We start from the raw sequence: 53,443 nt of genomic DNA, 5'->3' as shown, positions 1-53,443 counted from the left end.
CTTGTTTGATGATGCAGAATCCGCGCTTTAAATTCAGTAATATTTCAGACACATAACTTCTATCAAAGTCGCACAAGAACCGCATCAAAGTGCCACCACCCTTCCCTAGTTGGGCGCTGCAAACCTATGCAGGGAAGGTACCAAAATGCGTAAAATTACAGTGATGCTTTTAGCCGGAGTCGCTTTCGGATCTGTGCCAGTTATGGCGCAGCAATCGAATGCTCCAACAACCGCCGACGCGGAAGATGCCGAAATCGTCGTGTTCGGCCAAGGCGAGACCCGTCAGGTTCAAGAAGTGTCGAACAAAGAACTTCTGATCCTCGCGCCAGGTACCAGCCCATTGAAAGCCATTGAGAAGCTGCCAAGCGTCAGCTTTCAATCTGCCGACCCGTTTGGAACATATGAATGGTCAAGCCGGGTCTCGATCCGTGGCTTTAACCAGAACCAGCTCGGCTACACACTCGACGGCATTCCGTTGGGCGATTCAAGCTATGGTAACAACAACGGCCTGCACATTGGCCGCGCAATCATTTCGGAAAACATCGGCGTTACCCGCGTTTCGCAAGGTTCGGGCTCCATTGGCACACAAGCCACGAACAACCTTGGCGGCACGCTCGAGTTTTTCTCGGCTGACCCAAGCGACGGCTTCGGCGTTGATGCGAACCTGACCTATGGTTCGTCCAACACGATGCGCGCATTTGGCCGCATCAATTTTGGTGAAGCGGGCGGCGTTCGCGGATTTCTATCCGGCGTTTACCACAATGCCGACAAGTGGAAGGGCGGCGGCGAACAGCGCAGCATGCACGTAAACGCCAAGGCCATCATTCCAGTGGGTGATGCCGAATTTGACGGATTCTTCTCCTATTCCGACCGCGCTGAGCAGGATTATCAGGATCTCTCGCTCGAGATGATCAATCGCCTCGGTTATGACCATGACAACTATTTCCCCGATTATGCCAAGGCGATTTCCGCGGCACGCGGTGTATATGTTGCCCCAATCAATAATCTCGACGACAGCTATTATGATGCTTCGGGCCTGCGCAAAGATACGCTCGCTTCTTATGGCCTGACCGCGCCTTTGGCCGATGGCGTCACCTTCAAGATCAAGGCCTATTATCACAATAATACCGGTCAAGGTACATGGGGCACTCCATATGTTCCAAGTCCAAATGGCGTGCCCATGTCGGCGCGCACAACCGAGTATGACATCCAACGTGGCGGCGTATTCAGCTCGCTGAACGCTGAAGTTGGCGACCATGCGGTAACTGTCGGTGGCTGGTACGAGCATAACGACTTCACGCAAGCGCGTCGTTTTTATGCCTATGAAAGCAACACGACGCCTGGCCTTGATCACACTAAGTTCTTGCGCAACCCGTTCTTCACGCAGTGGCTGTTCGATTTCAACACCGACACGCTGCAATATTATGTGCAGGACAAGATCAGCCTTGGCGATCTGACTATCAACCTTGGTTGGAAGGGTTTCCAGGTCAATAATGAATCCGACCCACGTATTCAGGGGTCGTTGGCTGCCGGCAAAATCAAGTCGCAAGACTGGTTCCAACCGCATGCAGGCGTTGCATATAAGATGACGGATAAAGCCGAAATCTTCGGTGGTTTCACGCAAGTCACCCGCGCGTTTGTTTCATCAGCCACAAGCGGACCATTCGCCACAACGCAAGCCGGCTTCAACGCCTTGGTCACACGTGACCTGAAGCCAGAAAGCTCGGACACGTTTGAGCTGGGCGCACGTTACAACGACAATGTCTTCAACGGCGTGATCGGTTTATATTATGTCAACTTCCGCAACCGCCTGCTGGGTGTACAAACCGGCGCAGGCATCGTCGGGAACCCTGCCATTCTGCAAAATGTCGGCAGCGTCCGCTCGCTCGGCTTTGAAGCCGCAGGCGATGTACGTCTGGGCGGCGGCATGACCTTGTTCGCATCATATAGCTACACAGGTGCAACATATCGAGAAAACGTCATCACCCCAACGGCGGTTATCGCCACGAAGGGCAAGGAAGTCGTCGACACGCCAAAGCATCTGCTGCGCGGCGAAGTGGCTTATGACAATGACGCATTCTTCGGACGCGTTGGTGCCAATTACATGAGCAAGCGTTACTTCAACTATTTGAATGATCGCTCGGTACCCGGCCGTGTCCTCGTTGACGCCACAGTCGGTTACCGCCTGAATGCGGGGCTTCGTGCACCGCTTGAACTGCAACTGAATGCCACGAACCTTTTCGATAAAGAGTATGTCTCTACCATTGGTTCAAACGGCTTTGGCAACAGCGGCGATAACCAAACCTTGCTGGCGGGTTCACCGCGTCAGGTTTTTGTAACATTGAAAGCTGGTTTCTGATGAAATCGGCTTTGCTGATTGGCAGCGCGCTCCTTGTGAGCGCGCTGCCATCGGCGGCTTCGGCTGAGCCGGTGCTGCTGATCTCAATTGATGGTTTGCAGCCCGCAGACATTCTGAAGTCCGAAGAGCGCGGCATACAGGTTCCCAACCTGAAACAATTTATCACGAACGGAACCTACGCGGACAAGGTGAAGGGCGTTCTTCCGACCGTCACTTATCCCAGCCATGCAACTTTGCTAACGGGTGCTAGCCCCGCAAAGCACGGCATTGTCGGCAATAACAGCTTTGATCCCATGCAGATCAACCAAGGCGGATGGTATTGGTACGCCACAGATTTCAAAGTCCCCACCTTGTGGGATGCGGCTGCGAAGGCTAGACTGCGCACAGCAAATATTCACTGGCCGGTCAGCGTTCAGGCGAAAGCCGTTACATGGAACATCCCGCAGATATGGCGGACGGGGCATAATGATGATGCAAAGCTGCTAAAGGCGCTTGCGACACCGGGCCTTATCGAAGCGCTTGAAACAGAACTTGGCAGCTACGCGCCAGGCATTGACGAGAGCATAGAGGGTGACGAAACCCGCGGCCGTTTCGCCGCCGCGCTTATCACGCGCGAAAAACCCGATTTCACAACTGTGTATCTGACCGCGCTCGACCATGAGCAGCATGAAAAAGGTCCAGACACAGCCGCAGCTTATGCTGTTTTAGTTCGGATCGATAAGGTCGTTGGCCAGATCGTTTCCGCGCAAATGGCAGCGCATCCCGATAGCGTCATTGCTGTTGTATCGGACCATGGCTTTTCCAAGGTCGACACCGAAATCAACTTGTACCGTGCGTTCATCGACGCTGGCCTGATTGTGCTCGACGGTAACGGCAAAATCAAACGCTGGGAAGCCAGCCCCTGGAACTCGGGCGGATCGTCAGCGATCATTTTGGCACGTCCAGATGACGCCGCGCTGAAAGCGCGTGTCGCAGGTGTGTTAGCTACGCTCAAGGCCGATCCGAAAAACTGCATCGCAGAAATTGCAGAGCCCGCAGAAATAGCGCGCCTTGGCGCAAATCCGGAAGCGAGCTTTTACATCAGCTATGCCCCCAATGCGTATGCAGGCGGCTTCAAGGGACCGGATGCGCCATTGGTGAGCGCGTCTGGCAGCAAGGGCATGCACGGATATTTTCCCCATAGCCCATTGATGCGGTCAAGCTTCATGATGATAGGTAAAGGCGTTGCCAAGGGACGCAGCCTGGGCGAAATCGACATGCGCTCCATCGCACCAACGCTTGCCAAAGCCATGGGTGCGCTTCTGCCTGACGCAGAGATGCCTGCGGTCCGATAATGACAATTGGCAATTCTTAATGGCAAAAAATCTGTCATTGATCTGCCACGCACATGACTCATCCCTCGTTTAGGGTTTCATTAAGACACCGAGGGATGGGCAGTATGACAACCACTGAATTAAGCGACAGCCTGCTTTTTAAAAGCGACGAAAAAGGTCCAAAACTGCCGGCATGGTTCGATAAGCCCGAACCCAAAAGCTACCAACCAAAGATGCGGTTTCGCACGGTGTGGATTTCTGATGTGCATTTGGGGACAGCAGGGTGCCAGGCGGGACTGCTGAGCGATTTTCTGCATTCCATCGAATGTGAGACGCTTTATCTGGTCGGCGACATTGTCGATGGCTGGCGGTTACGCAAGGGTTGGTATTGGCCAGACCAGCACAATGAGGTCATCAGACGGGTGTTGAAAATGGCGCATCGCGGGACCCGCGTCGTCTATATTCCCGGCAATCATGACGAAATGTTCCGCGATTATGCGGGCCTGAGCTTTGGCGGGGTCGAGGTGCAGTTGGAGGCGATCCATCACACCGCCGACGGCCGTGCCTTGCTTGTAACGCACGGCGATGCCTTTGACGGCATCGTGCTATATGCCCGCTGGCTCGCCTTCTTGGGTGACCAAGCGTATACGTTGCTGTTGAAAGCCAACGTCGTTCTCAATGCAGTGCGCCGCAGGTTGAACATGCCTTATTGGTCGCTTTCATCCTATCTGAAAATGCGCGTCAAAAACGCAGTGCAGTTTATCGGGCAATATGAAGAAGTGGTGGCGCGCGAGGCCGCGCTTCGCGGTGTTCAGGGCGTTGTGTGCGGTCACATCCATTCTGCAGAAATCCGGCAGTTTGGATCGATTACCTATTATAATGACGGCGACTGGGTCGAAAGCTGCACCGCGCTGACCGAGGCGAAAGACGGATCCATGGCGATTATCGATTGGGCCGAGCATGTCCGTAAAGCTGCCGAAAAGCGGGCTTCGATCGCGGCGTGAGGATCGCCATCGCAACGGACGCTTGGCTGCCGCAAGTCAACGGCGTTGTCCGGACGATGACCGAAACGGTCAACCGGCTGAAATCGCGCGGACATACCGTCGAAGTGATCGCACCGGACCGGTTCACCACCATTCCCTGCCCCGGCTATGCGGAAATCCGCCTTGCGCTGGCACCCCGCTTTGGCGTGTGCAAGGCTTTACATGCCATGGCTCCGGACATTGTCCATATCGCGACCGAAGGCCCAATTGGCTGGAGCGCACGGGCATGGTGCCTTGCGCATGATGTGCCCTTTACCTCGGCATTTCATACCCGCTTTCCGGATTATCTTGCTGTACGAACGGGGCTATCCGCTGAGTGGTTCTGGCCAATCATGCGGATGTTCCATAAGCCATCTCGCGCCGTCCTGACCGCGACAAGGGGTCTTATGGATGAGCTTTCAGTGCGGGGCATCCCCAATACGCGCTTATGGTCACGCGGCATCGACCATGGCCTTTTTCATGGAGATCAGCCCGACCATCCCCGGTTGGCAAACCTACCCAAACCCGTCATGATTTCCGTGGGCCGTGTTTCCGTGGAGAAAAATCTGGAAGCCTTTCTATCTGCGGAAGTCGCAGGCAGTAAGGTCGTTATAGGCGACGGCCCTGCTTTGTCTGAATTAAGGATAAAATATCCCAATGCCATTTTCCTGGGAACGCTCAAGGGAACTGAACTGGCAAGCGCCTATGCCAGCGCAGACGTTTTTGTATTTCCAAGTCGAACCGATACATTTGGGTTGGTGATGATCGAAGCGTTGGCATCTGGACTTCCGGTCGCTGCATTTCCCGTCCCTGGTCCGTTGGATATTATCGGTCCGGATGGCCGCGGTCCCTGGTCCGAATTGCCACGACCGATCGGATCTTTAAGCGACGACCTGTCCTCTGCGATTCAGAACGCGCTTAATGTGCGCAAAGCCGACGCTGCTGCATATGCGCAAAGTTTCGATTGGGATCGATGCACCGACCAGTTCATCGGCGCATTGAGTGAAGTCACCAATCAAAATGCCTGACGTATAATCCCCTATATGAAAGGACCGGTTCTTTTCATGAAGTACCCAACAATCACGTCCACAGAACACGCCTAGCCGCACAAGACCGTTAACGGCACGTGGTTTCGCGATCAGTAGCTGCGCGATAAGGTACAAACGGCCGCCGCTCGCGACAACCGTTCGCACACATGACTGTTGATCGGCGCTTAGAGCTTAAGCCTTGGCCTTCAGGCTTTCTGCCACCGCAACGCCATGCCGCTCAAGTGCTTCGACGATCTTGCCAGCACCTTCAAGATCACCCCAGAACATGGGGCCGCCGCGGTAAATGGGCCAGCCATAGCCATAGATCCAGACCACATCGATATCGGATGGCCGCTGGGCTTTGCCTTCCTGAAGTATTTTGTAGCCTTCATTAACCATCGGATAGAGTGTGCGTTCGACAATCTCCTGATCGCTGATCTCGCGTTTCGGCAAGTTAGAGGTCGACCGGAACTCTTCTATGATAGCAAGCGCCTCAGCACTTGGCGTGCCGACGCGCTTTTCATCATAATCGTAAAAGCCCTTGCCGTTTTTCTGACCAAAACGGCCGGCAGCGCACAAGGCGTCACGGATCGTTTCAATTCGGCTTGGGTCGCGGTGCCAGCCAATATCAAGGCCAGCGAGATCGCTCATCTGGAATGGCCCCATCGGCATGCCAAAATCGGTATGGACCTTGTCTATTTGCGCAGGTGTTGCGCCTTCCAACAACAATTGCATCGCTGGCTGTTGGCGCGTTGACAGCATCCGGTTGCCAATAAAGCCGTGACAGACGCCAGCGACCACCGCGACTTTGCCGATTTTCTTGCCGATGGCCATCGCGGTTGCGAGCACGTCATCCGCAGTCTTTGCACCGCGCACGACCTCCAACAATTTCATCACATTGGCGGGCGAGAAGAAGTGCATGCCAACCACGTCTTGAGGACGCGAGGTGCTATCCGCAATTTCATCGACATCGAGATAGGATGTGTTCGACGCCAAAATTGCCCCCGGCTTACAAATGGCATCAAGCTTGCCAAACACCTCTTTCTTGACGTCCATGCTTTCATACACCGCTTCAATCACGAGGTCGCAATCGGCGAGGTCCTCAAGCGCGAGTGATGGCGTCAACAGACCCATCATGCCCTCAACTTGTTCGGTCGTGAAGCGGCCCTTGGCGGCACTATTTTCGTAATTTTTGCGGATGACACCCACACCGCGATCCAGATTTTCCTGAACCATTTCGACGATGGTCACGGGAATCCCCTTGGATAGGAAATTCATCGATATGCCGCCGCCCATCGTGCCTGCGCCAATAACGCCGACTTTCTTAATGTTACGCAGTGCCAAATCCTTGGGCAGTCCGTCAATTTTCGCCGCCTGTCGTTCGGCAAAGAACATGTGGCGCTGCGCAGCCGATTGCGACCCGCCCATCAGCTTAAGAAATTCAGTGCGCTCGAATTTCATGCCTTCATCAAATGGCAGTTGCGTCGCGGCCTCAACGCACGCCAAATTGGCGTAAGGCGCGTCAAAGCCGCGCCATTTTTTCGCATTGGCAGCCTTCAGCTGTTCAATAACCCCGACGTCGCCAGAAATAGGCCGATCGCGGGTGGGCCGAGGACCAACCGAAATCAATTCACGTGCATAAGCGATGGCATCTTCCGCCAAGCTGTCTTCACCGGCAAGCCGGTCGACTAAGCCAATTGCCTGGGCCTTGGCGGCGGGCAAATGCTCCCCAAGTGCGCACATCGTTGCGGCAGCCTCAATCCCCACGACACGAGGAAGCCGTTGCGTGCCACCCGCACCCGGCAAAAGGCCAAGCTTGACCTCTGGAACGCCAAGCCGGGCCGATGGCACCGCGATACGGTAATGGCAGACAAGCGCTGTTTCTAGACCACCGCCCAACGCTGTGCCATGAATTGCTGCCACAACCGGCTTCGGCGCAGTTTCGATGATTCTGAGAACCACGTTGAGGTCAGGATCTTGCAGTGGCTTTCCAAATTCGGTGATGTCGGCGCCTGCAATGAAGGTTGATCCCGCACAACGCAGCACAATCGCTTTGACCGAGTCGTCGGCAAGTGCCTGTTCAAAACCGTCCTTCAGCCCCTGCCGGACATGCCATGACAGCGCATTAACGGGCGGGTTATCGACAAGAACAACAAGGATATCATCGATTTTCTGCGTGGTGACTGACTGCACGGTAAGCTCCTCAATATCAGCGCAGGCCATTTTCGATCTGCTCGCTGGGTAAAATTGAATGTCTCGATGGTTCTAGAATGTTTTGGGTCGCGCTGGCAATCCCGCTGCATCACCAAAGCGCAGTGCCCAGATGTCTGGCGTTAGTTTTTCAGGCTTTGAATGATCGCCGAAAAGTCGAGGCCGCCTTTTCCGTCTGCATCAAATTGCGCATATAGTTCGGCCGCCCGCGCGCCCATGGGCACATCGGCGTTGACGGACTGCGCGGCTTCCATCGCCAGCTTAAGGTCTTTCAGCATCAGTGCGGTCGCAAATCCGCCCTGATAATCATTATCCGCAGGCGATGTCGGTCCGACGCCGGGAACCGGGCAATAGCTGGTCATCGACCAGTTTTGGCCAGAGGCTTTCGACGAAATGTCGTAAAAGGTTTGAAGGTCGAGCCCGAGCTTTTCCGCCATGGCAAAAGTTTCGCACGTCGCAATCATCGATGCACCCAGCAGCATGTTGTTGCATATCTTTGCCGCCTGACCGGCCCCTGATCCGCCAGCTTGAATGACAGCCTTGCCCATCGCCGACAGGATCGGCTCTGCCCGCGCAAAGGCAGTATCGGTGCCACCCACCATGAAGGTCAATGTGCCCCCATTTGCAGCCGCAATGCCACCCGAGACGGGCGCGTCAACCATGTCATAGCCGGCTGCGACAGCATCCGCCGTCACCTTGCGCGCGGTATCAACATCAATCGTCGAACAATCGAGCAATATCGCGCCTGTGGGGGCATGGCCCAATACATCGGTTTCAAATACGCTATCGACGATTTTGCCATTGGGCAGCATCGATACGACCGCGTCAACACCATCGACCGCATCACGCACCGACGTAAAGGTGGCGCAGCCATTTTCCTGCGTCCGTGCCAATGCGTCGGCCGATAGGTCAAACGCATTTACCTTGTGCCCTGCCTTAACGAGGTTGGCGGCCATGCCGCCGCCCATGTTGCCCAGACCGATAAATGCGATTTTCATGTGATTTACCCCATGGTGGGAATGACGAACGCGTTGCCACCGTCGGGCGAGCCATCTGGCCAACGCTGGGTGATTGTCTTGACCTTGGTCCAGAACTTCACGCCTTCCATGCCGTGCTGGTTGGTGTCGCCAAAGGCAGAGCGTTTCCAGCCGCCAAAGCTGTGATAGGCAACCGGCACCGGGATCGGCACGTTAATGCCGACCATGCCGACATTGACGCGTGCCGCGAACTCACGGGCGGCGTGGCCATTGCGGGTGAAGATCGCGACGCCATTGCCATATTGGTGCTTCGACGGAAGCGCCAAGGCCTCTTCAAAGTTGGCCGCGCGGACGATCTGCAGCACTGGGCCGAAGATTTCTTCCTTATAGCTTTCCATGTCGGTGGTGACGTGGTCGAACAAGGTTGGTCCAATGAAGTAACCTTCTTCATGCCCCTGCAGCTTGAATCCGCGTCCATCAACAATCAGCTCGCCGCCTTCATCAACGCAGGTCTGGATCCAGACCTCAACCTTTGCCTTATGCTGTGCGGTTACAACAGGACCATAATGCGCTTCGGCATCGGTCGAGACGCCGACGCGTAGTGCTTGTATCGCTGGAATGAGCTTCGCCTTCAGGCGTTCTGCGGTGTCGTCGCCAACGGGCACGACGACAGGAAGCGCCATGCAGCGTTCACCGGCTGAACCAAAGGCCGCGCCCGCCAAATCATTGACGACTTGGTCGAGGTCTGCGTCAGGCATGACGATGCCATGGTTCTTCGCGCCACCCATGGCCTGCACACGCTTGCCGTTGGCAACGCCGCGATTGTAGACATAATGCGCAATGTCGGACGACCCGACGAAGCTAACCGCACCGATGGCGGGATGGTCAAGAATGGCGTCGACCATTTCCTTGTCGCCATGCACAACCTGGCAAATGCCTTCGGGCAAGCCAGCCTCGATAAACAGTTCCGCCAACCGCACAGGAACACTGGGGTCGCGCTCGCTTGGCTTGATGATGAAGGCATTGCCCGTCGCAATCGCGGGGCCACACATCCACAAGGGGATCATGCCGGGGAAGTTGAACGGGGTAATACCTGCACCAACGCCAATAGGCTGACGCATCGAATATACGTCAATGCCGGGGCCAGCGCCTTGGCTATATTCGCCCTTCATAACATGCGGGATGCCGCAGCAGAATTCGATGACTTCCAACCCGCGCTGAATGTCGCCCTTGCTGTCGGCAATGACTTTGCCATGTTCGGACGAAAGCATATGCGCCAGATCGTCCATATTGGCTTCAACCAGACGCTTGAATTCAAACATCACGCGCGCACGGCGCTGCGGGTTAGTCGTCGCCCACGCCGGTTGCGCGGCCAATGCTGCCTGCACCGCGCGTTCCAACACAGCGGCATCGCCCAATGCAACGCGGGCCTGAACGCCGCCATTGTTTGGATCCATTATGTCGCCAAAACGCGATGCGCTGGCGCCCGTGCCACCGCTAATGAAATGATCGATTTGACGCATAGCTCTTCTCCTAATTCCGTGCGCCGCCAATGCCCGTGTCGGACCATTAATGCAACCTCGGTATATTATGGTTCAAAAATTGCTGACGGTGCATATATGGGCTTCAGAACGCCGCAATATCCTTATCCTTCATTTTTTGGGAACCTGCATGATCACGCTGTTGGCTCGCACCTCGCTATTGGCGTTCGTCATAGGTGCGCCTGCCGCGTATGCGCAGGAGAGCGCCGAACAGATTATCATTGTCACCGGAAAAGGGCTCGACCAGACGAAGGGTGACCCGGCTTATGGTTCGGTGGAAATCGACCGCGCGCGCTTAACCAGCGAAGCGTCTGGCCGCATCGAAAATATCCTCGCCGATGTTGCCGGATTTCAACAGTTCCGGCGTTCGGACAGCCGTTCAGCCAATCCATCGGCACAAGGGGCCACCTTGCGCGCGCTTGGCGGCAATGCGTCAAGCCGCACGCTGGTGCTGCTTGATGGCGTGCCTCAGGCCGACCCGTTTTTTGGTTACATCCCCTTTAGCGCGATCACCCCCGAACGTTTATCCTCCATTCGCGTCACGCGCGGCGGCGGCAATGGTGCCTTTGGTGCAGGGGCCGTCGCAGGGACCATCGAACTGAACAGCGCGGGGCGGGCCGACCTGCCCGACGCGGCATTGTCCGCCTTTTACGGCAGCGGCAACGCCAGCGAATTGTCCGCTGGCCTCGCGACTGATCTCGGTGCCGGATTTGTCAGCATATCGGGTCGGTGGGATCGCGGCGACGGGTTTTACACCGCGCCAAGCGCCACCCGCCAGCCCACCGACGTCCGCGCCGCCTACGACAGCTGGTCAACCGGATTACGCGCCGTTGCGCCGTTGGCGGACGGTGTTGAACTGCAGTTGCGTGGGCTGATTTTTCAGGACCATCGGACGTTAAGATTTGCAGGCGCAGACAGCAGCTCAGAAGGACAAGACGCAAGCATCCGCATCGTGTCGCAGGGCCGCTGGCAAGTCGACGCGCTGGCCTATATTCAGGCGCGCAACTTTACCAACATCGTGATCAGCGCAACGTCGTTCCGCAAAACGCTCGACCAAAGAAACACGCCATCCACGGGCGTCGGCGGTAAAATTGAGGTCAGGCCACCCGTTGGCGGCGATCATCAATTGCGCATGGGCGTCGATGCGCGGCTATCCGAAGGCGAGCTGTTTGAAGATGTCTACAGCGGCGTCACTGGCCTCGTCACCGCACGCCGCAACGCCGGTGGCAACAGCGCGACATTTGGTGTTTTCGCAGAGAATGATTGGACGCTTGGCAATCTGACGCTCACCGGCGGCATCCGCGCAGACCGTTGGAAGATAACCAATGGCTTTTTTGCGGAGCGCGCTACGAATGGAGCCGTCGTGCGCGATGATGCCTTTGCCGATCGCGCACGTTGGCAGTCCAGCGCTCGGGTCGGGGCACTCTATGCGCCGACCGATGGCATCGCGTTCCGTACCGCGGCCTATACTGGTTTTCGTTTGCCCACTTTGAACGAACTCTACCGCCCATTTACCGTCTTCCCCGTAGCAACGCGCGCCAATGAAGCGCTGAACGTGGAAAAGCTGCGCGGTGTCGAGGCGGGGTTTGATGTCCAGCCCGCCACTGGTGTGACACTTGGCGCAACATTATTCTACAACAGGCTCAACGATGCCATCGCCAACGTCACGATTGGCAATAATATGCGCCAGCGCGGCAATGTCGATGCTGTCATTGCCAAGGGCGCCGAGCTCAGCGGCGAAGCGCAATTTGGTGCGGTCAGCATTGCCGCATCTTACGCGTTCAGCCACAGCAAAGTGCGCGCATCAGGCATCGCCAGCGGCCTCAACGGGCTCACCCCCGCCCAAAGCCCCCGCCATGCTGCAAATGCGACCGTGCGGTGGACGCCACGCGCCGGAGCAATATTGTCCGCAACAGCCCGTTATGTCGGCGCACAATTCGAAGATGATCTTGAGGCGAATATTTTGCCATCGGCGCTTACCTTTGACGGCTTTGCACAAATCCCCCTCACCCGGCAGATCGCATTGACCGGCCGGGTTGAGAATATCCTCAATGAAGAGGTTGTGACCCGCAAAGTGGGAACATCCATCGACCTTGGAACGCCCCGGATATTCTGGATCGGCCTGAAATTTTCAGCCCGATAGCAGCGTCGCGATACTGTTCGGGGTTTCCCGACAAAAGCTTGACGGTTTCGATTGCGCCATCGGGCGAAAAGCCAGTGACGTGAATTCATCTGCGCCGACCAATAACTGGCATAGGTGCGTCGCATTAAAATCGCTTCACATGGCTGGCGCACAGGCATACGGTCCGCAGCAATTATACGGAGAGTTTATGAAAAGCATTTTGAAAATGGGCGTCGCAGCCGTCTGTGCCAACCTGATTTTGCCAGCCAGCTTTGTATATGCCCAAGCCCCGGCCACGTCCGTCGGCATGGCCAGCGAAGATGCGCGGCTAACCGCATTTCTGGATGCGGAATTCAGCGAATATCTCAAGCAACAGCCCCAAGTGGCAACGCGCCTTGGCCTGAAAGACGGCGGCGACCGCTGGAATGATATCAGCGACAATGCGGCAGCCGAACAGGTCAAATGGCGTCAGGCAAGCGTCGCCCGCATGAAGGCCGCATTCAACCGCGCCGACCTTTCGCCCGAAGCACAGGTGAATTTCGACATCTGGGCGTTGGAAGCCGACCGCGCTGTCATAAGCGAAGCGAACCGGATGTACCGCCCGCCTTTCTACTCGCGTCTATATTCGGTGCACAGCCAGCTGGCAGATTTTTTGGTCAACACCCATGGGGTCGCCGACGCCACGGACCTAAAGAATTACATCGCCCGGCTGCGCGGCATGCCTGCGGTGCTCGACATGGCGATTGAACGCACGCAAGCGAGCGAACGCGTTGGCATTCGCGCACCCAAATTTCAGGTCGAGTCCGTCATTTCCGGCAGCGAGAAGCTCACCAGCGGCGCGCCATTCACGACCGGACCAGACTCGGCGCTTTGGGGAGATGTGCAGGCCAAGACCGAAGCATTGGTCACCGCGGGCAAAATCTCGCGCGGCGATGCGGACGCCATGCGCGCCGAAGCGCGCGCGGCTATTGTTGACCTGAAGCCTGCTTATGGTCGCGTGATTGCGTGGGGCAAGGCAAGCTTGCCAGCTGCGCCAAGCGGCCGCGTTGGTGCCATCTCGCTTCCCGGCGGTGCGGACTATTACGCAAACGAACTGAAGCTCAACACGACAACCGACTATACCGCAGACCAAATTCACAAAATTGGTCTTCACGAAGTGGCGCGCATTGAAGCGGAACAGGACGCCTTAGCGCAAAAGGCAGGGTTCAAGGACCGCAGCGCTTTTTATGCCGAACGCGCCAGGCTATATCCGCCAAAGCCGTATGACGACGCCGCACGTGCCGAATATCTCGCCACCGCAAATGCCTTTGTCGCCAAAACGCGCACGCTGTTGCCCGCCTATTTCGGCATGACGCCAGCTTTCGGTATTGAAGTGGTGCGCGAACCTGCATTCAGCGAAGTCGCCGGCGGTGCCGCGCACGCGTCTGCGCCAAGCCCCGATGGCAAGCGCCCCGCCCGCACCTATGTGCACCTCGTGGGTACGACCCCCGATCCGGCGGCGCTATACACGCTGATGTGTCATGAAGCGGTTCCAGGGCACAACACCCAGGGCGACATTCAGGTCCGGCAGCAAGGCGGGCCAAAGTTCCGTTCGGTCACTGGCTATGTCGCATTTGGCGAAGGCTGGGCGCTATATGCCGAAGCATTGTGCAAGGAAATGAATGCGTTTCCCGACATTGCAGCGGATTTCATGCGGCTGGATGCAGAGCTGTTCCGTGCAGCGCGTCTCGTGACCGACACGGGCATCCACGCGCTGGGTTGGACCGAGGACCAAGCCGTGACCTATATGAACATAACGGGCCGGCAGCCGATTGAACGGTCACGTTCCGAAGTACGCCGCTATATCACGCTGCCCGGGCAAGCCACTGGCTACAAAATCGGTATGCTCAAGATCATGGCGGAGCGCAAAAAGGCTGAGGCCGCGCTTGGCGCAAAATTCGACATCAAGGGTTTCCACGACCTTTTGATCGCGTCAGGTTCGCAACCTTTGTCCATCCTTGAACGCCGGGTCGATGAATGGATCGCCGCGCGGGCGAACAATCTCAACAAATGAGTAACCAATGATACTATAAAGGTGAAATCCGAAATGACCGCTTAGCAAAGGGCATAGGCCAACCTGCACTCAGCCAGCAACTTGCGGAACTGCGCCGCAACAACCTCGTAAAAACGCGCCGTGCGTCCACGCAAATCTGGTATGATTTAGCGGATGATAAAGTCTGCTTATGCGTTCGCAACATGGAAGCCATCCTTTGGGACGAAGGCGATGTGGGGCAAATGTTGAATACCGCCCTGCAATTGAACAAGCCTGAGGCAAGTTCACCCCCAGCACGTGGCGCGGCAGGATTCGCCCGCATCATTTAACGGGGGTGATGTTGGAGCCATCAAAAACTGGCGGAGACGGTGGGATTCGAACCCACGATAGAGTCACCCCTATACACACTTTCCAGGCGTGCGCCTTCGACCACTCGGCCACGTCTCCGCATTCCCCTAAGGGATGCACGCCCCTAGCCGCTCCTTTCCGCTTTCGCAAGGCACAGTGATTTGCCATAATCGTATTGATGAAAAGATATCTGCCCCTGTTCGCCAGCGCCGCGATCTGCGCTGCTCTTCCCGTCTCTGCACAGGACGCCAAAACCTACCTTGCGCCGTCGGAGATTGTGGCGGCAGCCAAAGCGGACAACTGGGCCGCCATCGCGCCGTCGGATATATTGGTGATGGACCTCGCCCCCGATTCGAAAGGCAAGCAACGCCGCGTGGTCATTCAATTGATCCCTGCACCGTTCAGCCAGGGTTGGGTCAGCAATATCCGCAAACTCGCCGCGGCGCATTGGTGGGACGGCACCAGCATCAACCGCGTGCAGGACAATTATGTCGTGCAATGGGGCGATGCGACCGAGAAGAAGGCGTTGCCGCAAGGGTTGTCGGTCGTGGACGCGAAGGATTATGTCACCCCTGACTGGCCGACCAAGGATTGGATTTTGGCCCGGGCAGACGGAAGGCCAGACGCCTACGCGGGTGCCCATGGCTTCTATCTTGGCTGGCCGCTGGCACAAGGCCGTGAGGGGCTTTGGCCCGTGCACTGCTACGGCATGGTCGGTGTTGGCCGGAACCTCTCACCCGACACTGGAAGCGGAGCGGAACTTTACACTGTCATTGGTCACGCGCCGCGGCACTTGGATCGCAACATTGCGCTTGTGGGCCGCGTGATTGAGGGCATCGAGCATATGTCGAGCCTGCCACGCGGCACAGGCGCTCTTGGTTTCTATGAGAAGGAAGAAGATCGCGTGCCGATCCTGTCGGTGCGGCTTGGGAACGCAGCGAAGGACGTGCCAGCGTTCGAATATCTGTCGACAGACAGCAAAAGTTTTGCGGCCTATGCCGACGCGCGCGCCAATCGGCGGGATGCCTTTTTCAACATCCCCGCTGGCGGCGCAGACATTTGCAACATTCCGGTCCCGATACGCCGGAAAGGCAATTAAGCCGCTTCACCCGCCATTGGGTTCAAGCGGGTAACTCAGGGGGTTGGAACGGGAACGTTCGACGGTGCGGTCTCAACCGAGGGCGCGACGATGACGGGAACCGCGACGGGTTGAAGGATGGCGACCTGTTCCAGCCGGTCGAGCGCTTTACGCGCATCGCTGAACCGTTTGGCCCGCGCTATCCATGATTGTGCGATGGACGCGCCGGGCAAAGCCGCAACTTCCTCCACCGCGAGGTCAAGCTTCCCTGCATCGACCAGCGCTTCGGCGCGGATCAGCCGTTCGTTTGGCGCGAGTGACGGTCCGTTTTCTTTGCGCAGCACGAACAGTTCCGACAATTCCCGCTTCACCGTCGCCCATGTGCTGTCGTCTCGATTGCCCGTCAAAAGCACCGGCACAAGTCCGCGCAATTCGGTTTTCAGGGCATCAATCGTGACGGGCGCTTGCCCAGCCGATAGCACCGCGGCAACGGATTGCGGCTGGGTCGCGCCAAAACGCAGGCGCAACTGTTCGGCAAGAGCGCCCAGCGGCGCACCCTTATCAATCGTGCGGCGCACCGCATAAATGAGCAGCAGCCCATCCGCGCGCGCGGCTTCGGGCGAGAGCATATTGGGTGATGGGAAAGTTGGAACCATTTGGTCCGTAACCGGCTGTGCTATAACGCTAGCATCTGTGGTGGCCACATTGCCCGCTGCCCCAGTGGATGACTCGGCCGCCACGGGGGCATCAGATGGTGTCAGAAAACCATATTTGTCGGCGATCACATAAGCGACAATAGCGCCGCCGACGAAGGCACATAAAATAAGCAGCATGATGTGCTTGAATGTGAATCCACGGCGTGATGTCGCGGTCGCTGTTTGAAAATCGGTCATGATGCTCCTTCAATAGCGGCATTCGGCGGCGGGGCGCAATCCATCCTTGTAAAATGCTGCCCTATTGCATCCATTAACGCAGCGTCATTTGGTGAGGCGGCGACAATTATCTGTGCCCAGCCGTCGCCCGCGCTTGCGGCGATAGCGTTCGAAAACGTCGCGAGCGTGATTTTGCTCCGCGATAGGCCGCCCGCATCGCACAGACCAGCAAAGTGCGCCGCCGCGCGTGACGAATGCAGGATGACTGCATCGCATTGCGCAACCTGCGCGGCGAAGTCCGCTGGCGTTTCCAGTACCGCGCTTCGGTACACGATAGCTATATCGATATGGACGCCAGCAATCTGCGGAACAGCGCTGTGGTCTTCGCCTGCAAGCCATAAGAGCTTTTTGTGGCCGTCTGCAGCAGCAACGCCAACAAGTGCCTCCACGCCATTGGATCCGGTCGCAGCAACAGGTAAAGCCAAATTGGCCAACGCGCTGGCGGTCGCGCTACCGACCGCATAGATCGGAGTGTCGCGCGCGTTTTCCAAAAATCCGCATGCGGCGCGCGCGGCATTGCCGCTGGTCAACATAATCGCATCATATCGGTCAACCGATACCGATGGCGGCGGCAGATGTTCAATGGCGAACAGTGGCATAAGCACTGGCGTATATCCTGCGGCCGTAAAGCGGCGGGCGGTGGCATCTGCCCCTGGTTGCGGCCGGATAATCAGCACCTTCACGAAGCGAACATGCTCCGCAGTGCATCGCTGGCGTTTGCCAGCAATTGATCTGCCAATTGTGCCGGACCATCGCTGGACGCATCATAGACGATTTCGCCCGCGTGCATTTCCCGGCCATCCGCGGTGAAAACTTCACCTTTCAAGCGAATTTGGGCACCTTCGACCTGCGCCAATGCGGCGATGGGTGAATGGCAATTGCCGCCCAATGCCTCAAGCAAGGCGCGCTCGGCATGGACGGCGACAAAGGTTTCCACATCGTTGATTGCCGCCAAAAACGGGACGAGCTCATTGCGGCTGGTCAACCGGTCAATGCCCACAGCACCCTGCGATGCCGCCGGCAAAAACTGGCTCAGCGGTAATGGCGCGCCGACATTAGCCATGCCCAACCGGTCCAACCCGGCCGCCGCCAAAAGTGTCGCGTCCGCGTCACCATTTTCAATATGCGCCAGACGGGTTGCGACATTGCCGCGCAAGGGGACGATCCGCACATCAGGACGGGCACGTTGCAGTTGCGCCGCGCGGCGTGGGCTGGATGTCCCGACCCGCGCACCATGCTTCAGTTCGTCCAACGACGCGGCACCAATCAATCGGTCGCGCACATCCGCGCGCGGCAGCATGGCGGCGATGTCAAAAATGTCTGCACGCACGGTCTCAACATCTTTCATCGAATGCACCGCGATATCGATCTGGTCATCGATCAGCGCACGTTCCAGCTCTTTGGTCCACAGCGCCTTGCCACCGATTTCGGCAAGCGGCCGGTCCTGAATCTTGTCACCTGTGGCGAGCATCGGGACCAAGACCACGGCATCATCGGGCAGATTATGCGCCGCTTTGATGGCAGCCATCGTCATCTCCGCCTGCGCCAAAGCGAGCGGAGACCGGCGTGTTCCGATGCGTAACGGACGGTCGGAGGAAAACGATATCATTGTCATGCGACTTGTTCATAGCGCCACGTCCACCTATGGGAAAGCGCAATGGCAATCATCCTTGGTCTTGAATCCAGCTGCGACGAAACCGCAGCGGCAATTGTGCGTTCCGACCGGACGATTTTGAGCCATGCCTTGGCTGGCCAGGAAGATCATCACCGCGCATTCGGTGGCGTCGTTCCCGAAATCGCCGCGCGCGCGCATGCCGAGCTGATGACCCCCTTGGTGGAAACCGCGCTCGCGGATGCAGGCATGACGTTAGATGATGTCGATGCCATTGCCGCAACGGCTGGCCCCGGCCTTATTGGCGGTGTCATGGTTGGGCTTGTGACGGCAAAGGCGCTTGCCATGGCGTCGGGAAAGCCGCTGATCGCCGTCAACCATCTTGAAGGCCACGCGCTTTCGCCGCGGTTGATTGATGCAGATCTTTCATTTCCTTATCTGCTTCTGCTGGTGTCTGGCGGCCATTGTCAGTTGCTGCGGGTCAATAACGTCGGCGACTATAACCGGTTGGCCACCACCATCGACGATGCGGTGGGCGAAGCTTTCGACAAAACGGCGAAGATTTTGGGCCTGGGCTTTCCCGGGGGACCAGCCGTCGAACGCGCAGCCGCGTTAGGCAACGCGAAAAATGTGCCGCTACCCCGCCCGTTAAAAGGCGCTGATGAACCGCATTTTTCCTTTGCTGGCCTGAAAAGCGCCGTGCTGCGCGCGCATGAGACTGGACAGTATAAAGTCGAAGATATTGCCGCATCCTTTCAGCAAGCCGTTATCGACTGCCTCTACGACCGGATACGCTATACGCTGGATCGTATTGATGCGCCTGCGGCACTGGTTGTCGCAGGCGGCGTCGCGGCAAATGTACCCATCCGCAATATGCTCCAGCAGCTCGCCGCAAGCCGCGGCATGCGTTTTGTCGCGCCGCCATTGTGGCTGTGCACCGACAATGGCGTGATGATCGCATGGGCTGGCGCGGAGAGATTTGCGATGGGTCTGACCGATGGCCTTGATTTTGTGGCACGGCCGCGCTGGCCGCTGGATCCCAACGCGGCACCCGCACGCGGTGCGGGCGTGAAGGCATGAGCCAGATGCCCTATCCGGTTGGTATCATTGGTGGCGGCGCATGGGGCACCGCGCTGGCCGCCGTCATGGCGCAAATCCATGATGACGTCCTCATCTGGGCCCGCGAAGAAGAGGCCGTGCAAAGCATAAACAACCTACACGAAAACAGCCTGTTTTTGCCGGGCACATCATTGTCACCAAAAATTGAGGCGACAGCCGACCTCGCCCGCATGATCGCATGTGAAAATTTGCTCATCGTGACCCCGGCCCAGCATGTGCGTGCCACGCTGTCGGCGCTGCCGGATACGCAGGCGCCGCTGATCCTGTGCGCCAAAGGCATTGAGGCCGATACTCAAATGCTGGTGTCCGATGTCGCGGCGACAACGCGCCCGGGCAATCCGATAGCCGTGCTATCAGGCCCCACATTTGCGCATGAGGTGGCTGCTGGAAAGCCCACAGCGGTCACGCTCGCGACGGCCGATCAGACGCTGGGTTCGGCATTGATGCGCCGGATCGCCACACCGTCTTTCCGTCCCTATTGGTCTGATGATGTTGTCGGCGCGGAAATTGGCGGCGCTGTTAAAAACGTGCTCGCAATTGCATGCGGTGTCGTCGATGGCGCAGGTCTTGGCCTCAACGCGCGTGCGGCATTGATTGCGCGCGGCTTTGCCGAGATGCAGCGATATGGCCTTGCGCGCGGTGCAAAGGCTGAGACGCTCGCGGGCTTGTCCGGATTGGGCGATCTGGTCCTGACGTGCAGCTCTGAAAATTCGCGTAACTTTTCGTTGGGCCGTGGCCTTGGACAAGGCCAATCAGCTGAAAGCCTACTCGCAGACCGCAAGACGGTTGCCGAAGGCGCATATACCGCGCCGGTCCTGTTACAGTCGGCAACCACGCTTGATGTCGAAATGCCCATCGTAAGCGCCGTATGCGCACTGCTTTTGGGATCAGCGACCGTCGATGCCGTCGTGGCCGAATTGCTGGCACGCCCGCTCAAGTCCGAAAGCTGGTAACGGCGGACCTAATCCGCTAGCGTACCAAAAGAGGCGATCCATTGACTGCAGCCAGAACCGACGAAGAAGATATTCAGGCACTCGCAAAGGGTGGGCGGACGAATGTATTTGGTTTTCTTTTGCGGTTGGCCGCCCGTATCCCATTCTTGTTTATCGCGGGCAGACTTTATGGTCCCGAAGCACTTGGCCGCTTTGCCTATGCCATCCTGATTATCGAATTTGCCGCGCAGCTTGCTTCGCTTGGCCTGCGCCGCGGGCTGGCCGAATTGCTTGCGAAGGATGACCGCCCGCATGCCCACATGATTGCGGATGCGCTTTTCGCGGCGATGGCAGCATCAGCGGTCGGCGCTGCATTTTTGATCATGCTGCCCGAGCTGATGTTTCCCAACAGCGGCATTAACGGGCTCGACCGGTTTCTGCCGCTCGCCATTTTTGCCATCGTCGCAACGGACATTGCCTTGTCGGCTTTGGCCTATAAATTCGATATCGCATCGACCGTGCGGGCACGCGCCATCGTTGAACCGTGGACAATCAGCATCGCGGCGGGCGCGCTCTATTTCTATTCCGCGCGTGATGGTTTGATCCTGTCCTATGTCGCTTCGCTGGCTGCTGCATTGTTGTTTGCCCTGTGGCCCTTGTGGCGCAGCTATGGCTTTGCGCGCGGATGGCGGCCAAGTGTGAAGCGTTCTTTGGTGATTGCCCAACGCAACCTGCCATTGGCCGCAGCGGACGCCGCAGAATGGGGCAGCAGGCGGCTGGACCTTGCCATATTGGGCCTATTTGCATCGCCCGCAGTGGTGGGTATCTATTATGTCGCCCAACAGGTGGCGAGCCTGCCGCAGAAGCTTAAAACCAGCTTTGACCCGATATTGGGGCCCGTCATCACGCGCAATTTACAGACCCGCAATTATGCCGAAATCGCCAAACATGTTGGCCAGGTCGGTTTCTGGATTATCGCGGCACAGGCCGGAATTGCACTGGCGCTTGGTATCCCCGGCGAAGCGGTCATGGGATTGATGGGTCCCGAATTTGTCGGCGGAGCAGCGGCGCTTGCCTTTTTGCTGGCGGCGGAAGTTGCGGCGGCCACGGCGGTCGTCAGTGAATCCGCGTTGGTATATATGGCCCGTCACCGGAACCTGCTGATTTCAATCGGGATGTTGGCCGTGCAAACTTTGGTGAGCGTCGGCCTTATCATGCTGGTCGATGATATCCCCGTTAAGCCCGAATATGTTGGCCTATATCAGGCGGCGGCCGTTGCCTGCGGGCTGATGATATCGCTTGGTCTTGGCTCGCTCATCAAATCGCGATTGCTGTCACGGTTATTGGGACAGCGCATCCGCGTGTGGCGTTGGGCCTTGCTGGTTGCGGTCGCCGCGGCAGCATTGCTGGGCATGGCTATCGTCAGCGTCCCTGCCCGTCTGGAATGGGTGGAGCTGGCAATCGGCGTGCCTGCAGTCCTTGGCCTTTATGGCTGGATTATCTGGCGCTGGGGCTTTGGCCCGGAAGACCGGGTACTGTTCCGCAAGAAAAAGGATTAAGCCAGACGCTTGGCAACAAGCGCTGCGATATCCGCTTCTGGCCGCGCGCCATAATGCGAAATAATCTCGGCAGCGCAAACTGCACCCATGACAAGGCATTCGGCCATCGGGCGGCCCTGCGCTATCCCGGCAAACACACCTGATGCGAACAAGTCACCCGCACCTGTTGTGTCGACCAATTGGTCGACAGGTTCTGCGCCAACTTCGGTACGCACGCCATTTTCGATGGCGATGGCGCCATGTTCGCCGCGCGTGCAGACCAATAACGGAACCTTCGCCGCGATGGCCGCGACCGATGCTTCGAAATCATCGCTGTTGTTGAGCGCACAAATTTCGACTTCATTCGAAAACAATATGTCGATGCGGCCCGCTTCCATTTCGGCCAAAAAGTCTGGTCCATGGCGCGAAATGACAAATGCGTCGGACAATGTCAGCGCAACCTTGCGACCCGCGGCACGCGCGACATCGATGGCGGTGCGCATCGCTGCACGTGGCTCCTCAGGATCCCACAAATAGCCTTCCAGATATAATATAGCCGCGCTTTCGATCAGCGACTTGTCGACCAGTGTGGCAGGCAGATATTGCGACGCGCCCAAAAAGGTATTCATCGTCCGCTGCGCATCTGGCGTGACGAGAATGTAGCAACGTGCGGTCGAAGGCGCGCCATCACGTGCAGGAATATCGAAATGGATACCGCCCGCACGAATGTCATGTGCGAACACTTGGCCAAGCTGATCATTTGCGACCTGCCCGATAAATGCTGTTTTATGTCCAAGCCGCGCAAGCCCGGCCAAGGTATTTGCGGCAGAGCCACCGCTGATTTCACGGGCAGGACCCATGTGCGCATATAATGCCTGTGCACGTTCCTCATCAATCAGCTGCATGCTGCCTTTGGTCAGGCCTTCGCTGTCGATAAAAGCATCGTCGGTGTTGGCAATGATATCAACAATTGCGTTGCCAATGGCGAGGACGTCGAAGCGGCTTTCAGTCATGAATTTTCCTATATGTAAGCTCGCCGCGCCCTACTGGGGTTGGACATTTCGGGCAAGCGCTTTAGAAGCGCGACATGATACAAGCGCTCCAGCTTTCGTTCCAAAGCCTTTCGGACAGGCGCGTAGCAATGCTGCTCATCAAAGTGGTGTTGTGTAGCTTTGCCAGCTTCCTTTTATTGGGCGTCGGCATGTGGTTTGCGCTCGATCGGCTTTTTGAATGGCTCAACATTCAAAATGGCGAATATCTGTCGACCTTCTTGTCGCTGGCCCTCATCCCGATTTCGGCTTTTCTGCTTTTCCGGGTGGTTGCCGTCGCAATCACATGGATCTTTGCCGACGATATTATCGATGCGGTTGAAGACCGTTACTATCCCCAGAAAGCTGCGTTTGGAAAGCGTCCGGGCTTCGGCGCTGGCGTGCATATGGCGGTGCGATCAATCGCGCGGGTGGTGGGTTACAATCTCCTCGCCTTGCCGCTGTATATCGTCTTGCTGGTCACGGGCATCGGCACGGCGATCGCCTTCATGCTCCTCAACGCGCTCCTTTTGGGCAAGGATTTGGAAGATATGCTGATTGCCCGCCATGGCGCATCGCAAGGCAGCATCCAGAAACTGCCGCGCCTCTTGCTTGGCTTCATTGGCACCGTTGGCATGCTGATCCCGTTTTTCAACTTGCTGGTGCCCGTGCTTGCTACGGCAATGGCCGTGCACCTGGTCCATTCGGGAAGCAGAGCGATATGAAACACGCCATAAACGCAAGCGCGATCGCGTTGATTTTGGCAGGCTTTGTATCTGCGCCTCTTGCACACGCGCAAACCCGCCAGACAGCACCCGTGCAACGCACTGCGCCGCCCATTCCCGTTCGCCCTGCCATGGGACCAAGGGGCCTAGACGCAGTCATGGGCAAGGATGTCGCCACGTTGAAACGCCTTTTTGGCGAACCACGGCTTGATGTGGTTGAGGTTCATGGCCGCAAGTTACAATTTGTTGGCAAAGCCTGCGTCCTTGATATGTTTCTCTATCCCGACGGCAAGGGCCGGACCGAAATCGTTACTTATGTGGATGCGCGACGCAGTGATGGCGCTGCGGTGGACCGGGCATCCTGCATTGATGCCTTGCAACGTCGCTGACTAGGTCCTGACCCTAACTCAGCATCCATTCGGCACGAACCGACGGGTCCAGTTCGTCGGCAAAGCGCAGCTGCTTTTCACGCGCAAAAATCTCGGGCGACAGCCGCGACATCGCCCAGATTGCGGCACCACGGACGACGGGTGAGGTGTCATCCATGAGCATCTCGACCAACGGCAGCACGCCGAGGTCACGGCCATTGCCAGCCGCAGTCAGCACATTGCGCACAAAGCGGTCGCGGCCAATACGCTTGACGGGCGAGCCGGAAAAAAGTGCACGAAACTGCGTATCGTCCAAAGCTAAAAGGTCCGCAATGCGCGGCGCGACCAGCCCTTCGCGGGGCAAAAATGCCTTATGTGCTGCAGCCGTCTCGGCAAATTTGTTCCACGGGCATACGGCCAGACAATCATCGCAGCCGTAAATGTGATTGCCCATCAATGGACGTAGTTCGCGGTCTATGGGGCCCTTATGCTCAATGGTGAGATAGGAGATGCATCGGCGGGCATCGAGCTGGTATGGCGCGGGGAAGGCATTGGTGGGGCAGATGTCCTGACACGCCCGGCACGAGCCGCATGTGTCGGTCGCGGGAACCGATGGCGCTAGCTCTGCCGTCGTATAAATCGCCCCAAGGAACAGCCAGCTGCCATGTTCTTTGCTGACGATGTTGCTGTGCTTGCCTTGCCAGCCAAGTCCCGCCACTTCGGCCAGTGCCTTTTCCATAACCGGCGCGGTATCAACGAACACTTTGACCCCGACCTCTGCGGAGTGGGCCAGCCAGCTAGCGAGCCGCTTGAGCGCGCCTTTTACGACATCATGATAGTCGCGCCCTTGCGCATAGACGGAAATGCGCGCCTTTGTGTCATCGCCCGCAAGCGCCATTGGATCATGTGGCGGCGCATAGCTCATCCCCAGCATGATCACGGACTTTACTTCGGGCCATAAAATATCGGGATTGGCGCGTTCATCGACGCGGCTTTCCATCCACAACATGTCGCCATGGCGGCCTTCCTCGATCCACTGCCGCAGTCGCAGCCCCGCGCGCGGCGCAAGGTGACCAGGCGCAATACCAAAGGCGACAAAACCCTCACTCTGCGCCTTGGCCCGCAAGTCGTTAACTATATTTGTGTTGTTTCTTTTCACGCGCCAACCTTATTCAGAACCGACCATCTCTCCGGGGCAATTCAGTATGTACGCAATAGAGGCAAAGGGACTCGTAAAGCAATTCGATGGCTTTCGTGCCGTCGATGGGGTCGACCTGAACATTCCGGAGGGCAGCATTTTTGGCATTTTGGGCCCGAATGGCGCTGGCAAGACGACCATGTTGCGCACTTTGCTTGGCATCATTGATCCGGATGCCGGAACCCGCAGCCTGCTGGGTTCGGACCGCCCGATAACCCAGTCCCGCAACGTCGGATATTTGCCGGAGGAACGCGGCCTGTATCAATCGATGCGCGCGGTCGATACGATTGCATTCATGGGCGCGCTGCGCGGGCTATCGTTGAAAGAGGGTGCGAAAAAAGGGCGGGCCTTGCTCGAAGAGGCTGGCCTTGGATATGCCGCGGACCGGCAGATTAGGCAGCTTTCCAAAGGGATGGCCCAGACGGTGCAACTGATGGGGACAATCGTTCATGACCCAAAGCTGATCGTACTCGACGAACCGTTTTCGGGGCTGGATGCGCTCAATCAAGCCAAGCTTGAAAAGATGATCCACGCCCAAGCCGCCAAGGGTGTGACGGTGATTTTCTCCACCCATGTCATCGCGCATGCCGAACGGTTGTGTGAACGCATCGCCATTATCGCCAAGGGCAAAATCAGTTTCGATGGGTTGGTATCCGAAGCGCGTGACCGCTTGCGGCCGCAGGTGCATCTGGAAACCGAAACGTTGGACGGGCCATGGCGATCGGCGTTGCCCGCTGAAACCAAAGCAGAAGGGCATTGGTGGCATTTCACCTTGCCCGAAACCGGGGTGGAGCCGCTGCTGACGGCGCTGGTCGAGGGCAAGGCGGGCGTCAAATCGCTGTCGATTGAACGGCCGGGGCTGCACGATGCGTTCGTGGCCATCGCGGGTGAGGCCGTCGCCGCGGAAATGGATGACGCGCATGTGGGAGAAGCGAAATGAAGGAAATTATCCGCGCCGCCTTCGTCATTGCCCGCCGGGATTTTACGGCGATCATCTATTCCAAGGCCTTTATCTTCTTCTTGCTTGGTCCTTTCTTCCCTGTGCTTGTCGGATTTGCGGCAGGCAATTTGGGTGGGCAAATCGCCAAAGACGTGTCGCAACCCGTTGTTGGCATTGCCTTGGCCAAAGAGGAGGCGGGGAAAATCCTGTCCGCCCGCGAGTCGCTTTCGAAGACATTGGGGGACAGCTATTTCGCCCGCATGGTCGTCGTGGGCGATCCTGCAGCGGATCAGAAAGTGCCGCAAAGCTATCTTGCAAAAAAGAGTGACAATCTCAGCGTTGTCGTCACCGGCACGCTGGCGGAACCCGTGATAACAGGCACAACCAACGCCATAAAACGCGAACGTGCCGACATTGAACTGTTGGCAGGCTATGCGCAAAGCGGCGGTACGATGACGCTGCCGCGCTCGACACCCAATATTGTTGTCGAGTCGGCTAACAACGACAAGAAGCTGCGCACCGTGACTGCGCAGGGTGGGCAGTTTTTCATTTTCTTCCTGACAATTTTGCTGGCGGGCATGGTGCTGTCCAATCTGGTGGAAGAGAAATCGAACAAGATCATCGAAATTCTCGCTGCCTCCATTCCGATGGAATCGGTGTTCTTGGGCAAGCTATTCGCGATGCTCGGCATGGCCTTGCTGGGCATATTGGTTTGGACAACCGTTGGGCTGATTGGTTTTGCCGCGATCGGACCGGATTTGCCAAATTTCCCAACGCCGGCGGTTGGCTGGCCCATGTTCATTGGCCTGTGCTTCACCTATTTCATCATGACCTATTTGATGCTCGGCGCGCTTTTTCTTGGAATCGGCGCAATGGCGGCCACGGTGCGTGAGGTGCAGACCATTTCCATGCCCGTCACCATGGCGCAGTTGATCAATTTCTTCTTCGCATCTTATGCCCTGACCAAAACAGGTGAACCGATCGAGAAATTTGCTACCATTTTCCCGTTCAGTTCGCCCTTTGCAATGATTGGGCGCGCTGCCCTTGAACCAGCTTTGTGGCATCATGCCGTCGCAATTATCGGCCAGGTCTTGTTTGCGATATTGTTGCTGCGACTGGGCGTATATCTTTTCAAGAAAAACGTCATGAAATCAGGAAGCGCTGGCCGCGCCAAGGATGACGGTGCGCGGCGGTTGTTCGGCTTCATCAAAATGCCGGGATGAATGCGTCGTCACCTTTAATAGGTTGCGGTTCGAAACTGGATTGACATTTCTGTCAGTAGTGGCAGTTTCGGTGCTGAGAGGAGTCGAAAACAATGGCAACTGCCCCCCTAATCGAAAGCGATTCACTGCCTTGGGAAATGAACAAGGCACCACATCATTGGGACGTTACAAAGCCCGATATTTACACCGAGGATCGCTGGCACCCCATCTTTAAAGAGATGCGCGAAAAAGCGCCGATCAACAAGATCGAGGGCTCCGATTTCGGCAGCTATTGGAATGTCACGACGCTCAAAGCCATTCAACATGTCGAGGCGCTGCCCGACATTTATTCATCGTCATTCGAACATGGTGGCATAACCTTAATCGACGACGATGCGCTCGCCGAGCCAATCCCCGAAGACCAAAGAATCGTCATGCCCATGTTCATTGCGATGGACCGGCCCAAGCACACCGAAGAACGCCGTGTCATCGCACCGGCCTTCACACCGGGTGAAATGGACCGCATGTCGGGCGATATCCGTCGCCGCACGGGCGAGCTTTTAGACTCGCTTCCGGTTGGCAAAACCTTTGACTGGGTCGACTTGGTATCCATCGAACTGACCACACAGATGTTGGCGTTGCTTTTCGATTTCCCGTGGGAAGACCGCCGCAAGTTGACCGAATGGTCCGATTGGGCGGGCGACGTCGAGCTGTTCCGTTCCGAAGAGACGCGTCAGGCGCGACTTGCCAAAATGTTTGAAATGGGCGCCTATTTCCAGAATCTGTGGGAAGAACGCAAAAATCGCGGCGAAGCGCCCGACCTGATCAGCCGCATGATCCATTCGCCGATGAAGGACATGAGTCAATTTGAATATATGGGTAACCTCATTCTGCTGATCGTGGGCGGAAATGACACGACCCGCAATTCGATGTCGGGTTACGCTTATGGACTGAACAGCTTCCCTGACGAGCGCGAAAAGCTGGAGAAAAATCCCCAGTTCATCACCAACGCCGTCAGCGAAATCATTCGTTGGCAGACGCCATTGGCGCATATGCGCCGCACCGCCACACAGGATCATGACCTGTTCGGCGCGCCCATCAAGGCTGGTGACAAGATTGGCATGTGGTACCTATCGGCCAACCGTGATGAGACGGTGTTCGATAATCCCGATAAATTGATTGTCGATCGCGAAAACGCGCGTCGCCATTTGGCCTTCGGATATGGCATCCACCGCTGCGTCGGCGCACGATTGGCCGAATTGCAGATCCGCATTTTGCTTGAAGAAATGGCGGCGCGCCGCCTGCGACCAAATGTTGTGGGTGAACCCGACCGCGTGGCGGGCTGCTTCGTCCATGGCTATCGCAAGATGGATGTGGAACTGTCGCGCTATTGATATGAACGCTTTTGGACGTTTCCGGTATATGCATAGCCGGAGCGTCCAAAGGAACATGTCATGCAGCTGAGCAAACGCAAATTTCTGTCACTCACAAGTGCAGGGGCCGCGGTGCTGGTCTTTGGCTGCGGCAAGAGTGCGGCCGCCAAAACGCGCTATGCGGTGACATACAGCGACGCCGAATGGAAAAAGCGCTTGTCGCCTGCTGCCTACCGCGTGTTGCGCCGCGAAGATACCGAACGGCCTTATACAAGCCCGCTCAACGGCGAAAAGCGCAAGGGCACATTTGTCTGCGCGGGCTGTAACCAGCGGCTTTTTGCCTCTGTTACCAAGTTTGAAAGCGGAACGGGCTGGCCAAGTTTCTATGCGCCACTGGCCGGCGGCATAGGCACCAAAACCGACTATAAAATCGGCGTGCCACGCACCGAAGTGCATTGCGCGCGCTGCGGCGGGCATATTGGCCATGTCTTTAACGATGGTCCAAAACCAACGGGCAAACGCTATTGCATGAACGGCGTCGCGATGAAGTTTATCCCCGGATAATCCGTCCAGCGCATAGCACGCCGACGGACCTTATTTCGGTTCAGATATGCCCGAAAAATCGAGCTCGGCAGGTTTCTTTGCCGCATCGGTTTTGCCGTTATTTTCGATGATCGCAACAATCGCAGTCGCGCGTCCGTCCTGAAGCGCATAATCGCGTGCAGAATATCCCGCCCGGCTATCCTTCTTGTCCGGATTTGCACCGGCCTTCAAAAGCATGCGCACCGCTTCTGCATTGCGCAGTTGCACCGCCAAAATCAGCGCGGTTTCTCCAGCGCGATTTGTTTGGTCAATCTGTGCCTTTTTACGCGATAGCCAATCAATGCCATCGATGAAGCCCAATTGCGTGGCGAGCATCAAAGGCGTCGTACCCTTTTTATCTGCCAAATTGGGGTTTGCACCTTTTTGTAAAAGATACCCAAGCCACGACGCGTCACGGCGTTGAATGACGATATGCAGCGCGGTTTCGCCGGTTGAATTGTCGCGTGTGTTGATAATCACCGTGCCGGGCTGTGCCAGAAACTTTTCGGCTTCTTCGCCCTTGCGATCGCGCACGGCTTTCAAGAAATTATAGCTGTCTGAAAACTGGGCTTGTGCAGCAGGCGCAACCACGCCAGCGCCCATCGGCAAGATCAGCCCTGCGGCCAAGGCGAGAAAAAATGGCTTTTTCAACAAACGATGCCCCATTTAAATGTCCAACATACTTGATAACTGGTCTTTAGCAGACCATGTCTGGCCCCGCTATGAACAAAAAACTGATTTTCACGCTCTCCGCCGCGCTTTTGCTGTCGGCATGTGATTCACCCCCTGCCCAGCCACCATTGAGCGAAGCCCCTCTGGCCGGTGCAACCATTGGCGGTGATTTTACGCTGACCGATCAAAATGGCAAAAAACGGACCTTCAAGGAATTCGACGGCGCATATCGTATCGTCTATTTTGGCTACACCAACTGCCCCGATATCTGCACGCCGGACATGCAGAATCTGATGGCAGGGTTAAAGGCCTATGAGAAAAGCCACCCCGAGCTTGGCGCAAAGATTCAGCCGATTTTCATCACCGTTGATCCCTTGCGCGACACGCCAGACGTGCTGAAGCAATTCGTCAGCGCATTTCATCCGCGCGCGATTGGCCTCACCGGAACGGAGGCCGAAATCGCAGACGCAGCAAAGAAATTTGCGATTTACTCCAGCCGTGTCGAAGGGTCCTCACCGGAAAGCTATCTGATGAGCCACAGCCAGACACCTTATTTGATGGGCCCCGATGGCAAGCCTTTGGCGCTTATGCCCGCTGACGTTCCCAATACCGACATCAATGAAGGCGCGCCGAATTTGGTTGAGGCGGAATTGGCAAAATGGGTGCGCTGATTTGAACGAAGCGCCTTTTTGGGAAGCCCCGATAGAGAGCCTCGACCGCGCACAATGGGAGGCATTGTGCGATGGTTGCGGGAAATGCTGTCTCAACAAGGTGGAAGATGAAGATACCGGCCGCATCTACCCCACCAATGTCGCCTGCAAATTGCTGGATCTACAGACATGCCAATGTGCCGATTATCGCGGACGCCGCGCGATTGTGCCCGAATGTCTTCGGCTGACCGCGGACAAGATTGATGCTTATGTCTGGCTGCCTTCGACCTGCGCCTATGTCCTGCGCGCGGCGGGCAAACCACTTCCCGAATGGCATTATTTGGTAAGCGGAAACCGCCAGACGATTCATGACGCTGGCATGTCGGTCAAAGGTCGGGCTATATCGGAACTGCATGCTGGGCCGCTTGAAAACCATATTGTCGAACAGCCTCTCTGATCCTGAAGTGGTCATAGAAGGGGAAAGCGTACCCGTGCGCATTCGCCGCAACCCGCGGGCCAAGCGCATTTCGATGCGCGCCGATGCCGTGAAACGCGAAATCCGCATAACGATGCCGCATTATACGCCGACAAATGTGGCGCTCGATTTTGTTGAAAAGAAACGCGAATGGATCGCCACGCGGTTAAACAGCGCGCCTGACATTGCCCCCATTGCCCCTGGCAGCGAAATCGCTGTCGAAGGTGAAAGCCACCTGATTGAATGGCGCGAAGAATGGCCGCGCAGCATTCGCTGCGGCGAAGGCATGCTGCGCTTGGGTGGTCCAAGAGAGTCGGTCGAAGCCCGCATCTTGCGATGGCTCAAGGGCGAAGCACGGCGGATTTTCACCAAAGAAATCGCGCATTATTGCGACAAAGCCGGTGAGCCAGTCCCGCGCTTGTCGCTGGGCGATCCGCGCAGCCGTTGGGGTAGCTGTTCCAGCCGGGGGACCATTTCGCTCAGCTGGCGGCTAATCATGGCGCCTGCGTCTGTGCGCCGTTCGGTCATCGCCCATGAGGTCGCGCATATGCGGCATATGAACCACAGCCCCGACTTCTACGCTTGGCTCGATTTCCTCTTTGAAGGGAACCGCAAGGCTGCAGACCAGTGGCTAAAAATGCACGGCACGGGGCTGCAACGGGTTGGACGATAAGGAGCACAAGATGCTGGAAATGCGGGACACATGCGAACGATGCACATCGCCACTGCCGATGGACAGCGGCGACGCGATGATTTGCAGCTATGAATGCACCTTTTGCGCACCCTGCGTGAATGGCCCGCTGAATGGCCGCTGCCCCAATTGTGGCGGCGACCTTCAGCCAAGGCCAAAACGCATTAAGACATAATCAGGTCAGCCTTTGGCGATTTCGCCACCCAGCGCGCCATATTTCTTTTCAAAACCGGCGACATCGCCCGCTTCGAGATACTTGGCCTGATCAATCCAGTTGTCGCGGCTGATGCGGCCCGCAAATGCGCCAAGCTTGCCATCAATTTCCGCAACATCAGCGGCCGTCCAACTCGCCACTTGGGCAAAGCTGGTTACGCCCAATGCCTTGAGCATATTGTTCACTTTCGGACCAAGGCCCTTCAACAATTCGAGATTGTCAGGGACCGATACCTTAGCCTTGGCCGCTGGTTTGGCGACCTTGGGCTTGGGTGCGGCTTCTGCCTTCACCTTCGCCGCGGCAGCTTTCGGCGCGGATTTGGGCGCAGGCGCGGCCTTTGCCTTTGCTGCTGCAGGCTTTGCCGCTGGCTTGGGTGCTGGGACCTTCGCGACTGCGGCCTTCGGTTTAGCAGCCTTGGGTGCAGCAGGCTTCGGCGCTGCGGCTTTCGGAGCGGCTTTTGGGGCAGCTTTCGGCGCAGCCTTAGGTGCAGCTTTCGGTGCAGGCACCTTCGCCGTTTTAGCCTTTGCCGCAACTGGCTTCGCGGCAGCTGCTGGCGCGGCCTTTGTTGCCGCAGCTTTCGCTGGTGCCTTTACCTTGGCTTTCGCGGTTTTCTTCGCTGGCGCAGGACCGTCCGTCAACTTCGGCGCAGCAGGCGCCTTCGCAACAGCTGCCGCAGGTGGTGGCGAAGCAACGTCTTTCGGCTGCGCAGCTGTCTTCTTCGCACCGTTACGCGCGAGCAACCACAAACCTAAAATGGCAATAATGGCCACCGCAATAATAATAATCAGTAGATTGTTGGACATAATATTCCTCCCAGAAAATCCCTCAATGTGGCCAACGGGTTACGCAATTTTTGCAGGGCGTGAAAGCGTTAATCCGCCGCGCCAACATTTGCGCGATTTCGTTAGTTCCCGGCTTCGCGCGCAACCTCACGCCAGCCAATGTCGCGGCGGCAAAAGCCATCGGGGAAAACGACCTGATCCACCGCTGCATAGGCCTTTGCCTGCGCGTCGGTCACGTTTGCCCCTGTTGCGGTAACGTTTAGCACACGCCCGCCCGCTGCCACCAATTGCCCGTCCACTTCAGCCGTGCCTGCATGAAATACCTTCGCGCCGGACACAACTGCCAGATCAATCGCGCCGCCCTTTTGCGGCACATCGGGATAGCCGTTCGCCGCCATGACGACCGTCAATGCCGTGTCGGACGAAAAGCTTGGCGCCGCCGCTTCAGAAAGCTTCCCAGTCGCAACCGCCAACATCAAAGCGGCAAGGTCGCCGTCAAAACGTGTCATAAGCACCTGGCACTCGGGATCACCAAAGCGCGCATTATATTCGATGAGCTTTGGCCCCTCATCGGTCAGCATGAGACCCGCGAACAAAACGCCCGAATAAGGCATGTCATGCGCCGCCATATACGCCACTGTCGGCTTAATGATGCGGTCCATCACTTCCGCCTGCAACGCAGGCGTCAGAACAATTGCGGGTGAATATGCGCCCATGCCGCCCGTGTTGGGCCCAATATCACCATCGCCGACACGTTTATGATCCTGCGCAGAACCGAATGCGACCACGTCGCGGCCATCGGTCAGTGCGAAAAAGCTGGCTTCTTCTCCGGTCATAAATTCTTCAATGACAACGGACGCGCCAGCATCACCAAAACCGCCACCGAACATATCTTCAATCGCGGCTTCAGCATCAATGCGGGTTTCCGCGATAATCACGCCTTTGCCCGCAGCAAGGCCGTCTGCTTTAATGACATAAGGTGCTTGGAATGCGTCGAGGCCCGCCAGTGCCGACGCTTTGCTATCATGCCGGTAATAGCCCGCTGTAGGGATGCCCGCTGCGGCACATATGTCTTTGGTAAAGCCTTTCGACCCTTCCAATTGTGCCGCCTTTTGGTTGGGGCCGAAAACGGGAATGCCCGCATCGCGCAGGCTATCGCCCAGGCCGGCAACAAGCGGTGCCTCTGGACCGACCACGACCAACCCGACATCATGCCCAGCGCAAAAGGATATGACCGCCGCATGGTCGGATATGTTCAATGCAGCCAGATCAGCCTCTTCCGCAATCCCGGGATTGCCCGGCGTGGCAAAGAGTGTATCGCAATTTGGCGATTGCGCGAGCTTCCACGCCAGCGCATGTTCGCGTCCACCCGATCCGATGAGCAAGATATTCATGTCCGCAAATGACCCCTTTGAAAATGCTGACCCGCAAGTTGCCCGCCTGTTAGCCGAGGAGCGGCCCGGCGACAATGCCCAGGCCATGAGTGTGTCGGAGTTATCGCTGGCGTTGAAGCGCACGGTTGAGGACCGCTTCGGCCATGTCCGCGTGCGCGGGGAGATTTCTGGTTTCAAACGCGCGGCGTCGGGCCATATTTATTTCTCGCTCAAAGACGAAAATGCGCGGCTGGACGCGGTCATGTGGAAAGGTGGAGCGGCGCGCCTGCCCTTCGCCCCGGAAGACGGGCTGGAGGTTGTCGCCACGGGCAAATTGACGACCTATGCGGGCCGGTCCAACTATCAAATCGTGGTCGAAAGTCTGGAAGTCGCGGGCGAAGGCGCGATGATGCTTTTGTTTGAAAAGCTAAAGGCGCGGCTCGCCGCCGAGGGTTTGTTTGCACCTGAACGCAAGAAAAAGCTGCCGTCTCTGCCGCGTACAATTGGCGTCGTAACCTCGCCCACCGGCGCAGTCATCCGTGATATCCTGCACCGTCTTGCTGATCGCTTTCCAAGCCATGTGATCGTGTGGCCCGTATTGGTGCAAGGGGAAGGCGCCGCCGCCCAAATCGCGCGTGCGGTCCATGGATTTTCGGCCATGCCCCATGAGGGACCCACGCGCCGCCCGGACCTCGTCATCGTCGCGCGCGGCGGCGGGTCTATTGAGGATCTATGGGCCTTTAATGATGAGGCCGTGGTACGTGCCGTCGCGGATTGTACGATACCCATCATATCGGCAGTCGGGCATGAAACCGATACAACTTTGTGCGACTTTGCCGCAGATTTGCGCGCGCCGACGCCTACGGCCGCGGCCGAGATTGCCGTTCCCGTGCGCAGCGATTTGCTGCAACGTGTGGGACAATTCGGGCTGCGCATGTCCAATGTCGTCCGCAAAAAGGTCGACCTTGCGGCCGAACGGCTTGAGGCACAGCGGCGTCTGATGCCGCGTCTGTCAGACCTTTCCGCCCCGCATCAGCAACGTACAGACGACCTGTCCGAACGGCTTCGCCAATCGCTTCGGACCAGAATTGGCAAGGCTGAAGTGGCTTTTTCTGCGCCAGCGATGATGCTGCACCCGCGCCTCCTGCTCCGGCGCGCCGAGCAAGGGCAGCAGCGCCTTGATGCGTTGACGCGGCTGGTGAGCACATTGCATCCTGAAGCCCCGCTTAAGCGCGGCTTTGCGCGCGTGACCGATGCGAACGGCAAAACCATCATGACACGGGAAGCCGCCGTGAAAGCGGGTGACGTGACGTTAAGGTTTGTCGATGGCGAAGTCGGCGGGCAAGTAAGTGGCGGACCTGCGCCGCGAATATCCGCGGCGAAGCCAGCAAAAGCGGCTGTCAATCAAGGCAATTTGTTTGACGGGTAAAGCCGTGCATTGCCCATTCAGTATCGATGCGCCATAATGTCCACATGTTGATGTCTTCCAAAAATAAAGTCGCCCGCCTGCATTATATGGCAAACAGTTTTCGTATGCTGACCGCAGGCGACCATGTCCTGTGCGCCGAAACGGGGCAGGCCATTCCATTGGAAGAATTGCGCTATTGGAGCGTCGTCAAACAGGAACCCTATGTCAGCGCCGATGCATCCGTTCGCGCGACGATGAAAAAGGGCTGATGGATTGCAGCGTTCCGGCTGGATTTTTTTAGCCGCCCTCGCGGGGATCGCCGCGCAGCCATTAAGCGTCGCGGCCGCACCAACCGCAAATACCCAACAGCCATCTGCCCCCACAGATTTCTGGATGTCTGCGCCAGCGATACAAGGGGGTCTCGTCATCGCGCGAGCGCCAAGCGGTGCACTGTCCGTCACGCTTAACGGCGTTGCCCTGCCGCTGACAGCCGACGGCTTTTTCCTGATGGGTTTTGACCGCGATGCAGAAAGCAGCGCGATCCTGACCGCGACATTCGCCGATGGCCGAACGCTGGATCGCACTTTGGCCATAACACCGGGCAACTGGCGGATTGAACATGTTTCTGCGAACCCGACGGGCGGCGCAAAAACAACGGCAGAGTTTGCGGCAAGACGCGGCGCGGAGCTCGAACGCATAAATGCAGCGCGGGCCAAAACCACGCTGGGTAATGGCTGGCGGCAGGCATTTATGCGCCCAGTGGCTGGCCGGACGTCTGGCCTATTTGGCGCGCAGCGTATCTATAACGGGATACCCGGCAGCTATCATAGCGGCATGGACATTGCCGCACCGAATGGGACAGATTTTGTCGCACCGGCGGACGGTGTCGTGACGCTTGCGGCCACAGATGCCTTCACGCTGGAGGGGCATTTGCTGATGATTGATCATGGCATGGGCCTCAACAGCGCATTTTTACACTGCTCCGAACTGCTCGTAAAAGAAGGCGATTATGTGAAGCAGGGGCAAGTCATCGGGCGTGTTGGCGCGACGGGACGGGCAAGCGGCCCACATCTGCATTGGGGCATGAAATGGAACAATGCGCGCATTGATCCAAAGCTGTTAATCCCCGCAACATAAACAGCCTTAGACGGGCAGACTGAACCACAGCAGATGCGTGACGGGAAGAACGACACGCCCGCAAGCTAAGCCAGCGGTAACGAGGATTTTATCTTGCATGTCGTCTGCACAAAGAAAAACACCCCAGCCATAAGCCGGGGTGTTTAGGGTGCCGGTCTAATGGTGGGGGGGGAGACCGGCGGGGTAAACTGTTTTACGCGAACCTTCGCGCACGATTATGTCATTCAGATAAGGCAAACGTCCTTTAATAAACTTTGTTCCCGAATAACTATGCGGCTTCGGAATTTATATCGATTTCACGATGCATCAGCAGCGCCTGACCGATGGTTGCAATGACCGTTGCGGGCTCAAACGGCTTTGTAATCAGATATGTCGGTTCTGGGCGCTCGCCAGTAAGTAGCCTTTCCGGGAACGCTGTAATGAAGATCACTGGCACGGTCTGTTCGGCCAGAATATCCTTTACGGCATCTATACCGCTTGAGCCGTCCGCAAGGCTGATGTCCGCCAAAATCAGTTCAGGCCGTTCATCGCGGGCCATTGCAACTGCTTCTGCGCGTGTCCGGACGATTGCGATCGCTTCATGCCCCAGATTTTCGACGATCTGTTTGATATGCAATGCGATGATCGTTTCATCTTCAATAATGAGCACGCGCTCACAAAGCGCATCTTCAATGGCGCTTCGGGCAGCGACAACATGGCTGTTTACGTCGGATTCCGAAATGCCCTATATTTTGGCCACTTCATGTGCCTTGAATCCTTCAACCGTGGACAAAAGCAGGCTCTGACGGCGCTTTATCGGAAATTCGGCGATGACACCGCTGCGGCCGCGTGATTGGAGCGGCACGATCATGTCGCTACGCCAAATGCGGTGAAATGTTCTGAACAACTCCGTCTTCACCGGTGCTGCGTCATCCCACTCTTCGGGTGCTTCCAACAACGCTTCGAGCGTTTCGCGTACTGCTGCGTCCCCCAATGTCTGTGACCCCGTCAGTGCACGTGCGTAACGCCGTAGGTATGGCAATTGCATTGCCAGTTGTTGCCTAAATGACATGATCACTCCCTTTGTTATCCAATGCTATACGTTTGAAACGCTTTTTTGTTCCCTGCGATGGAACATTATCTCGCGTCGTGACTTTATCGCATATGAAAATGCATCAGTTTCAGCCCGGTCCATGGTATTGAACCATGGGAATTCCTTCAGGACATGGTCACCCGGAGGCGGTCAGATTTTCCGATGCAGTAAGCACCTGGGAGGGTCAACTAGTGAGCAGTAATAAGGGCAAGCAACCGCTTGGCGCGATTGGTGAAGACATGGATTTTGAATTCGATCCATTGACCGCTGCACTGCGTCAAATGCACGAGAGCGTTGCCAATGAACCTATCCCTGACGATTTTTTGAACCTGCTGGATATGATTGACGCAAAGATGTCGGCGTCGAAGAAGTTCCAGTGAGTAGTTCCGCGACGGAACCGATCCCTAAGTCCGAAAAGTCGGATGCATCCGCTGATTTTCGCGCACAAATGATCGCGATTATTCCGTCGTTACGTGCGTTTGCGCGTGGCCTGTGCGGAAATCGGGAGCTTGCCGATGATCTTGCGCAAGAGGCCATGATGCGGGCGTGGGCCGCGCATGAAAGCTTCACTCCTGGTACCAACTTTCGCGCCTGGATGTTCATGATATTGCGCAACCAGTTTTACACGACGATGCGCAAAAATGCGCGCATGACAAGTTGGGATCCCGAGGCCGCAGAACGGCTGTTGGTCGAGGCTCCGCCGCAACAGCACTATATCCATATGCAAGATGTCGAAAAGGCGTTGCAAAAATTGCCCGCGGAGCAGCGCGAAATCCTCATGATCGTTGGTGCAGGTGGTGCGAGCTATGAAGAGGCGGCCGAAATCACGGGCTGCGCTATTGGGACAGTAAAAAGCCGGCTTGCGCGTGGCCGCGTTGCCTTGACCGCGCTCATCAATGGGCCTGATGAACCACTGCGCGTGAAAGCAGCGCCACGCAAACGCGCGAAGGAAGCGGCAAAAGATACTCCACAACCCAAGCCAAGCATATCACCATAAATCGCCTTTGCTGAGCGCTTCATAGGCACTTAACCGACCTTTGGCATCCGGCGGCAATAAAATGGCCCGCCAGTTTCCCGGCGAGCCCTTTTGTTCGACTAAGAGACGTTTTATTTGTCTTGCTTGTCAGCGGCATCTTCCATCGCGTCAGCCTTTGCGTCGCCCTTTTCACGGACCGCTTGTGCATCGGCTTCCATTTTGTTTTCAGTGGCCGTATCCATGCCGTCGACTTTTGTGTCAGTCGCATCGGCTTTTTCTTCCATAGCGTCTGCTTGGACTTCCGCGTTCTCACGAACGGCATCAGCCTGATCTTCTTGTGCATTTTCGGTTGCTCCGTCACATGCGCCAAGTGTGGCAAGCGACAAAGACGCGGCGAGAATCATAATGGACTTTTTCATAGATATTTCCCTCTGTTCAAAATTAACGGACGCTACCGCGACGTAAGAGATTAACGATCGCCAATAGAACCACCGCGCCAAGGAACGATGCGATCAACGACCGGATGTCGAAGGCACCGCTGGTCACGGGCGCGCCGCCGATAAGTGGCGTGATGATGAATCCTGCAAGGAAGGCACCTACAATGCCGACGATGATGTTCAGGAAAATGCCTTGTTGACCGTCGGTACGCATGACGATGCTGGCAAGCCAACCCAAGATACCGCCGACAACCAAGAGAATAATGATATTCATGTTCGTTCTCCCTTTCAGAGTGCGGGGGAAAACAGTGCTCGTGCCGATTGGTTCCAGCTTTACGGCCAAATCGTTCAATCGCCCTTAATGGAAGGTGTAGCGCGGAACGATGCCTCTGCCGACTTGTTAACATTCATTGAGCAAACCAAAGTCACCAGGAAAGCGAACATCATGGCCAATTCAGATACGCAGAAGAAATCGATGAACAATAGTAACAACGGATCCGCGCAAGGCACGGCAACCCATAAAAGTAAGCTGAGCCAAGCGTCGCGTCCCAAGACCACAGCCAAATCCGCCAAAAGCCGAGGGGGTCGCCCAAAAGGTCAACGCACATCGCGGTTGCCATCTTGGTTCGGCACCGTTGCCTCGGTCGTAGGCGCAGTCGTCGCCGTTGGCGCCGGCCTATATGCCACCCGTAATCAATGGTTACCGAAGGCTGAAGAGTGGAAAAATGAATTTTCCGCAGCGTTCGCAAATGACGAAACTGACCGAGAAAATTTCGATCAAACGCGCCCCGCTGGGGCTAAATTCATGCGGGATAATCCCGGTGACGATTGGGGCGATGTTGATGACATGTCAGATGCATCCTTCCCCGCCAGCGACCCGCCATCGTTCAATCCGGGAACGGCAGGCTGAAACACGCTAAAAGTCCAAGCAGGGCTGTTCGGTTCATCCGCGCAGCCCTGTTGGTTTTGCCATCCTAATTTGGATCAGTGACCGGCGGTTCCATTGGCGTTTCGTTGGGAATGCTTCCGGGGAAATCGGTATCGCCTTGGCCCGGGATGACTTCATCGGGCGAAGTGCCCGGAACTTCATTTGGTGGGCTATATGGTTTTGGATCGGGATCGATCAGATTTTCAATATTGGTCATAGGGACTCCAAATAAACAATGAACATGGCCACAACCGCAAGGGTCAGCGAAGCAGTCAGAACGTACCGCACGCGTATGCAGCCTCTCCTCACATGCTGCGCCTTGGGATAACGCCCGAAGGTCATCTTGGTTCAAATCCGGACACAATTGTTGCCGCCAAGCTTGCCTTCAATCCACGTTCCCGAAAGATGTTCACGCAGAGGCGCAAGCGCGGCATTGCGAGTATCTAAATCTTCGGCGTCACCACCGTCCGCGTGCTGCGCGGCGGGTCCGTGACGGTGAATGGCGAGCCCGATATGCGGATATTGCGCAGCGCGCTGCGGAGCGAGGATGAACGCTGGTACCGTGATGCGCGTGAATCCTCCCCATCCACTTGCGATGGGGAGGATTATGGCGGGACTGCTAAATTGACAGACTGGACAGTTACACCCCTGTCTTTGCGTGAAGCTTGTCAATGTAACGCGGGGCGGTGGCGATCTTTGGCGGCGACCTTATGCCTTAAGCAAACCAATCTCGATCAAACGTTCGCGCAGATAATCATCGGCGAGAATCGGGTCGGGATAGCGATTCCGGTTTTCGGCGCTCACGCATTGCGGCAGCGTGGCGATTGGGAAGTCAGACCGCAGATGCAGGAAGAATGGCATGGAGTAGCGGCTGAACCGCGAACGATCGCCCGTCGGGTTGACCACACGGTGCGTCGTCGACGGCAACATATGGTTGGTCAGCCGCTGCAACATGTCCCCCACATTGACCGCCAAACCGCCCTGAGGTGGCGAGACGTCCATCCAGCTGCCGTCGGGGCGCAAAATCTGCAGCCCGGCCTCTTCGGCACCCAGCAAGAGCGTTATCAGATTGATATCCTCATGCGCGCCGGCGCGGATGCAGCCTTCGGCGTCACCGGCGATTGGTGGGTAATGCAGCAACCGCAAAATCGAATTGCCATCCTCAATCGTCGGGTCGAACCAGTCCGCGGGCAAATCGAGATAGCGGGCGATCGAGGACAATATCCGCGCGCCGACCTTATCCATTTCGGCAAAGAGCAACTGGAACGTCTCTTTAAACTCGGGAACATCTGGCCAGATATTCGGCAACATCGATCCCGCCAATGGGCTGTCCGGCGCGACATCACGCCCGACATGCCAAAATTCCTTCAGATCATGATAGTCCGCGCCCTTGGCTATTTCCGTTTTGAACGGGGTGTAACCGCGCTGGCCCGCAATTGCGGTATCGAACCCCTTCATCTTTTGCGACTCGGATTGTTCGAACAGCTGTTTCGTCAGCGCCCAGGCCTTGGCGACCAGATCCGGATCAAGTCCATGATCGACAACGGTCGCAAAGCCATAGGTCTGGAAAGAGCTACCAAGCTGCTGGCCAAGCGCGTCGGCATCGCCGCTGCGCAAAGAAATAACGGGCATATGTGTCATGGACAGCGTGTTACTGCCTGCCTTAAAGGCTTGCCAGCGAAAAGGAGTAGATAGTGGCAAAACAATTTTGGCTGATGAAGTCCGAACCCGACGTGTATAGTTATGATGATTTGGTGGCCGAAGGCGAAGGCACCTGGGACGGCGTGCGCAACCATAGCGCGGCGATAAACCTGCGCACGATGAAGGTCGGCGACCAAGCTTTTTTCTACCACAGCAATATCGGGCTTGAGATTGTTGCTATCATCACGATCAGCCAAGAACATTTCATCGACCCAACAGATGAAAAGGCGCGCTTTGTTGCGGTCAAGGTCAAGCCGTCACGCAAGTTGGCCCAATCGGTGACGCTAAAGGCCATAAAGGCGAACCCAAATCTGGCCGAAATGGAAATGCTGCGGCAATCGCGTCTGTCGGTAGCGCCCGTGCGTGAATCCGAATGGAAAGAGATATTGAAGATGGCGGGTGAATGACCGTGCCAAAGATCGCGATTCTCGCCCCCGTCCCCGAATATGAAGAAAACTGGTCGCATATAGAGGCGGACTACACGCGGCTGTTGGGCGATCAGGCGACCTTTATCGACTGGACCAAGGCGGACGACTTGAGCGGCTTTGATTTGGTCACGCCATTATTGGCATGGGGATATCCGCGCGATTGTTCGCGCTGGTTTGCCCTGCTTGACCGGTTGGAGGCAGAGGGCATCCCCGTGTCCAATCCGGTCAGCATCTTGCGGTGGAACAGCGATAAATCCTATCTGGCAGAATTGGATGCGCTCGGCATATCGTCCGTACCAACATTGGTAAGTGACGCGCTGGATGCCGCCGCGCTTGACCATGCCCGCGCCAATTTTGCCGTCGACACGCTCGTGGTCAAACCGCCTATTTCGGGCGGTGCCGACGGGACGTTCCGGCTGACGCTTGGCGAAGGCATTCCCGGCTCGGTCGCCGGGCAGCGCATGATGATCCAACCCTATCTGCCAACGATAGCCGAGGAAGGCGAATATTCGCTCTTCTACTTTGGCGGCAATTTCAGCCACGCCATCATTAAGCGTCCAGCCGCGGGCGATTTCCGCGTGCAGGAACAATATGGCGGCTATGAAGCGGCGGTGACACCGCCTGCCGCAGCGCAAGATCTGGCACAGCGCGCCTTCGCCGCCACCGCATCCATCACCGGCACGGGCACGCTGGCTTATGCCCGGGTCGACATATTGCGCGATGGCGATGGTATATTCCGTTTGATGGAGCTGGAGCTGATCGAACCATCGCTTTTCCTGCGCTTTGCGCCCGACCATGGCACCGCATTCGCTGAAGCGTTGCTGGCAACAGCCTAACGGGGGCGACGGCCGGAACCAAAAACGCTTGCGCCGATTTTAACTGATGTACTGGCCAGCAATTTCCGCGCGGCCAGACGACGCAGAAAGGATTTACGCTATGGGCGAAATGACAGACAAGGCCAAAGGCCTGGGCAATGAAATCGCAGGCAACATCAAGCAGGCTGCGGGCAAAGTCACACATAACGAGCACCTGAAAGACGAAGGCATAGCCCAAGAGCACAAGGGCGAAGCCCAAAATCTCAAAGGCTCGATCAAGGGCGTTGCCGGCGACAAGGTCTAATTCAAATTAGGCAGCTAAATAAGGTCGCCCATTTTGGGCGGCCTTTTTTAGGCCTGACGGTAATCGGCGATGATTTCGCCGCAGGCCTGCAATTCTGCTTCATGCCCAGCCTCGCGCCAGCTTTCGGTCAGCGCATCCTTTTCCCACGCGCGCATGGCGGGAAGGGCGAGGATATGGTGCACCCATTCTTGTCCAGCATGGCCGACATCAAGACCGTAGGTGCGCACGCGAAACGCAACGGGCGCAAAAAATGCGTCGACGGCGGTGAAATGCGGCCCCGCCAGAAACGGACCGCCAAAGCTATCAAGACCTTGCGCCCAAAGCTCGGCTATCCGCGCGACATCGCGTTCCAAGGCGGCGGACATGGGCTTTGGCTTCACCCGAACGCCGACATTCATCGTGCAATCATTGCGCAAAGCAGAAAAGCCGCCGTGCATTTCGGTCACGGCGCATTGCGCCCATGCGCGTGCGGCAGGATCCTGCGGCCAGACACCTTCATGCCGGTCAGCCAAATATAAAGTGATACCGAGCGAGTCCCAGACAGTCCGTTCGCCGTCCAACAGCACAGGCACTTGGCCCGTCGGCGAAAATGCGCGGAAGGCTTCGTAATTAATATCAGCCGTAAAAGGCTCGATCCGGTCTTTGAACGGGATGCCCAGCATCGTCATCAACACCCAAGGCCGCAAGCTCCAGCTGGAGTAATTGCGGTTTGCGGTAATCAGCGTGTAGGTCATTGGAAACGGCCTTTCCCGTGAAAATGGGCTATTGGGTGCGCCAGCTAATCTTTGAGTTCCAGCCAACGCGAATCTGTGCGCTGATGATAGCTGTCGAAAACGGCGAAAGGAATGCGGAAGGGCGTGCCCCAGTTGCTGTTCCACATGGCGACAACGCCCGTGCGCGTTGCGGGTTCGAAAATCAGCGTTGCCCGATATCCATCGACCGCGCCCGAATGGCCAACAAACTGCCGCCCATCATAAGTGAAGCTGCGCCAGCCAAGCCCGTAATGGGTATCTGAATTTGCCTGCCGCAACTCTCCGCCATAGATTGGCGCCGTATTGACGCGCGGGGCCTGCGCCAATCGAAGCGTTGAAGCAGGCAGCACATCAGGGCGCTCGCCCATCGTCGCCTGCAACCAGCGGGAGAAATCAACGATATTGCTTTCGACCCCCGCCGCAGCCGGCACGCGCCAATAGCTTTCCTTTAATGTGCGGACGCTGCTGCCGCTGTGCGGCCGGGCCCAATCCTTCGCGCCGGTCAGTCCTGCCATGCCGTAATTCGCGCTGGTCATACCCAACGGCAAAAAGAAACGCTCGCCGACCAGATCGGGAAAGGACCGCTTGCCCGCCTTGGCCAATATCTCACTGGCCGTGTCGAACGCTAGATTCTGATAGGTGTGGCAAGTCCCGGGCGTACATTGCAGCGGCGCTTCTGCCAGACTGGCGCGAATAACGCGCGGGTCCTGCCCATCCTCCAGCTTTTCATCATACGCGTTTTTGGTGAGACCGGTCTGCTGCGCCAGCAACTGCGCAAAACTGATCCGCGACTCCGCGCCATCGGGCAAACGCAGCGAACTATGCCAGCTCGACACCGGCTTGTTCAGATCAACCGCGCCTTCGCTCGCCATCGATGCGGCCAGCGTGCCGGCGACGGTCTTGGAGACGGAAGCCCATCGGAACACGGTATTATTGGTAACAGGGACGTCGGTGGAACGATCAACAACGCCATAGCTATGCACAAAGCGCAGTTCGCCCTCCTCAACGATTGCCACCGCGAGCCCAGCCATTTCGGAACGCTGCGTCAGCGCAGCAAATTGCTGGTCGAGTTTGCCATAATCGATCCGACCGCGCCATTCGTCCGGCTGGTCGGGCAAATTCGGGGGTGCCTTTGCCAATTTGCGCAGCACCACCGCGACCTGGTTCGTCTCCGGCGCCGAGTGTAAAAGATACCAGCTGGCCAGCCCCAATGCAGAGGCTGCAATCAAGGATATAATGAAACGCCGCATCGTACCGATTAAATCGCGACCTCATAAACTGCAGTCGTTTTGCCTGCGACTTCATCAACGGTAATTCCCGGCGCGACTTCAATCAGCTTGAACGGCGACGATTTGTCGGGGCGTTGGAACACCGCCAAATCAGTGATGATCATATCGACGACATTTTTACCCGTCAGCGGCAATGTGCATGCGGGGATGAACTTTGGCGAACCGTCCTTGGCATTATGCTCCATCACAACGATGATTTTCTTCACGCCAGCGACAAGGTCCATTGCCCCGCCCATGCCCTTGATCATCTTGCCGGGAATCATCCAGTTGGCGATGTCGCCATTCTCCGCGACTTCCATCGCACCCAGCACGGTCAGGTCAATATGCCCACCGCGGATCATGGCGAAGCTAGCGGCGCTATCGAAATAGGCGGTCTGCGGCAGCTCGCTGATGGTTTGCTTGCCTGCATTGATAAGGTCAGCATCCTCTTCCCCCGCAAAAGGGAACGGGCCAATGCCCAACATGCCATTTTCGGACTGCAGCGTCACTTCGACGCCAGCCGGAATATGGTTGGCCACCAGCGTGGGGATGCCAATGCCCAGGTTCACATAATATCCGTCGCGCAATTCCTTTGCAGCGCGGGCGGCCATTTCGTCACGGGTCCAGCTCATGCGCTTTCCCTTTCGCGGACGGTGCGGAACTCGATTTTCTTGTCATAAGGCGCGCCAACGATCATGCGCTGCACATAGACGCCGGGCAAATGGATGCAGTCGGGGTCAAGGCTGCCAACCGGCACCACTTCCTCCACCTCAACCACGCACACCTTGCCGCAGGTGGCGGCGGGCAGATTGAAGTTGCGGGCGGTCTTGCGGAAGACAAGGTTACCGCTTTCATCGGCTTTCCATGCTTTGATGATCGACAGGTCAGCAAAAATACCGCGTTCGAGGATATATTCCTCTCCGCCAAAATCTTTCACTTCCTTGCCCTCGGCCACTAAAGTGCCGACGCCTGTCTTGGTATAAAAACCGGGTATGCCAGCGCCACCCGCGCGCATCCGTTCGGCCAGCGTCCCTTGCGGGCAAAACTCCACCTCAAGCTCGCCCGCCAGATACTGCCGTTCAAACTCTTTATTCTCACCCACATAGGATGAGATCATCTTCTTCACCTGCTTGGTGCGCAGCAGCTTGCCGATGCCTTCATTGTCGATACCGGCATTGTTGGACACAAAGGTGAGGCCAGTCACGCCACTATCGCGAACAGCGTCTAACAACCGTTCGGGCAAGCCGCACAGGCCAAAGCCGCCGCTGGCAATCAATATGTCGTTTTTGAGCAGGCCGTCGAGCGCGGATGCTGCGTCCGGGAAAAGTTTTTTCGCCATGAAGTGCTCCAATAGTTGGGAGAGACGGAACAGCTCCCGCCTAGACGTCAACGGGTGTGAAGGTCAACGCCAATAGCGCACCCAATTCGCCGAGCGCCTGTGCGCCACTGGTGACCTTGATCGCAGCCATGCCCATTGCTGCTGCGGGTTTGCAGTTGATGCCAAGGTCATCAAGGTAGATGCATTGTCGCGGAGAAACGGCGAGCGCATCACACATCATATGATATATGCGCGGGTCAGGTTTGCGGACGCCCGCCTTGCTCGATTCAATGATATGGTCGAACCGGCCCATCACCGCCGCCACCGCAGCCGCATTTGCGTCGCTCACCGCCATGCCTGCGCCTTTGCCCGACGGCACATTGTTTGTGATGCACCCCAGCGCAAAGCCAAGCGATTTGAGTTGGTCGAGCGCCGCCACCATGTCTGGACGGATTTCGCCAGCAAGGCAGGCGATAACCGACGCACCGTCCAATGCATGCCCCAGTGCCAGCGCTTCGGCAGCAAACAGCGCGTCAAATTCACTTGCGCTACATTCGGCGCGTTCGAATTTGGCCCAGGCATTATTGTCCGGATTTACCGAATTCACCCGTCGGACGAAGTCCTTAGGCAAGCCGCGTTCGGCCTCCATCCGGTTAAACGCCTCAAACGGTGACGAAGTGATTACCCCGCCGAAGTCAAAAATTACCGTATTAAATGTCATGCAATGCCTCAGGCGATTGTTGTGCCGAACAGCGATCCGATCGCTGCAGTTGCCGCCATTGCAATTGCACCCCAAAAGGTCACCCGAAAAATAGCTTTACCCATAGGCGCCCCGCCCGCTTTCGCACCGACACCGCCCAGAATGGCAAGGAACAACAGCGCCGCAATCGACACGGTCCAGCTGAGCGTGGCGGCAGGTGACAAGGGCACCATGGCCAAGGGCAGCGCCGCGCCAATCGCGAATGACCCAGCCGAAGCCAAAGCCGCCTGCACGGGGCGCGCCGCGCTATGCGTTGCCATGCCAAGTTCATCGCGCAGATGTGTCGCGAGCGCGTCGTGGGCGGTCAGCTTGTCCGCAACCTGCTCCGCCAGCGCCCGGTCGAGCCCGCGCGCTTCATAAATGCCGACCAGTTCCTCGCGTTCCTTGTCCGGGATAGTCGCCAGCTCTTCGGTCTCGCGGGCCCGATCGGCATTTTCGGTATCGGACTGCGAACTGACCGACACATATTCGCCAGCGGCCATCGACATCGCACCCGCCACGAGGCCCGCAATTCCTGTCATCAATATGGTCGCGGGTGACGCTTGCGCCGCCGCCACGCCGACGATCAGGCTGGCGGTCGAAACAATGCCGTCATTCGCGCCAAGGACGGATGCACGCAGCCAGCCGATGCGGTCAATAAGATGCGCTTCCTTGTGCCGTGGCATGTGCGATAATCCGATCTCAATATTGCAGCTTAAGCCCCGGCCGCGCCCAACGGGTTTTAACCAGACGCCCACTGCCCGACAGGCAGATATAGGCGTCCATCATATCGCCTCCGCCCCACGCAATGTTGGTCGTGAAGATATCATCGGTTGCGACAAATTCGACCAGCTCGCCATCCGGAGAAATCACGCTGATCCCGCACTCCCCAATCGTTGCGACGCAGATATTGCCGTTTGCTTCGATGCCAAGGCTGTCGAAAAATTTATACCCGGCTGGACGATATACCGGAATCCCCGGCCCGCCCGGACCCGCATCCGGCGCAACTTTGCCTGGCGACGTGATGTTAAACTTCATCAACCGGCAGGTATAAGTTTCGGCGGCATATAATGTCTTGCCATCGGGCGACAGGCCAACGCCATTGGGGTTGTTCGACGGAAAGATGACCTCTTCCAAATGGCTGCCATCTGCCTTCGCATAAAAGATGCCGACGACATCATGGCTGCGCTTGGCATAATCGATCTTGCCATGGTCGGTGAACCAGAACCCGCCATGCGCATCAAAAACAATATCGTTCGGGCCACGCAGACTGCAGCCAAAGTCACCCGATTTATAAAGTATCTCGACTGCGCCGGTATCGATATCGATACGTTCAATCCGGCCGCCGGAATAATCCTGCGCAATGCCGTGCGGCGCGAGAAAGCCATTGGCTTCCATATATTCAAAGCCGCCATTGTTGCAGCAGTATAATTTGCCGTCGGGACCAAGCGCCAAGCCGTTGGGGCCGCCGCCCGTTTTCGCAACGACCGACTTGCTGCCGTCGGGCCGCACCCGCGTGATCTGCCCCTCGGCGATTTCGACCAAAATGACGCTGCCGTCGGGCATGACGACTGGGCCTTCCGGGAAGCGCAGGCCGTCGGCGACCAATTCAAACTCTGCCATCATCTTCTCTCCTTCACCCCGGCTCGCGCGCTGGCGCGGTCCGGTCTCCCTCTCCAAGCTCGGCCTGCATGTACACGCTGTCAAGCCAGCGGCCAAATTTCCGACCAACCGATCGCATCCGGCCGACGAAAGTGAATCCCATTTTCGTATGTAGCGCCACCGACGCAGGCTCTCCGCCGCCGATCACGGCAATCATTTGACGAAAACCACATGCGTGCGCCTCATCAAGCAGCCGGCGCATCAATGCGACACCGATCCCTTGCCCGACAACTTGCGCGCGCACATAAATCGAATTTTCGCAAGTGAACCCATAAGCGGGCCGGTCGCGGAATGCCGTTGCGTAGGTATAGCCCAATATCACCCCTTCGCGTTCGGCAACCAAGAACGGCCAGCCATGGGCCAAAATGTCCGCAATCTTCTGTTCGGTTTGCTCCAACGTACGCGGCACGGTGTCGAAACTGGCGGTGCCGTTCACAACATGATGGGCATAAATGTCGGCTATTGTTTGAGCATCGGTGACGCGCGCGCCCCGCACGATCACATCGTTCTTCGCCTGTCCCGCGTCATCCATCCGTGATCGCTGACATAATATATCGGCCTTTGGAAGCATTTTGCGGTGTTTGATATCGATCAAAGACTTTGCTCGGCATCGGCCTAGACACAATCGCATCAATCTGAGTCGGCCTATTCTGGCGTAAGAAAAGGAAATGATGATGAAATCTATCATGGTACATGCTGGCGCAGACGCAGCCTTTGAAAGCCGGTTGCAGGCCGGGCTTGATCTTGCCCGCCGTTTCAACGGACATATGACGCTTGTCTTGCCGCGACCAACGCAGGACTATGTGGCGTTTGATATGTTCGGCGGAGCGCATTTCATTGCCGAAGCCTTTGATGCAGCCGAAACCGAACGCGGAAAGCTGTGCGCACGCACCGACGCGCATTTAAAAATGGAGGATGTGCCCTGGGATTGGCAGATATTTGACGGAACGACATCCGATGCATTGATTAACGCAGCGCGACTGGCGGACATATTGGTTATGTCGCTGGATGAAGCCGGCGCACCCGGCACCGCGCGCGCATGGGTCAGCGATGTCGTCACAGCGTCGCGAACGCCCGTACTTGCGGTGCCTGCATCGACAAAGCGCATCTCATGGGACCGCGCGATGGTGGCATATGACGGCGGATTTGAAGCAGCCAACGCCTTGCGCGCAGCATTGCCGTTGCTTCAGGCGGCATTGCATGTGCGGATTGCAGAGGTCGAAACCGTACCCGAAGAATTCCCTGTCACCGACGCTGCGACCTATCTGTCGCGCCATGGCGTCCGCGCCGAAATAGCGGTTGCGGCCAAGGGTGATCACAGCGTCGAAGAACGGTTGCTGGCTGAAGTAAATGCGTGGCGACCCGATTTACTCGTCATGGGCGCCTATAGCCATGGGCGGTGGCGCGAAACCTTGTTTGGCGGCGTGACACGGTTCATGCTGGGCGAATTGGGCATCCCTGTGTTGCTGGCGCACTAAACAAAGATTGGCTTTTGCCCTTTTTCCGTGCCAGCTATGGTACCGAAACAGGGGAATTTAAGTGACGCAGAATACAGCCGAAGCAAGCCGTCCGATGGGATTTTGGATGGCACTTGCGCTCGTCATGGGCAGCATGATTGGGTCAGGCGTATTCCTGTTACCCGCGAGCCTTGCGCCCTTGGGATGGAATTCCGTTATTGGATGGTTGATCACCATTGGCGGCGCATTGTGCGTGGCATCGGTGTTTGGCGCATTAAGCAAGGCCTTGCCAAAGGCAGGCGGGCCTTATGCGTATACGCGCGCTGCCTTCGGCGACGGCGCGGGCTTCGCGATTGCATGGGCCTATTGGATTTCGATGTGGGTCGGCAACGCCGCCATCGCCACCGCTGCGGTAAGTTATCTGAGCCAATTGTTTCCGGTTGTCGGAACGCATGGCGTATCGTCGGCAGTAACGATCGCGATTATTTGGGCATTTACGCTCATCAACATTCGCGGAACCAAGCTTGCGGGGCAAGTTCAGATCGTCTGGACGATCGCAAAGCTGCTGCCTCTGGTCGCGGTGATCGGGCTTGCTGCCTATGTCCTTGCGACCCAAGGCACGGCGCTTGTCCGGCCATTTGTGACCGCAGACATTTCCGCGACCAGCATTTCCACCGCGACCATATTGACCCTATGGGCCATGCTTGGGCTTGAGCTCGCGACCGTGCCCGCCGACAAGGTGCAGGACCCCGAACGCACCATCAACCGCGCGACGCTTTTTGGAACCGCTGGCGCTGGCGTGATTTATATCCTCGTCTGCTCCGCGGTGGTCCTGATGCTGCCTGTCGCCATCACCAGCGTATCGGCCGCGCCATTTGCGGACTTTGTGAATATATATGCGGGCACCAATGCCGGCACCGCTATCGCCGCGGTAGGCGCGATCAGCGCACTTGGCGCGTTAAACGGCTGGATCATGTGTCAGGCCGAGATGCCCGCCGCTTTGGCGCGCGACGGACTGTTCCCGGCATTTCTGGGCAAAGCAGGCGCCAATGGTACGCCGCGTAACGCCCATCTGTTTACCTCAACACTCTTGACGCTGGTCATCCTGATGAACAGCAGCCGGTCAATGTCGTCGATGTTCGAATTTCTCATCTTACTCACCACGGCCATTGTTCTGGTAATGTATTTCGGATGCGCCGCAGCTGCTTTCCGTTTGATGACCAAAGGACAGTTGCCGGGCAAAGCGGGTTTCAAAGCCATATTGTTGCTCGCCGCACTATATTCCTGCTGGACGATCTATGGCGCAGGGGCCGAAGCCTTGATCTGGGGCGTTGCGTTATTGCTGGCTGGGTTCCCGGTTTTCTGGCTGTTGAAGCTTGCAAGGGGTTCCAAACCCACCAGCTGACGCCTACATACAGAAGACAAGAAATTTGCGGGACATTCGATGAGCTATACTACCGATCTCGGCCTTTATATTGATGGCAGCTGGCGCAAGGGCGAAGGCCGCGATTGCCACACCGTCATCAATCCGGCCACTGGCGAAACGCTCGCTGCGTTGCCGCTGGCGACCGCGGCAGACCTCGATGAAGCGCTTGCTGCGACCGCAAAGGGTTTTGCATATTGGCGCGGCGTTGATGTAAATGCCCGCGCCGCGATTTTGCATAAGGTTGCAGATCTCATCCGTGAGCGGGCAGAGGGCATCGCCGTTTTGCTTACGACTGAACAGGGTAAGCCACTCGCCGAAGCGCGGACCGAGGTTCTGTCCTGCGCCGCGCAGTTTGATTATTTCGCTGAAGAGGCCAAGCGCAGCTATGGCCGCGTCCTCGTCCGGCCAACGGGGCAACGCGCGATTGTGCTGAAACAGCCCGTGGGACCCGTTGCCGCATTTTCACCGTGGAATTTCCCGGTCAATTTGTTGTGCAAGAAAATGGCTGCGGCGCTCGCTGCGGGCTGCTCGATCATCGCCAAACCACCGGAAGAAACGCCAGCAAGCACAAGCGGCATTATGCAGTGCGTCATCGACGGCGGCGTTCCGGGCAATGTTGCCCAGTTAATTTATGGCGTTCCCGATATGGTGAGCCGCCACCTGATCGCATCACCGATCATCCGCAAGGTCAGCTTCACAGGGTCTGTACCCGTGGGCAAACATTTACTGAAGCTTGCGGCAGACGGCGTTAAGCGGACCACCATGGAATTGGGTGGCCATGCGCCTGTGCTCATTTTCGATGATTGCGACCTTGAAAAGGCCATCACTTTGTCGGCGACCACCAAGTTTCGGAACGCCGGACAAGTGTGCATTTCACCGACGCGTTTCTATGTGCAGGAAGGCGTCTATGACCGCTTTGTGGCGGGCTTTGCTGCGCATACCAAGCAAGTTCAGGTCGGCAATGGATTGGACGCTGGCACCGTCATGGGGCCATTGGCCAATGCGCGGCGGCCATCGGCCATCGCCGCCCTCGTGGAAGATGCAACGTCAAAGGGCGCGAAGCTGTTGGCGGGTGGCACACGCGGGGAACAGGGCTATTTCTTTCAGCCCACAGTGCTCGCGGACGTTCCCATGTCGGCCGACGTCATGGACAATGAACCATTTGGCCCCGTTGCATT

55 protein-coding genes, 1 tRNA gene and 1 pseudogene are annotated in these 53,443 nt (G+C 57.1%); 32 read left to right on the top strand and 25 right to left on the bottom strand.

The annotated features are described in order from the left end of the window. Positions 1-145 precede the first annotated feature (145 nt). From ACIQ0G_RS00285 to ACIQ0G_RS00270, 4 genes are all read left to right on the top strand, one after another. On the top strand, positions 146-2,359 hold the full coding sequence (locus ACIQ0G_RS00285) for a TonB-dependent receptor (protein WP_397576165.1): 2,214 nt from the start codon (positions 146-148) through the stop codon (positions 2,357-2,359). Continuing rightward, on the top strand, positions 2,359-3,693 hold the full coding sequence (locus tag ACIQ0G_RS00280; RefSeq protein ID WP_397576164.1) for an alkaline phosphatase family protein: 1,335 nt from the start codon (positions 2,359-2,361) through the stop codon (positions 3,691-3,693). Before ACIQ0G_RS00285 ends, ACIQ0G_RS00280 begins: the two co-directional genes overlap by 1 nt. A gap of 104 nt (positions 3,694-3,797) precedes the next feature. Beyond that, entirely contained in the window at positions 3,798-4,676 is an 879-nt protein-coding gene (locus ACIQ0G_RS00275) for a UDP-2,3-diacylglucosamine diphosphatase (RefSeq protein WP_397576163.1), read from the top strand. Then, complete coding sequence (locus ACIQ0G_RS00270) at positions 4,673-5,722, top strand: glycosyltransferase family 4 protein (RefSeq protein ID WP_397576162.1); 1,050 nt, start codon at positions 4,673-4,675, stop codon at positions 5,720-5,722. The genes ACIQ0G_RS00275 and ACIQ0G_RS00270 overlap by 4 nt, the downstream gene beginning before the upstream one ends. A gap of 192 nt (positions 5,723-5,914) precedes the next feature. Here the strand turns inward: ACIQ0G_RS00270 and ACIQ0G_RS00265 are convergent, their stop codons facing one another. From ACIQ0G_RS00265 to ACIQ0G_RS00255, 3 genes are all read right to left on the bottom strand, one after another. Continuing rightward, on the bottom strand, positions 5,915-7,945 hold the full coding sequence (locus ACIQ0G_RS00265) for a 3-hydroxyacyl-CoA dehydrogenase NAD-binding domain-containing protein (protein ID WP_397576161.1): 2,031 nt from the start codon (positions 7,943-7,945) through the stop codon (positions 5,915-5,917). 110 nt (positions 7,946-8,055) lie between these two features. Beyond that, complete coding sequence (mmsB, locus tag ACIQ0G_RS00260) at positions 8,056-8,931, bottom strand: 3-hydroxyisobutyrate dehydrogenase (RefSeq protein ID WP_397576160.1); 876 nt, start codon at positions 8,929-8,931, stop codon at positions 8,056-8,058. Positions 8,932-8,936: 5 nt separating this feature from the next. Beyond that, complete coding sequence (locus ACIQ0G_RS00255) at positions 8,937-10,433, bottom strand: CoA-acylating methylmalonate-semialdehyde dehydrogenase (RefSeq protein WP_397576159.1); 1,497 nt, start codon at positions 10,431-10,433, stop codon at positions 8,937-8,939. Positions 10,434-10,581: 148 nt separating this feature from the next. On the opposite strand from ACIQ0G_RS00255, the gene ACIQ0G_RS00250 reads away from it, so the two are divergent. Both ACIQ0G_RS00250 and ACIQ0G_RS00245 read left to right on the top strand, forming a co-directional pair. After that, positions 10,582-12,594: a TonB-dependent receptor plug domain-containing protein gene (locus tag ACIQ0G_RS00250; protein WP_397576158.1), complete on the top strand. Its 2,013-nt coding sequence runs from the start codon at positions 10,582-10,584 to the stop codon at positions 12,592-12,594. A 187-nt stretch (positions 12,595-12,781) separates the two neighbouring features. Further along, positions 12,782-14,626, top strand: a complete 1,845-nt coding sequence (locus ACIQ0G_RS00245) for a DUF885 domain-containing protein (RefSeq protein ID WP_397576157.1) — start codon at positions 12,782-12,784, stop codon at positions 14,624-14,626. Between the two features lie 336 nt (positions 14,627-14,962). Here ACIQ0G_RS00245 and ACIQ0G_RS00240 read toward each other — a convergent pair. Further along, a tRNA-Ser gene (locus ACIQ0G_RS00240) sits at positions 14,963-15,052 on the bottom strand. Positions 15,053-15,131: 79 nt separating this feature from the next. On the opposite strand from ACIQ0G_RS00240, the gene ACIQ0G_RS00235 reads away from it, so the two are divergent. Further along, positions 15,132-16,052: a peptidylprolyl isomerase gene (locus tag ACIQ0G_RS00235; RefSeq protein WP_397576156.1), complete on the top strand. Its 921-nt coding sequence runs from the start codon at positions 15,132-15,134 to the stop codon at positions 16,050-16,052. A gap of 35 nt (positions 16,053-16,087) precedes the next feature. Here the strand turns inward: ACIQ0G_RS00235 and ACIQ0G_RS00230 are convergent, their stop codons facing one another. Genes ACIQ0G_RS00230 through hemC form a run of 3 tightly spaced genes read right to left on the bottom strand, consistent with a single transcriptional unit; the run spans position 16,088 to position 18,578 of the window. Continuing rightward, entirely contained in the window at positions 16,088-16,924 is an 837-nt protein-coding gene (locus tag ACIQ0G_RS00230) for a hypothetical protein (protein ID WP_397576155.1), read from the bottom strand. After that, entirely contained in the window at positions 16,921-17,646 is a 726-nt protein-coding gene (locus tag ACIQ0G_RS00225) for a uroporphyrinogen-III synthase (RefSeq protein WP_397576154.1), read from the bottom strand. Before ACIQ0G_RS00225 ends, ACIQ0G_RS00230 begins: the two co-directional genes overlap by 4 nt. Then, positions 17,643-18,578 carry a hydroxymethylbilane synthase gene (hemC, locus tag ACIQ0G_RS00220; RefSeq protein WP_397576153.1) on the bottom strand — a complete coding sequence of 312 codons (936 nt, stop codon included), beginning with the start codon at positions 18,576-18,578 and terminating at the stop codon, positions 17,643-17,645. The genes ACIQ0G_RS00225 and hemC overlap by 4 nt, the downstream gene beginning before the upstream one ends. 42 nt (positions 18,579-18,620) lie before the next feature. Here hemC and tsaD point away from each other — a divergent pair, with 42 nt between their 5' ends. The 3 genes from tsaD to ACIQ0G_RS00205 are packed head-to-tail and all read left to right on the top strand — an operon-like array spanning position 18,621 to position 22,185. After that, a complete protein-coding gene (gene tsaD, locus ACIQ0G_RS00215; RefSeq protein ID WP_397576152.1) occupies positions 18,621-19,655 on the top strand; it encodes a tRNA (adenosine(37)-N6)-threonylcarbamoyltransferase complex transferase subunit TsaD in 1,035 nt (344 codons plus the stop codon). Beyond that, a complete protein-coding gene (locus ACIQ0G_RS00210; RefSeq protein WP_397576151.1) occupies positions 19,652-20,647 on the top strand; it encodes an NAD(P)H-dependent glycerol-3-phosphate dehydrogenase in 996 nt (331 codons plus the stop codon). Before tsaD ends, ACIQ0G_RS00210 begins: the two co-directional genes overlap by 4 nt. A gap of 41 nt (positions 20,648-20,688) precedes the next feature. Continuing rightward, positions 20,689-22,185 (top strand): lipopolysaccharide biosynthesis protein, encoded by a 1,497-nt coding sequence (locus ACIQ0G_RS00205; protein ID WP_397576150.1) that lies wholly within the window; start codon positions 20,689-20,691, stop codon positions 22,183-22,185. Here ACIQ0G_RS00205 and ACIQ0G_RS00200 read toward each other — a convergent pair. Then, a complete protein-coding gene (locus tag ACIQ0G_RS00200; protein WP_397576149.1) occupies positions 22,182-23,177 on the bottom strand; it encodes an adenosine kinase in 996 nt (331 codons plus the stop codon). The genes ACIQ0G_RS00205 and ACIQ0G_RS00200 overlap by 4 nt on opposite strands. 74 nt (positions 23,178-23,251) lie before the next feature. Between ACIQ0G_RS00200 and ACIQ0G_RS00195 the strand changes: the two genes are divergently transcribed. Together ACIQ0G_RS00195 and ACIQ0G_RS00190 are read left to right on the top strand one after the other, a co-directional pair. After that, positions 23,252-23,917 carry an EI24 domain-containing protein gene (locus ACIQ0G_RS00195; RefSeq protein ID WP_397576148.1) on the top strand — a complete coding sequence of 222 codons (666 nt, stop codon included), beginning with the start codon at positions 23,252-23,254 and terminating at the stop codon, positions 23,915-23,917. Next, the gene (locus tag ACIQ0G_RS00190) at positions 23,914-24,306 is read left to right on the top strand and encodes a hypothetical protein (protein ID WP_397576147.1); all 393 of its coding nucleotides are present in this window, start codon (positions 23,914-23,916) and stop codon (positions 24,304-24,306) included. The genes ACIQ0G_RS00195 and ACIQ0G_RS00190 overlap by 4 nt, the downstream gene beginning before the upstream one ends. Positions 24,307-24,319: 13 nt before the next feature. Here the strand turns inward: ACIQ0G_RS00190 and queG are convergent, their stop codons facing one another. Beyond that, positions 24,320-25,444 (bottom strand): tRNA epoxyqueuosine(34) reductase QueG, encoded by a 1,125-nt coding sequence (queG, locus tag ACIQ0G_RS00185; protein ID WP_397576146.1) that lies wholly within the window; start codon positions 25,442-25,444, stop codon positions 24,320-24,322. Between the two features lie 46 nt (positions 25,445-25,490). On the opposite strand from queG, the gene ACIQ0G_RS00180 reads away from it, so the two are divergent. The 4 genes from ACIQ0G_RS00180 (at position 25,491) to msrB (ending at position 29,562) form a co-directional block, all read left to right on the top strand. After that, positions 25,491-26,423: an ABC transporter ATP-binding protein gene (locus ACIQ0G_RS00180; protein WP_397576145.1), complete on the top strand. Its 933-nt coding sequence runs from the start codon at positions 25,491-25,493 to the stop codon at positions 26,421-26,423. Next, positions 26,420-27,646 (top strand): ABC transporter permease, encoded by a 1,227-nt coding sequence (locus ACIQ0G_RS00175; protein WP_397576144.1) that lies wholly within the window; start codon positions 26,420-26,422, stop codon positions 27,644-27,646. The genes ACIQ0G_RS00180 and ACIQ0G_RS00175 overlap by 4 nt, the downstream gene beginning before the upstream one ends. Positions 27,647-27,738: 92 nt before the next feature. Continuing rightward, positions 27,739-29,019 (top strand): cytochrome P450, encoded by a 1,281-nt coding sequence (locus tag ACIQ0G_RS00170; RefSeq protein WP_397576143.1) that lies wholly within the window; start codon positions 27,739-27,741, stop codon positions 29,017-29,019. Positions 29,020-29,079: 60 nt separating this feature from the next. Then, complete coding sequence (msrB, locus tag ACIQ0G_RS00165) at positions 29,080-29,562, top strand: peptide-methionine (R)-S-oxide reductase MsrB (RefSeq protein WP_397576142.1); 483 nt, start codon at positions 29,080-29,082, stop codon at positions 29,560-29,562. A 30-nt stretch (positions 29,563-29,592) separates the two neighbouring features. On the opposite strand, the gene ACIQ0G_RS00160 is transcribed toward msrB, so the two are convergent. Beyond that, positions 29,593-30,246, bottom strand: coding sequence for an ankyrin repeat domain-containing protein (locus ACIQ0G_RS00160; RefSeq protein ID WP_397576141.1), 654 nt, complete (start codon positions 30,244-30,246; stop codon positions 29,593-29,595). A gap of 56 nt (positions 30,247-30,302) precedes the next feature. On the opposite strand from ACIQ0G_RS00160, the gene ACIQ0G_RS00155 reads away from it, so the two are divergent. From ACIQ0G_RS00155 to ACIQ0G_RS00140, 4 genes are read left to right on the top strand one after another with little or no spacing between them, the layout of a single operon-like run. Beyond that, a complete protein-coding gene (locus tag ACIQ0G_RS00155; RefSeq protein ID WP_397576140.1) occupies positions 30,303-30,923 on the top strand; it encodes an SCO family protein in 621 nt (206 codons plus the stop codon). 1 nt (position 30,924) lies between these two features. Then, positions 30,925-31,359, top strand: a complete 435-nt coding sequence (locus ACIQ0G_RS00150) for a YcgN family cysteine cluster protein (RefSeq protein WP_397576139.1) — start codon at positions 30,925-30,927, stop codon at positions 31,357-31,359. Then, complete coding sequence (locus tag ACIQ0G_RS00145; protein ID WP_397576138.1) at positions 31,328-32,050, top strand: M48 family metallopeptidase; 723 nt, start codon at positions 31,328-31,330, stop codon at positions 32,048-32,050. Before ACIQ0G_RS00150 ends, ACIQ0G_RS00145 begins: the two co-directional genes overlap by 32 nt. A gap of 10 nt (positions 32,051-32,060) precedes the next feature. Further along, positions 32,061-32,243, top strand: a complete 183-nt coding sequence (locus tag ACIQ0G_RS00140) for a DUF1272 domain-containing protein (RefSeq protein WP_397576137.1) — start codon at positions 32,061-32,063, stop codon at positions 32,241-32,243. A gap of 5 nt (positions 32,244-32,248) precedes the next feature. Here ACIQ0G_RS00140 and ACIQ0G_RS00135 read toward each other — a convergent pair whose 3' ends face one another. Further along, positions 32,249-33,085, bottom strand: a complete 837-nt coding sequence (locus tag ACIQ0G_RS00135; RefSeq protein ID WP_397576136.1) for a hypothetical protein — start codon at positions 33,083-33,085, stop codon at positions 32,249-32,251. A 101-nt stretch (positions 33,086-33,186) separates the two neighbouring features. Then, positions 33,187-34,458 carry a phosphoribosylamine--glycine ligase gene (gene purD, locus ACIQ0G_RS00130; protein WP_397576135.1) on the bottom strand — a complete coding sequence of 424 codons (1,272 nt, stop codon included), beginning with the start codon at positions 34,456-34,458 and terminating at the stop codon, positions 33,187-33,189. Between purD and xseA the strand changes: the two genes are divergently transcribed. From xseA to ACIQ0G_RS00115, 3 genes are all read left to right on the top strand, one after another. After that, the gene (xseA, locus tag ACIQ0G_RS00125; protein WP_397576134.1) at positions 34,457-35,866 is read left to right on the top strand and encodes an exodeoxyribonuclease VII large subunit; all 1,410 of its coding nucleotides are present in this window, start codon (positions 34,457-34,459) and stop codon (positions 35,864-35,866) included. The two genes, purD and xseA, sit on opposite strands and share 2 nt — an antisense overlap. Before the next feature lie 44 nt (positions 35,867-35,910). Then, a complete protein-coding gene (locus ACIQ0G_RS00120) occupies positions 35,911-36,114 on the top strand; it encodes a DUF2093 domain-containing protein (protein WP_397576133.1) in 204 nt (67 codons plus the stop codon). A 124-nt stretch (positions 36,115-36,238) separates the two neighbouring features. Continuing rightward, the gene (locus tag ACIQ0G_RS00115; protein ID WP_397576132.1) at positions 36,239-36,982 is read left to right on the top strand and encodes a M23 family metallopeptidase; all 744 of its coding nucleotides are present in this window, start codon (positions 36,239-36,241) and stop codon (positions 36,980-36,982) included. Between the two features lie 268 nt (positions 36,983-37,250). Here the strand turns inward: ACIQ0G_RS00115 and ACIQ0G_RS00110 are convergent. Next, positions 37,251-38,033: pseudogene (locus ACIQ0G_RS00110) on the bottom strand (response regulator). A gap of 212 nt (positions 38,034-38,245) precedes the next feature. Here ACIQ0G_RS00110 and ACIQ0G_RS00105 point away from each other — a divergent pair. After that, positions 38,246-38,434 (top strand): NepR family anti-sigma factor, encoded by a 189-nt coding sequence (locus ACIQ0G_RS00105; protein WP_397576131.1) that lies wholly within the window; start codon positions 38,246-38,248, stop codon positions 38,432-38,434. Then, positions 38,431-39,051, top strand: a complete 621-nt coding sequence (locus ACIQ0G_RS00100) for a sigma-70 family RNA polymerase sigma factor (RefSeq protein WP_397576130.1) — start codon at positions 38,431-38,433, stop codon at positions 39,049-39,051. The genes ACIQ0G_RS00105 and ACIQ0G_RS00100 overlap by 4 nt, the downstream gene beginning before the upstream one ends. 110 nt (positions 39,052-39,161) lie before the next feature. Here the strand turns inward: ACIQ0G_RS00100 and ACIQ0G_RS00095 are convergent, their stop codons facing one another. Next, positions 39,162-39,449 (bottom strand): hypothetical protein, encoded by a 288-nt coding sequence (locus tag ACIQ0G_RS00095; RefSeq protein ID WP_324479628.1) that lies wholly within the window; start codon positions 39,447-39,449, stop codon positions 39,162-39,164. 22 nt (positions 39,450-39,471) lie between these two features. Then, positions 39,472-39,741 (bottom strand): GlsB/YeaQ/YmgE family stress response membrane protein, encoded by a 270-nt coding sequence (locus ACIQ0G_RS00090; RefSeq protein ID WP_324479627.1) that lies wholly within the window; start codon positions 39,739-39,741, stop codon positions 39,472-39,474. A 171-nt stretch (positions 39,742-39,912) separates the two neighbouring features. On the opposite strand from ACIQ0G_RS00090, the gene ACIQ0G_RS00085 reads away from it, so the two are divergent. Further along, complete coding sequence (locus tag ACIQ0G_RS00085; RefSeq protein ID WP_397576129.1) at positions 39,913-40,377, top strand: hypothetical protein; 465 nt, start codon at positions 39,913-39,915, stop codon at positions 40,375-40,377. 64 nt (positions 40,378-40,441) lie between these two features. On the opposite strand, the gene ACIQ0G_RS00080 is transcribed toward ACIQ0G_RS00085, so the two are convergent. After that, a complete protein-coding gene (locus ACIQ0G_RS00080) occupies positions 40,442-40,612 on the bottom strand; it encodes a hypothetical protein (RefSeq protein ID WP_397576128.1) in 171 nt (56 codons plus the stop codon). A gap of 491 nt (positions 40,613-41,103) precedes the next feature. After that, entirely contained in the window at positions 41,104-42,042 is a 939-nt protein-coding gene (locus ACIQ0G_RS00075) for an isopenicillin N synthase family dioxygenase (RefSeq protein WP_397576168.1), read from the bottom strand. Between the two features lie 47 nt (positions 42,043-42,089). On the opposite strand from ACIQ0G_RS00075, the gene ACIQ0G_RS00070 reads away from it, so the two are divergent. From ACIQ0G_RS00070 to ACIQ0G_RS00060, 3 genes are all read left to right on the top strand, one after another. Further along, positions 42,090-42,503, top strand: coding sequence for an EVE domain-containing protein (locus ACIQ0G_RS00070; protein WP_397576127.1), 414 nt, complete (start codon positions 42,090-42,092; stop codon positions 42,501-42,503). Next, the gene (locus ACIQ0G_RS00065; protein WP_397576126.1) at positions 42,500-43,360 is read left to right on the top strand and encodes a RimK family alpha-L-glutamate ligase; all 861 of its coding nucleotides are present in this window, start codon (positions 42,500-42,502) and stop codon (positions 43,358-43,360) included. The genes ACIQ0G_RS00070 and ACIQ0G_RS00065 overlap by 4 nt, the downstream gene beginning before the upstream one ends. Positions 43,361-43,460: 100 nt before the next feature. Then, positions 43,461-43,643, top strand: a complete 183-nt coding sequence (locus ACIQ0G_RS00060) for a CsbD family protein (RefSeq protein ID WP_397576125.1) — start codon at positions 43,461-43,463, stop codon at positions 43,641-43,643. Positions 43,644-43,690: 47 nt separating this feature from the next. On the opposite strand, the gene ACIQ0G_RS00055 is transcribed toward ACIQ0G_RS00060, so the two are convergent. From ACIQ0G_RS00055 to ACIQ0G_RS00020, 8 genes are read right to left on the bottom strand one after another with little or no spacing between them, the layout of a single operon-like run. Beyond that, a complete protein-coding gene (locus ACIQ0G_RS00055; RefSeq protein ID WP_397576124.1) occupies positions 43,691-44,377 on the bottom strand; it encodes a glutathione S-transferase family protein in 687 nt (228 codons plus the stop codon). 44 nt (positions 44,378-44,421) lie between these two features. Continuing rightward, positions 44,422-45,645 carry a serine hydrolase domain-containing protein gene (locus tag ACIQ0G_RS00050; protein WP_397576123.1) on the bottom strand — a complete coding sequence of 408 codons (1,224 nt, stop codon included), beginning with the start codon at positions 45,643-45,645 and terminating at the stop codon, positions 44,422-44,424. A gap of 8 nt (positions 45,646-45,653) precedes the next feature. After that, entirely contained in the window at positions 45,654-46,295 is a 642-nt protein-coding gene (locus ACIQ0G_RS00045; protein WP_397576122.1) for a CoA transferase subunit B, read from the bottom strand. Next, positions 46,292-47,002, bottom strand: coding sequence for a CoA transferase subunit A (locus ACIQ0G_RS00040; RefSeq protein WP_183939099.1), 711 nt, complete (start codon positions 47,000-47,002; stop codon positions 46,292-46,294). Before ACIQ0G_RS00040 ends, ACIQ0G_RS00045 begins: the two co-directional genes overlap by 4 nt. Before the next feature lie 40 nt (positions 47,003-47,042). Next, on the bottom strand, positions 47,043-47,702 hold the full coding sequence (locus ACIQ0G_RS00035) for an HAD-IA family hydrolase (RefSeq protein WP_397576121.1): 660 nt from the start codon (positions 47,700-47,702) through the stop codon (positions 47,043-47,045). 8 nt (positions 47,703-47,710) lie between these two features. Continuing rightward, positions 47,711-48,406, bottom strand: a complete 696-nt coding sequence (locus ACIQ0G_RS00030) for a VIT family protein (protein ID WP_397576120.1) — start codon at positions 48,404-48,406, stop codon at positions 47,711-47,713. 16 nt (positions 48,407-48,422) lie between these two features. Continuing rightward, positions 48,423-49,343 (bottom strand): SMP-30/gluconolactonase/LRE family protein, encoded by a 921-nt coding sequence (locus tag ACIQ0G_RS00025; RefSeq protein ID WP_397576167.1) that lies wholly within the window; start codon positions 49,341-49,343, stop codon positions 48,423-48,425. 13 nt (positions 49,344-49,356) lie between these two features. Beyond that, positions 49,357-49,914 carry a GNAT family N-acetyltransferase gene (locus ACIQ0G_RS00020; RefSeq protein WP_397576166.1) on the bottom strand — a complete coding sequence of 186 codons (558 nt, stop codon included), beginning with the start codon at positions 49,912-49,914 and terminating at the stop codon, positions 49,357-49,359. Positions 49,915-50,050: 136 nt separating this feature from the next. On the opposite strand from ACIQ0G_RS00020, the gene ACIQ0G_RS00015 reads away from it, so the two are divergent. From ACIQ0G_RS00015 to ACIQ0G_RS00005, 3 genes are all read left to right on the top strand, one after another. Beyond that, positions 50,051-50,860, top strand: a complete 810-nt coding sequence (locus tag ACIQ0G_RS00015) for a universal stress protein (RefSeq protein WP_397576119.1) — start codon at positions 50,051-50,053, stop codon at positions 50,858-50,860. A 61-nt stretch (positions 50,861-50,921) separates the two neighbouring features. Next, positions 50,922-52,244 carry an amino acid permease gene (locus ACIQ0G_RS00010; RefSeq protein WP_397576118.1) on the top strand — a complete coding sequence of 441 codons (1,323 nt, stop codon included), beginning with the start codon at positions 50,922-50,924 and terminating at the stop codon, positions 52,242-52,244. 39 nt (positions 52,245-52,283) lie between these two features. Next, positions 52,284-53,443 (top strand): aldehyde dehydrogenase family protein (locus ACIQ0G_RS00005; protein ID WP_397576117.1); only part of this gene is annotated, 1,160 nt, incomplete at its 3' end.

Origin of the sequence: Sphingorhabdus sp. (genome assembly GCF_044354325.1) — a bacterium.
GTDB lineage: Bacteria > Pseudomonadota > Alphaproteobacteria > Sphingomonadales > Sphingomonadaceae > Sphingorhabdus_B.
This window is presented reverse-complemented; position numbering and strand designations above follow the sequence as displayed.

Coding starts and splice junctions, on each gene's coding strand:
- ACIQ0G_RS00060 (WP_397576125.1), top strand. CDS start 43,461: ATGGGCGAAATGACAGACAAGGCCAAAGGCCTGGGCAATGAAATCGCA.
- ACIQ0G_RS00275 (WP_397576163.1), top strand. CDS start 3,798: ATGACAACCACTGAATTAAGCGACAGCCTGCTTTTTAAAAGCGACGAA.
- tsaD (WP_397576152.1), top strand. CDS start 18,621: ATGGCAATCATCCTTGGTCTTGAATCCAGCTGCGACGAAACCGCAGCG.
- ACIQ0G_RS00045 (WP_397576122.1), bottom strand. CDS start 46,295: ATGAGCTGGACCCGTGACGAAATGGCCGCCCGCGCTGCAAAGGAATTG.
- ACIQ0G_RS00015 (WP_397576119.1), top strand. CDS start 50,051: ATGATGATGAAATCTATCATGGTACATGCTGGCGCAGACGCAGCCTTT.
- ACIQ0G_RS00095 (WP_324479628.1), bottom strand. CDS start 39,449: ATGAAAAAGTCCATTATGATTCTCGCCGCGTCTTTGTCGCTTGCCACA.
- hemC (WP_397576153.1), bottom strand. CDS start 18,578: ATGACAATGATATCGTTTTCCTCCGACCGTCCGTTACGCATCGGAACA.
- ACIQ0G_RS00040 (WP_183939099.1), bottom strand. CDS start 47,002: ATGGCGAAAAAACTTTTCCCGGACGCAGCATCCGCGCTCGACGGCCTG.
- ACIQ0G_RS00250 (WP_397576158.1), top strand. CDS start 10,582: ATGATCACGCTGTTGGCTCGCACCTCGCTATTGGCGTTCGTCATAGGT.
- ACIQ0G_RS00195 (WP_397576148.1), top strand. CDS start 23,252: ATGATACAAGCGCTCCAGCTTTCGTTCCAAAGCCTTTCGGACAGGCGC.
- ACIQ0G_RS00120 (WP_397576133.1), top strand. CDS start 35,911: ATGTTGATGTCTTCCAAAAATAAAGTCGCCCGCCTGCATTATATGGCA.
- ACIQ0G_RS00200 (WP_397576149.1), bottom strand. CDS start 23,177: ATGACTGAAAGCCGCTTCGACGTCCTCGCCATTGGCAACGCAATTGTT.
- ACIQ0G_RS00230 (WP_397576155.1), bottom strand. CDS start 16,924: ATGACCGATTTTCAAACAGCGACCGCGACATCACGCCGTGGATTCACA.
- ACIQ0G_RS00155 (WP_397576140.1), top strand. CDS start 30,303: ATGAACAAAAAACTGATTTTCACGCTCTCCGCCGCGCTTTTGCTGTCG.
- ACIQ0G_RS00090 (WP_324479627.1), bottom strand. CDS start 39,741: ATGAATATCATTATTCTCTTGGTTGTCGGCGGTATCTTGGGTTGGCTT.
- ACIQ0G_RS00280 (WP_397576164.1), top strand. CDS start 2,359: ATGAAATCGGCTTTGCTGATTGGCAGCGCGCTCCTTGTGAGCGCGCTG.
- ACIQ0G_RS00180 (WP_397576145.1), top strand. CDS start 25,491: ATGTACGCAATAGAGGCAAAGGGACTCGTAAAGCAATTCGATGGCTTT.
- ACIQ0G_RS00285 (WP_397576165.1), top strand. CDS start 146: ATGCGTAAAATTACAGTGATGCTTTTAGCCGGAGTCGCTTTCGGATCT.
- ACIQ0G_RS00265 (WP_397576161.1), bottom strand. CDS start 7,945: ATGGCCTGCGCTGATATTGAGGAGCTTACCGTGCAGTCAGTCACCACG.
- ACIQ0G_RS00020 (WP_397576166.1), bottom strand. CDS start 49,914: ATGGATGACGCGGGACAGGCGAAGAACGATGTGATCGTGCGGGGCGCG.
- ACIQ0G_RS00050 (WP_397576123.1), bottom strand. CDS start 45,645: ATGCGGCGTTTCATTATATCCTTGATTGCAGCCTCTGCATTGGGGCTG.
- ACIQ0G_RS00030 (WP_397576120.1), bottom strand. CDS start 48,406: ATGCCACGGCACAAGGAAGCGCATCTTATTGACCGCATCGGCTGGCTG.
- ACIQ0G_RS00190 (WP_397576147.1), top strand. CDS start 23,914: ATGAAACACGCCATAAACGCAAGCGCGATCGCGTTGATTTTGGCAGGC.
- ACIQ0G_RS00255 (WP_397576159.1), bottom strand. CDS start 10,433: ATGCGTCAAATCGATCATTTCATTAGCGGTGGCACGGGCGCCAGCGCA.
- ACIQ0G_RS00140 (WP_397576137.1), top strand. CDS start 32,061: ATGCTGGAAATGCGGGACACATGCGAACGATGCACATCGCCACTGCCG.
- ACIQ0G_RS00170 (WP_397576143.1), top strand. CDS start 27,739: ATGGCAACTGCCCCCCTAATCGAAAGCGATTCACTGCCTTGGGAAATG.
- ACIQ0G_RS00210 (WP_397576151.1), top strand. CDS start 19,652: ATGAGCCAGATGCCCTATCCGGTTGGTATCATTGGTGGCGGCGCATGG.
- ACIQ0G_RS00235 (WP_397576156.1), top strand. CDS start 15,132: ATGAAAAGATATCTGCCCCTGTTCGCCAGCGCCGCGATCTGCGCTGCT.
- ACIQ0G_RS00115 (WP_397576132.1), top strand. CDS start 36,239: ATGTCTGCGCCAGCGATACAAGGGGGTCTCGTCATCGCGCGAGCGCCA.
- ACIQ0G_RS00055 (WP_397576124.1), bottom strand. CDS start 44,377: ATGACCTACACGCTGATTACCGCAAACCGCAATTACTCCAGCTGGAGC.
- ACIQ0G_RS00035 (WP_397576121.1), bottom strand. CDS start 47,702: ATGACATTTAATACGGTAATTTTTGACTTCGGCGGGGTAATCACTTCG.
- ACIQ0G_RS00245 (WP_397576157.1), top strand. CDS start 12,782: ATGAAAAGCATTTTGAAAATGGGCGTCGCAGCCGTCTGTGCCAACCTG.
- purD (WP_397576135.1), bottom strand. CDS start 34,458: ATGAATATCTTGCTCATCGGATCGGGTGGACGCGAACATGCGCTGGCG.
- ACIQ0G_RS00160 (WP_397576141.1), bottom strand. CDS start 30,246: ATGGGGCATCGTTTGTTGAAAAAGCCATTTTTTCTCGCCTTGGCCGCA.
- msrB (WP_397576142.1), top strand. CDS start 29,080: ATGCAGCTGAGCAAACGCAAATTTCTGTCACTCACAAGTGCAGGGGCC.
- ACIQ0G_RS00080 (WP_397576128.1), bottom strand. CDS start 40,612: ATGACCAATATTGAAAATCTGATCGATCCCGATCCAAAACCATATAGC.
- mmsB (WP_397576160.1), bottom strand. CDS start 8,931: ATGAAAATCGCATTTATCGGTCTGGGCAACATGGGCGGCGGCATGGCC.
- ACIQ0G_RS00025 (WP_397576167.1), bottom strand. CDS start 49,343: ATGGCAGAGTTTGAATTGGTCGCCGACGGCCTGCGCTTCCCGGAAGGC.
- ACIQ0G_RS00085 (WP_397576129.1), top strand. CDS start 39,913: ATGGCCAATTCAGATACGCAGAAGAAATCGATGAACAATAGTAACAAC.
- ACIQ0G_RS00065 (WP_397576126.1), top strand. CDS start 42,500: ATGACCGTGCCAAAGATCGCGATTCTCGCCCCCGTCCCCGAATATGAA.
- xseA (WP_397576134.1), top strand. CDS start 34,457: ATGTCCGCAAATGACCCCTTTGAAAATGCTGACCCGCAAGTTGCCCGC.
- ACIQ0G_RS00135 (WP_397576136.1), bottom strand. CDS start 33,085: ATGTCCAACAATCTACTGATTATTATTATTGCGGTGGCCATTATTGCC.
- ACIQ0G_RS00175 (WP_397576144.1), top strand. CDS start 26,420: ATGAAGGAAATTATCCGCGCCGCCTTCGTCATTGCCCGCCGGGATTTT.